Below are 42087 nucleotides of genomic sequence, written 5' to 3'. Positions count from 1 at the left end.
ATGCCGAGTCGTAAAGCTCAGAAAGCTGTTATTGAACAAAGAAAGTTAAATCCTGTGCTTGACTCTTGTGGTTAAAAACAGGACATTTTAAATGGTTTATCGCATAGACATTTTAATTGGTGAATAACATCAGTGCCTCAGGCCTAAAGAACCAAGTTTATGTCTTGCAAAAACGTATCCTATAGGATACATTTTGCTTATGTACTCAATATATACCACAGAAGCCTTTGATGATTGGTTTACCAAGTTAAAAGATCAACAGGCAAAAAGACGCATACAAGTCCGAATTGATCGGGTTGAAGATGGGAACTTTGGAGATACTGAACCAGTCGGTGAAGGTGTTTCTGAGTTACGTTTCTTCTTTGGACCTGGCTATAGGATTTATTACTGCAAGCAAGGGCAAAGGGTCGTTATTCTCTTAGCAGGCGGAGATAAGTCTACGCAAAGTAAAGATATAAAACTTGCCCTACAATTAGCACAAGATTTAGAGGAGGAGCTGTAAATGGCTATCAAACTTCGTAAATGGGATAGTGCTGAGCATCTTAAAACAGAAGAAGATATGCAAGCTTACCTACAAGCCTGTATCGATGAATCTAATGGTGATGCTGCATTCATTGCTAAAGCTTTAGGTAACATTGCTAAAGCTAAAGGAATGGCTCAATTATCACGAGATACAGGTCTAGGCCGAGAAAGTCTTTACAAAGCACTTTCTGGTGATGTTAACCCTAGTTTTGATACTGTGATTAAAGTTGTAAAAGCACTGAATTTACGCTTAGCAATTTAAAAAAAGTTATTTAAAAATGGAGCTTTAAGCTCCATTTTTAAATTTCATATAAGGTGTATTATGTTAATTTTAGGAAAACTGTAAAATGCCATTACTTGGAGTTCTTTTTAAAACTACTGAAATAGACCCAAATGATATTAAATGGAAAATTTGGAAAGAGTTAGGATAAAAAACTTAAAAAAAACGAAAACATATAAAATAAACTATATATATTAGTAATTTAAATAAATTTTTAATATAATAAACTCTACTTATTGAGAATAACTGAATATGAGATATTGGATCTTTCCTTTACTAATGCTAATGATGTCAAATTATTCAAACGCAACTGAGGACAATACAATTGAAATCTCACTTATTCAGAATGATTACAATGCATGGTTAGATAAAGGAAAAACATTCATTAAATGGGATGAAATTATAAAAAAATCTCCTGAAAATGCTGTAACTCCAGACGAAGTTCAAAAAGATTTTGAAGAAAATCAGGTCTTATTTTATAAAAAATATAGTAATAAATGGTTCAGAATTAAAGGATCAGTACAAAATGTACAAATAGAAAATAATGAAGTTTTTATCAATTTAAATAGCAAATACCATACTTTTAGAGCCTATACAGAACAAACCGACTACGCTTCTGAATTAAGGAAAAATGATCAAGTAGACCTATATTGTTTTAATGGTATACACAATAAAAAAATACTCGCTCCTTACTCAGCATCAAAGTGTATGAGTTACGGAGCTTATATATTAAAAGATAAAGCTACTGCAAAAGAATATTTTGATAAAGTTAAGTTATCAGAAGAATATAAAGAAATTCAATTAATAAGCTCCATTCTATATAAAATAGTACCAAAAGATAAATTAAATCAATACTGTACTTCTTTAAAAAATAACGATAAATGCGTTGATATGTTAAATAATTCTTTTAATGATACTAAGAGTCTAAAAACCTTAGAAAAAATTTCAAAAGACTGTAAAAAAAGTGAATCTAAAACGGCTTTGTTGCACAAAGATTTAAAAGTTAAGACTTCTCATATCTACTCAAATTTAAGTGACAACTCGGGTATGTGGTCTGCCTAAGTCCGTAAATTTATTTAATACTGCCATACGTGCATGAATCTCATTGACTTGGCTTTGAAAATTTCTCGCACTGAGTTTATTCCCCAATAATTTGATGCAATGCATCTTAGTTTCAACCAAACTTCGCCGATGATAGCCTGACCATTTCTTCCAAATAGTTCTTCCTGAACGTTTAACTGTTCGAAGCAACTCATTGCGTTCTAGCGAGCTCATCTTTTTATCTTTCCATGGCTTCGCATTTTTTCTTGGTGGAATCACTGCATGTGCTTGCCGATCCGCAATGACCTGTCGGCACTGTTTGGTATCATAAGCTCCATCGGTATAGACGGAGTCAACTCTCTCGTCTTGTGGAATCTGATCGAGTAAATCACCAAGTACCTGTGAATCACTCACATTGTTGGTTGTGAGCTGAACAGCGCGTATTTGTAAGGTTTTAGCATCTATACCAATATGTAATTTACGCCATTGGCGACGATATTCAGGCTGATGTTTTTTACGCTTCCATTCACCCTCACCTAAGAATTTCAGACCTGTAGAGTCAACGATTAGATATAGTCCATCACAACTTTTTTGATAGCTAATCACAATATCAATATGCTGTTGTCGTCTACAAATTGTAGTGTAGTCTGGCGCTATCCAATTTAACCTACAAAGATGGATGAGACTTTGAACAAAGCCAGTGACCATGCGTAAAGACAATCGAAAGAGAGATTTAATCATTAGGCAGCATTGGATAGCTGCGTCGGAGTAAGTTTGATTTCGTCCTTGTTTGCCTTTTGATGGGGCATACCATTGCGTAGCAGGATCAAACCAAATGGCAATATTTCCACGATTAATGAGAGCTCGGTTATATGAAGACCAATTGGTTGTGCGATAAATTTTAGGTGTCGACTTATTCATTTGAAAATTATATTGTGGAATAAGCCTTTAGAGATAGGTTTGTGCAACAAAGCCACTTCAAATCAGTAGATATTTACCGTAATAGCAGTATATTGGAGCAAATTCTTAAAAAGGAAATTTTTGTGGAAAGTAAAGTTCAGCAGCAGTATTTAGCAATTCATAGCCAACTAAATATAGGAGATATAATTTTAGTCACAGGCTCAAAAAAACCATCGAAATGGCTGGTTAACGCTCAAAAACTTTATTATAAAAAAGCCCAAAGTAGCCATGTGATGATACATATAGGGGATGGAGTTATTATTCACGCTACGACAGTAAAAGGAGTTCACTTCTCGCCTTTATTAGAAGAGCTAAATGATTGTGAAACAACATGGAGAGTCTTACGAAATAAGAGTTTAGCTGATATAGATGAAAATAATTTATTGAGATCTTCTTTGAAGTTTTTTAATCAAAAATATAATATAAAATTTCTAGAAGTACCTGAAGAAGGTGCTGATATAAATAATACGGAAAGTTCTTTTTGTTCTGAGCTTGCAAGTAAGTTTTTTGAAAGTTTAGATATTAGGATTGCTGATCATTTAGAAAGAAAAGTCTTTCCTTGTAATTTTGACCAATTTTTTGATTCAATTTCCAGTAATTCAGATTGGATAGATGTAACTGAAATATATAAAGAAATTATTACGTTACCATGTCAAGATGAATATTTAATCTCTTGTAAAGCAGCTATTGCCCATATGTCTTTAATGCTAATGAAAAGACAATATCTAGCTCCTTGGCGTGAGTTTAGCTATAGCTTTATTGCCGATTTTGCAAAACAAACCGGCAATCAACAGTTGAGTAAGTTAAGTGATGAAATGCGAGATAAGTTAAAGAATAGAGAGTTAGATATGTGGTTTGATAAAGATAAAAATTTTGGTCAACAAGAGCCTCCTTCAGAAAAAGAATTGTCCGATAGTCTTAGTAAATTTATGGGATTGTATGATGTTGCTGGAGAGAGTCTGAATGAAATTTTTGATTTAGCAAAAAAGAAGAAATAATTTTAAAGAATTATTTATATTTCCTAAAATTAACATAATGGGCGTTATATGAAATTCAAAAAATGATACTATTTTTGTGATAATTAAATAAATTTTAGGTGAACATAAGTTAAATAGAGCTTATATCCGCCATATAATTTTAAGGGGGACTGTTCTAAATTTTGTGTAAGTACTTAATTTTCATTTATCCTACTGAGGATAATAAAAAGAGGTACTTCACATGGATGAAGCTACAATCAAAAGTATGGCAGCTGAATTAGCTAAAGGTTTAAAAACTCCTGAAGATTTAAACCAAATGACAGCCATATTTAAAAAGTTCATGATCGAAACCGCTCTGAATACTGAGCTTTCTGAACATTTAGGCTATGAAAAGCATCAACCTAAGAAAGGATCTAATGCACGTAATGGTTTTAGCTCCAAAACAGTTCTAACACAAGATGGGCAGCTTGCTTTAGATATCCCTCGTGATCGTGACGGCTCTTTTGAACCACAGATTATTAAGAAGCATCAAACGCGCATTACTAGCATGGATGATCAAATTCTTTCGCTATATGCGAAAGGAATGACAAATAGAGAAATTGTTGCTTTTTTTAAAGAAATGTACGATGCCGATGTATCTGCCTCCCTTATTAGTAAGGTAACGGATGCTGTCATTGAACAAGTGACAGAATGGCAAAATAGAACACTCGATAGTCTTTATCCTGTTGTCTATTTAGATTGCATTGTTGTTAAGGTTCGTCAGCATTCAACAGTAATCAATAAATCAGTTTATTTAGCATTAGGCATTAACTTGGATGGCCAAAAAGAACTTCTTGGCATGTGGCTTGCTCAAACAGAAGGTTCCAAATTCTGGCTGTCAGTCATGACAGAGCTTAAAAATCGAGGAGTGCAAAATATTCTTGTTGCCTGTGTAGACGGGCTAAAAGGCTTTCCTGATGCGATAGCTTCTGTCTACCCTCATACTGACATCCAGCTGTGTATCGTGCATGTTGTACGCAATAGCCTGAGATTTGTGAGCTGGAAGGACTACAAAGCTGTAACAGCAGGATTGAAGGCGATCTATCAGGCAAGTACAGAAGAAAATGCTTTAAATTCCCTAGGTATCTTCTGCGATCAATGGAATCATCAGTATCCAAAAATTGGAGAATCCTGGCGGGCAAATTGGGAAAATATCCGAACGATCTTTAGCTATCCTGCTGAAATACGTCATGCGATTTATACAACAAATGCAATTGAATCATTGAATAGTGTGATCCGCCATTCAACTAAAAAGAGAAAGATCTTCTCTTCTGATGATTCAGTGAAAAAGGTCATTTATTTAGCAACTTCAAATGCTGCTAAAAAATGGACCATGCCAATTCAAAATTGGCGTTTAGCAATGAATTGGTTTACGATTCAGTTCGATGATCGATTAAAAGATCATTTATAAAAAATGGGACTAACACAAAATAATTTACAGGCTCGTAGAAACATGAAAATACATTCTTTTGGTGAACACAATAACATTACTTTATCTAATAATTGTATTGAAGTTCGAGGTGCACGTGAGCATAACCTTAAGGATGTAGATGTTTCTATCCCAAGAAATGCACTTGTTGTTTTCTCAGGTGTATCGGGTTCAGGAAAATCATCACTTGCTTTTGGAACTATTTTTGCTGAAGCACAAAGAAGATATTTCGAATCTGTTGCACCTTATGCAAGACGCTTAATAGATCAGGCCGGAGTACCAGATGTTGATGCTATTGATGGTCTACCACCAGCAGTAGCATTGCAACAACAACGTGGTGCAAGTAATACCCGTTCTTCTGTTGGAAGTGTAACAACTTTATCAAGTCTCGTGCGAATGATTTATTCGCGTGCTGGTGCATATCCTGCCGATCAGCCAATGTTATATGCCGAGGACTTTTCACCGAACACTCCTCAAGGTGCTTGTCCTACCTGTCATGGTTTAGGTCACATTTATGAAGTTACAGAATCGACAATGGTTCCTGACCCAACACTCAGTATTCGTGAGAGAGCTATCGCATCATGGCCACCTGCTTGGCACGGGCAAAACTTACGCGATATCCTAGTAACCCTAGGGTATGATGTTGATCGACCATGGAAAGATTTACCGCAATCGGATAGAGACTGGATTTTATTTACTGAAGAAACCCCAACAGTTCCTGTCTATGCTGGTTTAAGCCCCGCTGAGACTCAATCTGCACTTAAACGTAAACTAGAACCCAGCTATATGGGCACTTTCACTGGTGCTCGTCGCTATGTCCTTCATACTTTTGCTAATACCCAAAGTACGTTGATGAAAAAACGTGTTTCACGTTTTATGGAAGGAAAAATATGCCCTTCCTGTCATGGTAAACGCCTTAAACCAGAAGCCTTATCTATTACCTTTGCTGGAGTAGATATTGGTGAGTTTATGCAACTTTCTTTGGATAAGTTAACTTGCCTGCTTGAGCCCATTGTTCTAGGCAATTTCGACGCTCATGATGCTGGAGAAAAGACTAATAATAAAGTAACCCAACTTGATAGATCTGAACGAGCAACAACAGGTAGAGCAGTGCATTCTGTATCTCCAGATGTAAGACGCACGTCAGCACTTTCAGATGAAAAGAAAATTGCTGCGCAGCGTTTAGCAAATGGTGTGGTGGGGCGTTTAAATCAATTACGCCAGTTAGGTCTTAGTTATCTAACATTAGATAGAGCCACACCGACTCTTTCAGCGGGAGAGTTACAACGTTTGCGTTTAGCAACACAATTAAGTTCTATGCTATTTGGTGTAGTTTATGTACTGGATGAACCGTCTGCTGGATTACATCCTTCAGATAGTCAGTCATTATATGATTCTCTCGATAAATTAAGAGACGCTGGAAACTCCGTATTTGTTGTAGAGCATGATTTAGAGCTCATGCGTCGTGCTCAATGGTTAGTGGATGTTGGACCAGATGCAGGAGAGCAAGGTGGTAATATTTTATATAGTGGAGTACCTCAGGGTTTAAGTGAGATTTCAGCTTCACGTACTGCAAGTTATTTATTTAATAAAATCCCAGTTACTCAAAGTTATGGACGTACACCCTCTGGTTGGCTTGAACTTAACAATATTTACCGACATAACCTGCATAATATTGATGCTCGTATACCTCTTGGTGTACTTACAGCAGTTACAGGTATTTCAGGTTCAGGTAAATCTAGTCTCGTTTCTCAAGCTTTACCCGAGTTAGTACTTTCATATTTAGGCAATGAATCTGAAACTGAAAACAATAATGAAAATAATCCTTTAAATGAAGGAATGTTGGTTACCGAGGTTACACAGGGTTCTCTGGCTGGTGATGTGGAGGCTATACAGCGTCTGGTACAGGTTGATCAAAAACCAATTGGCCGTACTCCACGTTCTAATCTGGCAACTTATACGGGTTTATTTGATCATGTTAGAAAGTTATTTGCTGGGACTCCTGAAGCTCGCCAAGCTCATTATGATGCTGGACGTTTTTCGTTTAATGTGGCTAAAGGGCGATGTGAAACTTGTGAAGGTGAAGGCTTTGTCAGTGTAGAATTATTGTTTATGCCAAGTGTATATGCCCCTTGTACGACATGTCATGGTGCTCGATATAATGATGACACTCTGAAAATTCGCTGGAATGGACGTAATATTGCTGAAATATTAGGAATGACCGTCAATGAAGCACGTGATTTTTTTGATGGAGAGGTCTCGATTGCTCGTTCACTACAATTATTAAAGGAAATTGGCCTTGGTTATTTACGTTTAGGGCAACCAGCGACTGAACTATCTGGTGGAGAAGCGCAACGTATTAAATTGGCGACCGAGCTGCAACGCAATCAGCGTGGAAATACACTGTATATACTTGATGAGCCAACTACAGGTTTGCATCCATCAGATGTAGATCGATTGTTAGTTCAATTGCAGCGATTAGTCGATGCGGGTAATACCGTGGTTATGATTGAGCATGATATGCGTGCCGTTGCACAAGCAGATTGGATGATTGATGTGGGACCAGGTGCTGGAAATGCTGGTGGGAATATTGTTGTGGCAGGAACACCAAAACAAATAACAGAAAATCAAGATAGCCGTACTGCTCCATATTTAGTTAATGAGTTAGTGAGTCGTGATACTAAACATTGATATTGCGAGTGGGTAGAATAAAACCTTAAATTAAAAGCCTGTAAAATCAATCAGATATTTTTTTTAGGTGGTGTGTGAGCATGAAATCTAAAATTTTTTTCAACTAAGGGCTTTGTTGCACAAACCTATTTCTAAAGGCTTATTCCACAATATAATTTTCAAATGAATAAGCCCGCACCTAAAATCTACCGCACAACCAATTGGCCCGCATATAACCGAGCACTCATGAGTCGCGGAAATATTGCCATTTGGTTTGATCCTGCTAAGCAATGGTATGCGCCATCAAAAGGCAAACAAGGGCGAAATCAAACCTACTCCGACGCAGCCATCCAATGCTGCTTAATGATTAAATCCTTATTTCGTCTGTCTTTACGTATGGTTACTGGCTTTGTGCAAAGTCTCATCCATCTTTGCGGATTAAATTGGATAGCTCCAGATTACACTACGCTTTGTAGAAGACAAAAGCATATTGATATTGTAATCAGCTACCAAAAAAGTAGAGATGGGCTGCATCTACTCATGGGCTCTACAGGCATGGAGTTTCTAGGTGAGGGTGAATGGAAGCGCAAGAAACATGGACCTGAATATCGTCGCCAATGGCGTAAACTACATATTGGTATAGATGCCAAAACCCTGCAAATACGAGCATTTCAGCTTACAACCAATAATGTCAGTGATTCACAGGTGCTTGGTGATTTACTTAATCAGATTCCACAAGATGAGCGGATTGACTCTGTTTATACCGATGGAGCTTATGACACCAAGCAATGCCGTCAGGTCATTGCAATTGCAGATCGGCAAGCGCATGCGGTGATTCCACCAAGAAAAAATGCGAAGCCATGGAAAGATAAAAAGATGAGCTCGCTAGAACGAAATGAATTACTTCGAACAGTTAAACGTTTAGGCAGGATACTATGGAAAAAATGGTCAGGCTATCATTGGCGAAGTTGGTTGAAACTATAGTCAAACCGCTTAATTACCCATACACTCGTTAAAAAAACGACTAAAAAGCTTATCTATTGAGTTAACCAACCACTTTTTCCTTTTTGCTTTCACCCATGCCCACATTTTTTCAATAGGATTAAGGTCAGGACTATACGGTGGTAACCAAAGTATTTGATGCCCATGTTGGGCTAATAGATCTTGTATATCTTGTCGTTTATGGAAGGCTGCATTGTCCATGACAATTACACTATTCGAGGGTAATTCTGGTAATAAAAACTGATCTACCCAAAAATGAAATATATCCGAATTTACTTTGCTATCAAATAAACCAACTGCAAATAACTTACCCTCATGGATTGCTCCTATTGCATTGGTTTGATTTTTTAATTGCCAATTATATGTTCCATAACAAGGAGTTCCCTGTTTTGAATAACCCTGAGGTCTATGTTCATGAGATTTAAATCCACTTTCATCTAGATAGATGATCGGGTGTTTACACCTTAATCGGTTTAAATCTTTTAAATACTGCTCTCTGAGTTCTATTTTTGTTTCCGGGTGCCGTAAGGTCTTTTTTTAACTGTGATATTTAGACGCTTGAGCGCATCTCCAATTGTAGAATTACCACAACCAAAACGAGCAGCGCGTTCATATTGATAATCATCAGGATATTGCTCAACATCTGCACGTAAGGCATCATCATCAACTTTAGATGGTTTTCTTGGTCGAGTTCTTTTTATTTCGATTCGCTTTTTCCATTCGACAATTGTGTTTTTATTAATTTCGAAGTGCTGAGCAACCGCTCGGATAGATTGACCTTCTTCAAGCTTGGCTAATATTTTCTTTCTAAAATGTATTGGATAACTCATATCGGTATTGTATTGGTTTTTTGACGTGCGGACTATAAGATGCATTGCATCAAATTATTAGGAGATAAACTCAGTGCAAGGAGTTTTGATAGCCAAGTCAATGAGATTCATGCACGTGTAGCAGTGCTCAACAGATTTACGGAATCAGGTCGACCATTTACCCAAGTTACGCCTTAAATTTGGCTCAATTAGGGGCGCTTTGCATTTCAAATCTTTGTGCAACAAAGCCCTTAAAAACAAGAAAAAGAGGATTGATAAAATGATGATAAAAAATAAAAAAGCGCCTGATGGCGCTTTCCTTTAATCATATTTATGGCGTCAGAATTACTTTACGACAGTCTTCTTCTTTTTTATCAAAAATACGGTAACCTTCCGCAGCATCTTCCAGTTTCATGCGATGGGTAATAATCAGATCTGGAGACAGATCTCCATTTTCGATATGTTCTAGCAACTGCGGCAAGTAATTATGCACATGAGTTTGTCCCATTTTAAAGGTTAAACCTTTGTCAAAGGCATCACCAAACAGGAAGCCGTGAATTGGACCGGCATAAACTCCAGGTACACTCACCACACCGCCGCGGCGGACCGCTGCAATACATTGTCTTAACGCTGAACCACTCGAACCTTCTAATTTCAGGTTAGTCATTACAGTTTCCAGCATGCTGCCTTTGGCTTCAAAACCGACCGCATCAATGACGGCATCGACTCCACGATAACCCGTGGTATTTTGAATGATAAATTCAGCGGCATCGACTTCATCAAAATTGACCGGAATCACCCCATAGGTTTGATGTGCGAAACTCAGACGATAAGGATGGTGATCGACCATAAAAATCTGCTCGGCACCGAGCATCCGCGCACAGGCAGCAGCCAGCAGACCGACTGGGCCAGCACCATAAATCGCCACACTGGAACCTCGACCAACTTGGGCATTGTTCACTGCTTGCCAGGCGGTTGGCAGAATATCAGTCAGGAATAATACTTTTTCATCAGGCAGGGAACCTGGCACTTTAAATGGTCCGATATTGCCCTTGGGAATCCGTACATATTCAGCCTGACCACCCGGTATACCACCATACAGATGGCTAAAGCCAAATAAAGCTGCCCCTGGTGGAATCTGTTTTTTATTGAGAATTGCACCACGGCCGGTATTGGTATTTTCACAGGCAGCCATTAGTTCATGTTCACAGAAAAAACAGTGACCACATGCAATCACGAAAGGAATAATTACCCGGTCGCCTTTTTTGACTTCTGTGACTTCAGGGCCGACTTCTTCTACAATTCCCATAAATTCATGGCCGAAAATATCGCCATCTTCAGTGGCCGGAATTTTACCCCGGTATAGGTGCAGATCTGAGCCACAGATGGCAGTCGCTGTCACCCTTAAAATGACGTCATCTGGTTCCTGAATCACTGGATCTGGAACGGATTCAACTCGTACATCCCGAGCACCATGATAGGTAAGAGCACGCATGCGGATTTCCTCTTTCTAGTTCAACATTAAACAGACTCGTATCAAGGCTGCCAAAAATAAAAAACACTTTTATTAGAGCCTTATGCACCAAGAAATCGCTGTAAATTAATGTATGAAATAAGACATCCGAGTGTATAAAAAATAAACTTATATAGGGTTTACGTAATTCGTGACCTTATGTGTCGAATGAATAGAAAAGAACAGAATTAAAGAAACATCTAGTAATTTCTATAACTTATAGATTGTTAATTCTGTGCTATCTATTATTTTTAGAAATAAATGTCCCTAACATAATCATAGAGGTACTAACTCCTACTATTACTAAACTCATGAGTATTATTTCTATACTTAATATCTCTGTCCAATGGCTATGGTCACTCCACGGAATATATATGCCATGTCCAAATAAAAAATTTATAGTGCATAAAATAAGGAAGCTAATGAGAGTGGATATTATCAAGGTAACTATAAGATTTTTCCAAACCTCCTTATTTTTAGAAAGAGTTATTACTTTAATCGTTATACTCTGTAAATAAATATCGTAGATTTCAGCTCTAAAAATTTGATTTATTTAACAATATTTTAGTATTTGGCGTATTTTGCCACTGAATATTATTTGATTAGTACACAAAATAGTGGGTGGTGTTTCAAAAAGTATGCTGAAACAAAGCAGGTTGAATTTTGATAAAATAGAGAAATGCGAATAACTCTAGAAATCAAATGTCCAACCTGCCTCAGTGACAGTATAAAGAAAAATGGCATCAAAGTAGATGGGAAACAAAACTATCAGTGCAAAGACTGTAAACGTCAGTTTATTGGTGACCATGCTCTGAGCTATCTAGGATGTAATTCAGGCATTACTCGAAAAATATTACAGTTGATGGTCAGAGGTAGTGGTATACGAGATATCGCTGAAGTTGAGCGAATCAGTATCGGTAAAGTTTTACGTACTTTAACCGAATCGACCTACCAAATTCAGCCTAAACAAAGTCATTATGAGTCTCTTGAAGTTGATGAGTTTTGGACTTTTGTGGGAAATAAAAATAATAAACAATGGCTTATTTACGCCTACCATCGAGAAACAGGTGAGATTGTTGCTTATGTTTGGGGTAAAAGAGACTTAGCTACAGTTCAACGATTGAAAACAAAGCTTAAACAATTAGGTATTCACTACACCCGAATTGCAAGTGATCATTGGGACAGTTTCATAACTGCTTTTAAAAACTGCAAGCAAAGTATTGGTAAATTTTTTACTGTAGGTATTGAAGGTAATAATTGCAAAATAAGGCATCGAATTAGGCGTGGTTTTAGAAGGAGTTGTAATTTTTCAAAAAAGATTGAAAACCATTTTAAAGCTTTCGACTTAACCTTTTTTTACATCAATAATGGCTTCATTTAATGTCAGCATACTTTTTGAAACACCACCAAATAGTGAACAGAAACTAGCTGTGGTTTCTTGTTGGCTTTCAAAGATCTTTAGTTTATAAGCCCACCTCACTTTCCTTGAGTGGGCTTTTTTTTATGCTATTGCTTCGCTCGGCAAATATTTTTTAAACAAAAAAATGATAAAGAAGCCTTTTAGATACATCTTTTAAACATTTTGATTCATATTGCATTTATAATAAATATGCTAACTAGTTGTTCCATTCCCTCAGAGGTTAGTAAAAACTATTGTTTCAGCATGAAATAATGATTTGGCCCACTTCTGTGGGTTTTTTAATGCCTTAAAACGCTCTCGTTTGCCCTCTAAGGTCTTTTTCATTTCATATTTTTTACAATTATGATTAGTCAAGAAATGGATCAGATATGAAGTTAACGCGCTTAAATGGTTTAATCACTTATAATTGATTCATGAATCCTTTGTTTTTCCTTGTCATTTTCTATCTTAACGGCTAAGGCTAATACAATTATCATTGTGATGAGACAGATTATTTTGATCTTCATTTTTCTGCCTCCACTTAGAAATAACTTAATGAATATTAGCATTTTAACTCGATACTTTGAAGTATGATTAAGCCTTGTTTCAAAGTCGAGTTATTTTGCGAGGCGGTGATCTGATTAGTAATGATAAAAAATAAGTAAAGTACCACTCACCTGATATTTTTTAGGGTCGATTAGGTACCAGTCATAGGTTTTTTCTTTAATGTTATTCGGTTCAAATAAGTACACAGCTTTTTAGTCATAATTCTGATTAATATTTTTCCATCACACTCTTTGATTTGTAGCGGATATTTTTAAGTATAGTCATATCAACTCTATGTTCGTCTAGTTCATCTTTGCTTGGTACATACAGGAATATTGCCAAAAAGAACACCATAAGAGAGCTTGTAATCAGAGAAAAGGTAAGGGCAAAATTTTAATGCCAGTTGATCGCTCGTAGATACTCGCTCGGTTCGGCACTGTTGCAAATAGGGATCTGAGTCGATGATTTTCCCTTCAAAAAAGCTTAGAGACCGAAAACTTTATTTACTAGCCAAACTTCTCCTAGAATATTACCGTTATAAAATAATGAAGCTTGTGCTTTGCGTAGAGCACGCATAACCTCAATACCTTTAATTGTGGCATAAGCCGTTTTCATAGACTTGAATCCCAACGTAGCCTTGATGATCCGTTTAAGCTTGCCATGATCACATTCAATCACGTTATTCTTGTATTTAATCTGTCGATGCTCCAGATCTTCAGGACACTTTCCTTCGTGTTTTAGTCGCGACAAAGCACGGCCATAGGTATGAGCCTTATCAGTGTTTATGACTCGTGGAATCTGCCATTTTTTGACATGATTCAAAATCTTACCAAGAAAACAATAAGCTGAATGGGTATTTCGTCTAGCAGAAAGATAGAAATCAAGAGTATGGCCACGTTGGTCAACTGCTCGGTATAGATATGCCCATTTGCCATTCACTTTTACGTAAGTTTCATCCAGACGCCATAAATGTCGATCTTTAGGATTACGCCAATACCAACGTAAACGTTTTTCCATTTCAGGAGCATAACGCTGAACCCAACGATAAATCGTGGTGTGATCGACATTTACTCCCCGTTCAGCGAGCATTTCCTGAAGTTCACGATAGCTGATGCCATATTTACAGTACCAAAGGACGGCCCAAAGAATGATTTCGCCCTGAAAATGACGACCATGGAAAGCATTCATCTGCTGATCCTTTAGCTAAAAGAGTATTTAGCTTACCATCAGCAGCTATTTGCAACAGTGCCACAATTGCCAATAAAGGGACAATCAACAAGTCTTCAAACAGCAGAATCGAGACAATTTTTTGTCCGCGTGGTTGAGCAATGTCTCCACGATCTCCCAAAAGTTGCATTACAATTGCAGTCGAGGTGAGTACAAAGCCTGCAGCACACACAAAACTCACTTGCCAAGAATAGCCTTAGACCAAGCCTACAGCCGTTAGCCCCAATGAACAGGCACTAATTTGTAATGTACCTAATCCAAAAATTTCTTTTCTTAAACTCCATAAATACGATGGACGCATTTCTAGTCCAATCACAAACAGATACATCACAATACCAAGCTCAGCGATATGCAGAATAGACGCAGAATCGTAGAAAAATGCCAGTCCAAATGGACCAATAATTAATCCTGCAATTAAATATCCCAATACCGAGTTTAATCCTAGGCGCTTGATTAAGGGGGACTGCGATCACTGCAGCCGTGAGCAATATGACAGGGGATAGAAGGCTGATTGAAACGTACCGGGTTTGTCGGAGACTTTTTTATTTAAGTTAGGCCACCTGACCTAACGGGTTAATCTTATCATAGTACATTGCTTCAAACTCAAAAGGCGATACATAACCCAGTGCACTGTGTACACGCTTTTTATTGAACCAATCTACCCAGTTTAGTGTCGCAAGTTGTACATCTGCTAAACCTTGCCAAACTGCTTTTAGATATTCAATCACCTATGTTTTGTATAAGCCATTCACCGTTTCAGCCAAAGCATTATCGTATGAATCGCCTGTCGTATCGACTGATGCTCGTAAATTTGCTGCTTCTAAACGATTGGTATAGCGAATGGAAAGATATTGCACACCTCTGTCGGAATGATGAATCACATTCTTTGGCATGCCTCGATCATGCAATGCTTGCTCCAATGCATCGAGCAACATATCTGTATTCATCCGTGTAGATACTTTCCATCCAACAATTGCTCGTGAAAACACATCAATAATAAAGGCGGTATAGACCCAGCCTGAATGAGTTTGAATATACGTAAAGTCACCGACCCATAGTTGGTTTGGATGATCAGCACTAAAATTACGTTTCACTAAATCATCTGCCCGTTTTTGGTCATCTCGGCTACGGGTAGTTTGTTTATTCTTACCACGCCAAACACCTTGTATACCTAGCTTCTGCATCAATCGAGCAACTGTACAACGTGCAAGCACATAGCCTTCACGTTTCAGTTGTTGCCAGACCTTACGCACACCGTATCGACCTGAACTTTCTTTCCAAATTCGCTTGATCTCCTCAGCATGATGCAAGTCATGTAAATCTCGTTTCGCTCGATGTTCTGGATTTACTGTGAGATCTAAAGTCCGGTAATAGGTTGAAGGTGCGATCGGTAAAATTCTACAAATCGCCTCGACTCCGTACAGCTGTTTATTATTATGGATAAAATCCACCATTATTTGTGTGGGCGGTCGAGCTCCGCCTGGGCGAAAAAAGCGGCTGCTTTACGTAGAATCTCATTGGCGCGTTGCAGTTCTTTATTTTCGCGTTCGAGTTGTTTGATACGTTCTTGGTCTGAAAGCTGCTGTACTTTAACTGGATTTTGTTTATCTAAATATTTTTGATACCAAACACGTAGTGTTTCAGGAGTACAACCTATCTTGGGAGCAATAGCGGTGATCGCAGCCCAATTCGATGGATAATCTTTTTCAGATTCAATCAATAATTGAACCGCTCTTTCTCTGATTTCAGGGGTATATTTTAATTTTGTCATCGGGATAGTCTCTCAGAATATTGACTCTCCGACAAACCCGGTACGGTTCACTACTTTGAAAAGTGATATGTGCTGAAAAAAACAGGAGAAATTGTTACTTATGTTTGGGGTAAAAGAGATATAGCTATAGTCCAACGACTAAAGGAAAAGTTGAAACAGTTAAGTATTCACTATACCCGAATTTCAAGTAATCAATGGGATAGTTTTATCACTGCATTTAAAGACTGTCAGCAAAGTATTGGTAAGTTTTTCACTATAGGTATTGAGGGAAATAATTGCAAAATAAGGTATCGGATTAGATGTGTTAGTTCAGTATTGAGTGTGGCTTTAGCAAGAATACGGATATTAATGCTTCTCGCAATATTCTAGCGGTAGGACATACCACTTTGTCTGTGGAGGAAAGATGCGGTAAAGGTCGCTTTGTGAAGCAGAAAGCATGCCTAAATCCGTGAGGAAGTCGCCTAAGAGCTTTTGCTTTTAAAATCCCTGAGAAACATGTTTCGTAAAGAGTTAGTTGAAAGTGGGGGGATTATGTTAGAAGTTTAATTTTATAAGCTATTGTAAAGATTCGGAAAGTTAATTATAGCATCCAGTTGCAGAGCCAATAGTGACTTCATTTAATCTCAGCATACTTTTTGAAACACTACCTAAATTTTTAAGGTTTATAAAAAATATTGTTCTTTTTTATACTATGGGGTACTATAGTATCAATGCTAGCAAATAAGGAGGTCTGATGCCTAATCAGGTCGAAGACAAAAAAAAGATTCTTCTACGCGTCAGAAAGATCAAAGGTCAGACACAAGCGATTGAAAAAGCGCTAGAAGACAATGTGGAATGTGGTGCGATTCTGCAACAAATATGCTCTGTGCGTGGTGCTATTAATGGTCTAATGAATGAGATGTTAGAGGTTCATTTAAAGGACACTTTAGTATCAGGTGAAACCACAGAACAACAACGAAAAGAAGAATTGGCTGAAATCGCCAAGATTCTAAAATCATATTTAAAATAGATCTGTATAAGGAATTATTCCATGAAGTCACGTGCTGCCGTTGCGTTTGGTCCTGGTCAACCTCTTCAAATTGTTGAAGTTGATGTTGCACCACCGAAGAAAGGTGAAGTATTAATCAAGATTTCCCATACCGGTGTGTGTCATACAGACGCATTTACTTTATCTGGCGATGATCCTGAAGGCGTTTTTCCGGCTATTCTCGGGCATGAAGGTGCTGGTGTCGTAGTTGAGGTTGGTGAAGGCGTGACTAGCGTCAAACCAGGTGATCATGTAATTCCACTTTACACCGCTGAATGTGGCGAGTGCCTATTCTGTAAATCTGGAAAATCGAACTTGTGTATTTCCGTTCGAGAAACTCAAGGTAGAGGCGTAATGCCAGATGGCACCACTCGTTTTTCTTACAATGGTCAACCGATTTACCACTATATGGGCTGCTCAACGTTCAGTGAATACACGGTAGTGGCAGAAGTATCATTGGCTAAAATCAATCCTGAAGCCAATCACGAACATGTCTGCTTACTAGGTTGTGGTGTAACAACGGGTATCGGTGCAGTACACAACACGGCTAAAGTACAAGAAGGTGATAGTGTTGCGGTCTTTGGTTTAGGTGGTATTGGTCTAGCAGTCGTACAAGCCGCACGTCAAGCTAAAGCAGGACGTATTATTGTGGTTGACATGAATCCAGATAAATTTGTGCTGGCAAAAGAGTTTGGCGCAACGGACTTCTTGAACCCTAAAGACTACGATAAACCAATCCAGCAAGTAATTGTCGAAATGACTGGTTGGGGTGTAGATCATTCATTTGAATGTATTGGCAACGTGAATGTAATGCGTGCAGCCCTTGAAAGTGCACACCGTGGCTGGGGACAATCTGTAATTATTGGTGTAGCTGGCGCAGGTCAAGAAATCTCTACCCGTCCATTCCAACTGGTTACTGGTCGTAAATGGCTAGGTTCTGCGTTTGGTGGCGTAAAAGGTCGTACGCAACTTCCAGGAATGGTTGAAGATGCCATGAAAGGTAAAATTCAATTAGAACCATTTGTGACACATACGATGGGCTTGGATCAGATCAATGAAGCCTTTGATCTAATGCATGAAGGTAAGTCAATTCGTACTGTAATTCATTACGAATAATTCCGTCAGACCTTATAGTTTTCCATGCATGTGCATCATGAATGACATGCATGGAATCCTCTAAAACGGCACATTATCTGTAAAACCCATCTATCTGTGTAGGCATCGTGTATAGGTTCAACAAACCTGCCTACATTTTAAATCTTAATCACTATTCTCTGTGGAGAATGACAGACTCTTTGTTTACTCGATTTCTCATGAAGTCTTGCTCAACATAGGTAATTGATTATGGAAATAATTGAGAAACATGCTTCTTTTGGTGGATCGCAAGAAGTGTATTGCCATCAGTCAACAGCATTAAACTGTTCAATGAAATTCTCAATATATCTGCCACCTCATGACAAAGATGAGCGGTTGCCAGTTTTATATTGGTTATCAGGGCTGACTTGCAACGAACAGAACTTTATTACTAAAGCCGGAGCACAAAAGTATGCGGCTGAACATAAAGTCATTATTGTTGCACCAGATACCAGCCCACGTGGAGAAGATGTACCAGATCATGCAGATTATGATTTAGGCCAAGGTGCAGGATTCTATGTGAATGCAACACAAGCACCCTGGTCACAGCATTTCAAAATGTATGATTATATTGTGGAAGAGCTCAGAAATCTGATTGACCTGAATTTTCCGACCAACCAAGTCCAAAGCATTATGGGGCATAGCATGGGTGGTCATGGTGCATTAGTCATTGGGTTAAAAAACCCTGAGCTGTATAAAAGTATTTCTGCTTTTGCACCAATTGTTGCACCTAGCCAAGTACCTTGGGGGAAAAAGGCTTTCACACACTACCTAGGTGAAAACGAAACTTTATGGAAAAGCTATGATGCGATTGAATTAATCAAAAACGCGGAAGTTCATTTACCTATTTTAGTCGATCAGGGAACAGCTGATGATTTTCTTGAAGAACAGTTAAGACCTAAGCTGCTTAGTGATATTTGTTTGGAACAAGAATATCCTCTTACACTTAACCTAAGAGAAGGGTATGACCATAGCTATTACTTCATTGCGAGCTTTATAGAGAAACATATAGAGTTTCACAGCAAATTCCTAGCAAAAAAACTTTCATAGATATGAGGATATACATGTTGTTCTTGAATGCTTCTTGAGCAATATAATCTCCAGATGAAGAGGTCAGCTTATAAATCTAAGGTAGAGTCAATTGATCCTTATATAACTAAGATTGAATTTAATCATCTCATATCTTGATTTTTGATTCAAATGTTAATGATATTAACTTGAATAAATTCATAGCATTATGTCGAAATAAAAACCTAAATTTTGGCTCAGCTATGGGAAATTTTTTTAACTTTTATACAACAAAACTTTCTGACATGCATACATTAGCAATGTCAGAATCAGTTTGAATTCTAATCAATTTTGGAGTTTTAGTCATGCTTAAAACAGCTTTATATGTGCGTCTTGAAGCTAAACCGGGTAAAGAAGAAGAAGTGGAAGCTTTCCTTAAAGCCGGTTTACCTATTGTAATGGAAGAACCTGCGACCGTTGCGTGGTTTGGCCTACGTCTTGGACCTACAACATTTGGTATTTTTGATGCATTTCCTGATGAGGTGGGTCGCCAAGCGCATTTATCTGGCAAGGTTGCAGCTGCTTTGATGGCTCAGGCCGAAGAGCTATTTTCAGAGCCACCGTCTATTGAAAAAGTAGATGTTTTGGCGAGTAAACTACCAGCTTAAACCGACGCTTAAATGTATGAGTGTGCTGCCTGAAATTTTGAATGAAAGGCAGCACTTCAACCCTGTGAGGTTTGTCAGAGGCTTTTTATTCAAGTTGGGCTACTTTATTTATTGGCTTAATCTCATCGTTTACATGGGTCAATATCCAAAACAGGGTAAATAAACGAATGAATCCACATGCCTTATATTGAACCAATCTATCTAATTTAGCGCTGCATTTGTACATCTGCTAAACCTTGCCAATCTGCTTTTAAAATATTTAATCATTGCTATTTTCTATGAGCCATTCACTGTTTCAGCCAATGCGTTCACGACCACGTCAATAGTCATACGTGTTGATATCTTCCATCCAACAATCGCTCGTGAAAATACATCAATAATAAAAGTGGTATAGAACAAGCCTGAATTTGTTTAAGCATCACTCAAGTTGGCAAGCTGAAATAATTTTTTAAAAAATAGACGACTGGTCTATTTTTATGTATAGTTAGCACATGGTGTAGGCAAAAGCCGCAGTATTGTCCAATTTTTTAAAGTTTATTTGATGAATAACGGTGGCTTTTCAAATCAATTAGCTGATCATCCTAGGATAAAAATATGCTGAATTTTAACTTTTATAATCCGACCCGCATTATTTTTGGTGGCGATACAATAGCTGAAATCAATGACTATGTGCCTACAGAAGCAAAAGTGTTAATGTTATTTGGTGGTGAAAGTGCACGTAAGAATGGTACTTTAGCTGAAGTGCGTGAAGCATTAGGTGCAAGAGAAATTCATGAATTTGGCGGAATTGAGCCGAATCCGAGTTATGAAACCCTCATGAAAGCTGTAGAGCTGATTCGAGAACAAAAGATTGATTTCTTGATGGCTGTCGGTGGTGGATCGGTAATTGATGGTACTAAATTTATTGCAGCAGCAGTCAATTATACAGGGGATACATGGGAGATTTTAGAAACCCATGGTACTAAAATTACTCAAGCTTTGCCTTTTGCGAGTGTACTCACCCTTCCGGCAACTGGTTCAGAAATGAATAGCGGTGGTGTAGTAACCAGAAAATCGACCCAAGCCAAATTGTCATTTAGCAGTCCCTATGTTTTTCCGCAATTTTCCGTACTAGATCCGAATAAAACCTTTAGCTTGCCGACGCGCCAGTTGGCTAATGGCGTGGTGGATGCATTTGTTCATGTCATTGAACAGTACTTAACTTACCCTGTGAATGCACAAGTACAAGATCGTTTTGCCGAAGGTCTATTGCAAACTCTGATTGAGATTGGACCGAAAATCTTGGAAGATTCAGCAGATTATGACACGCGTGCGAATTTGATGTGGTCTGCTAGCATGGCACTGAATGGGCTGATTGGAGCTGGTGTACCACAAGATTGGTCAACCCATTTGATTGGACATGAGCTCACGGCTTTACATGGTATTGATCATGCTCGTACCTTGGCCATTGTGTTGCCAGCCAATCTACAAGTGCGTCGTCAAGAGAAGCGAGAAAAATTACTACAGTATGCAGCTCGTGTCTGGCAGATTGTCGAAGGTGATGAAGAACAATGTATTGATACGGCTATTGCTCGTACTCGAGCCTTCTTTGAGCAACTTGGATTGCCGACTCGTCTTAGCGATTATGGACTGGGGGAGACAGATATTGAGATCATCATTACGCAACTTAAATCACACAATCTGACACAGCTAGGCGAACACAAAAATGTTTCATTAGAGATCAGTCGCCAAATTCTTGCGACGAGCATCTAAATAAGCTATCTGGCATGCTCACGCCACACAGCAAGTGATCATGCAACAATGCTCCTGAATCATGAAAATTATCGGAGAAATAACATGAAAATTTTAGTCGTTTTAACCTCACATGATCAACTTGGCAATACTGGTAAGAAAACAGGTTTCTGGCTAGAAGAACTTGCTGCACCGTATTACACCTTTATTGACTCTGGTGCTGAAGTTACGCTGGCGTCGCCTCAAGGTGGGCAGCCACCACTAGATCCTAAAAGTAATTTAGCCGATGCGCAAACTGAAGCCACTCATCGTTTTGAAGCTGATCCAACTGCAATGCAAGCATTGGCACAGACGCATAAACTTAGCGAAATTTCTGTAGCTGATTATGATGCAGTGTTTTATCCAGGCGGGCATGGTCCATTGTGGGATTTAGCAGAAGATCCGATTTCAATTTCTCTGATTGAACAGGCGATTCAGTCTGGCAAACCTGTTGCAGCAGTGTGTCATGCCCCAGGTGTTCTTCGTCATGTGAAAGCGAGTAATGGAGCGCCTTTAGTCAGCGGTAAATTAGTCACTGGTTTTAGCAATACTGAGGAGGCTGCTGTAGGCTTGACTGAAATTGTACCATTTTTAGTCGAAGACATGCTTAAAGAAAATGGTGGTCATTATTCTAAAGTAGATGATTGGCAAGTACATGTTCAAGTAGATGGCTTGCTGGTTACTGGACAAAATCCAGCCTCTTCTGCTGCAACTGCTACAGCATTACTTCAATTGTTGAAATAAAGAGTAGCTAGCGTCTGTTGTGGTGCTTAGCAGTGAATAACTTCTGACTCTGAGCAACTGGCGCAATAAGCAAAATAACCCTCACTTAATGGTGGAGGGTCTGAGTTAATAGCTTTCTTTCCTTTATTTTTCTATATACAGGAAGGAAGGGTATTTTTTAATTTAGATCAATTAAGTCATGATTATTTGGATACAATGAAATGAAAGACAGCATACTTTTTCAAAACTTAAGCTTAGGCCCTTATGTTTTGCGAAACCGTATTGTATTGCCACCATTAACGCGGTCGCGCAGTACTCAGCCAGGGAATATTCCAAATGAACTGATGGCAACCTATTATCAACAGCGTGCCGGGGCAGGATTTATGGTCACCGAAGGTACGCAAATCGAGCCACGTGGTCAAGGCTATGCTTGGACTCCCGGTATTTACAGCCCTGAACAGATTGCTGGATGGCGTAAAGTGACTGAAGCAGTGCATGCTAAAGGAGGCATTATTTTTGCACAACTTTGGCATGTTGGGCGTGTTTCACATACATCTTTGCAACCTAATCATGCATCACCGGTCGCACCCTCGGCTATTAGGGCTGATAGTAATGTTAAAGTGTTTATTGAGACCGGGCCTAATGCTGGGACCTTGGCTGATCCTTCAATGCCACGTGCTTTAAGCAATGCAGAAGTTAAAGAATTAGTGCAACTCTATGCTCAAGCAGCACGCAATGCCTTGGCTGCTGGTTTTGATGGAGTTGAAATTCATTGTGCAAATGGTTATTTGGTGAATCAATTTATCTCTTCACATAGTAACCACCGTGAAGATGAATATGGTGGATCACTAAACAATCGTTTGCGTTTTTTACGTGAAGTAGTAGAGGCAGTTGCTGAGGTGGTTGGTGCAGATCGTTTAGGAGTGCGTTTTGCCCCGCTATTTGAAAGTACAGAGGAAGATCGTGTTTACATAGGGTTGGTTGAAGATGATCCACATGTGACTTATATTGAAGCCATAAAAATACTTGAAGAAGTTGGGATTGCCTATTTATCGATTGCAGAAGCTGATTGGGATAATGCACCAGAACTTCCTCATGATTTTCGTAGAGATGTCAGAGACACTTTCAGTGGTCGGATTATTTATGCAGGTCGATATACGGCAGAAAGAGGGACTCGAATTTTAGAGGCAGGACTGGCCGATTTAATTGCATTTGGACGCCCATTTATTGCGAATCCAGATTTACCCGATCGCATCGCCAATGGCTGGCCATTGAATCCAGTAGATGCAAGCACTATGTATGGTGGGACAGAAAAAGGCTATATTGATTATCCAGCTTACGCAGATTAGTATTGACTAAGTGAGTTATTTTGCCAACCACAACGGTTGGCAAAATAAGGACTTAGGATTGCTGTTGCCAGCATAAATTCTTCTTAAAACAAATTCTTAAAATTTTTTAGCTGTGTAATGAGCCAACCTGCCAGTGGGAAAGAAATCAGTTGCGTTACTGGCACCAATACTATGACTTCAATCAACACCATCATCGGGAAACTTTGATGCTGAGTAATTGGCTTTAATAAAGTGAGTACCAGTAATAGTGTGGGATATAAGCCTAAATATCCGACTAAAATACGAGTCATGAGGGCTTTAGAAGGAGAATTCATTGTGCGCTATACTCATGGATTGTAAATTGATCTAATAGCAACACATTAATAAGTAATCATTGGGCTGCTGTCATTAATTATGTAATTGATATTTAATCTAATTTTTACGAGACTTCACTTTTTAATAGAAATTTAGTTGCTCTCAGAGCTTGATGTAATGGTGTTTTATCTTTTTGCAACTTACTCAGTAATGCTGCACCTAACCACATTTGGTAAAGTACTTGTGCCAAAGTCGAGGCCTCAGTATCTGCTTGGATAGACTGATCCTGTTTTCCCAAATCAATTAAACCAGCAATACGCTCGATTACATCATCCACGCCAGCGGACATAATGGAACGCATATCTTCAGATAGATCGGCAACTTCTGCGGCAAGTTTCACAATTAAACAACTATCCGCCCAACCACACTGTGTTTCAGGATCTTCTATCCATAAATTAAAATACTCAATCAGCTTTTGATAAGGAGATTTATCGCTACGCCATACATCATTTAAACGGACTTGGTAATTATCCACATAATGCTGTACCAATTCACATCCGAAAGCTTCCTTGGATTGGAAATAATGATAAAACGAGCCTTTGGGGATCTCACAGCTCTGTAAAATTTCCTGTAATCCTACACCAGTAAAACCTTTATGCAAAATCAGGTCTGAACTGGTGTTAAGAATGTGTAAGCGCTTCGCTTCAGACTTTTTAATAGGATTAGGCTTCATATTAATTATTTACTCTATTATAAAAAATAGACCAGTCGTATTGTTTTTTATTATAACTCCTCTACAATGGATGTAAAGAAATTTTAATCATAATTTTTGATTGTGAAGGGAAGTAATTCTAAATAAAACATGGAGTTATGTGTGAAAACAGTTATTAATCAACGCATCGTTTTAGCTAAACGGCCAGTGGGTGAGCCAAAACACAGCGATTTTCGTATTGAACAAGTTGAGCTCAATGAACTTAAACAAGGCGAGATATTGTTAAAAACCATTTACTTGTCACTCGATCCTTATATGCGTGGTCGCATGAGCGATGCTCCTTCATATGCAGCACCGGTTGAAATTGGCGAAGTGATGGTCGGTGGAACAGTCAGTCAAGTAGTGGCCTCTAAAAACCCAAAATTCAAAGAAGGCGAGTGGGTTTTTTCAGGAAATGGCTGGCAGGGCTACGCAATTTCTAATGGGACTGCATGTCAAAGCTTAGGTATGCAACCTGAACATCCATCTTGGGCATTGGGTATTTTGGGAATGCCAGGATTTACTGCTTATATGGGGTTGTTGGACATTGGTCAGCCTAAAGCCGGTGAAACTTTAGTCGTTGCAGCTGCAACGGGACCTGTTGGTGCTACGGTTGGACAGATTGGCAAACTTAAAGGTTGTCGCGTGGTTGGCGTCGCAGGTGGGCCTGAAAAATGCCGTTATGCAGTAGAAGAACTCGGCTTCGACGCTTGTATCAATCATCATGATGAAAATTTTGCAGAACAATTACAACAAGCAGTTCCGAACGGTATTGATATTTATTATGAGAATGTAGGGGGTAAAGTGTTTGATGCGGTATGGCCATTGCTTAACTCTGCGGCACGTGTACCGGTGTGTGGTGTGGTTTCCCAGTATAACGCTACCGAGCAAGTACAAGGGCTAGACCGTTTACCGGGCTTTATTTCCACCCTTTTAAAAAAGCGTATTCGCATGCAAGGCTTTATTATTTTTGATGATTATGGCAGTCAGTATCCGGAATTCTATCAGCAAATGTTTGAATGGTTGAAAGACGGAAAAATCAAATATAAAGAGCATATGGTGCAAGGTTTAGATAACACGATCAATGCTTTCAATGGTATGTTGAAAGGCGAAAACTTTGGCAAAGTGGTTGTAAAAATTTAAAAAAATAGGAATTATCATGATTAAACTACATCATTTAGATCAATCACGTTCTTTTCGCATTTTGTGGTTACTTGAAGAAATCAAGCAGCCCTATGAGCTGAAACGCTATTATCGTGACTCAAGCACGCATTTGGCCCCTGAATCTTTAAAAACCATCCATCCTTTAGGGAAATCTCCAGTATTGGAATGGGATGGCAAAGTTATTGCAGAGTCAGGCGCAATCGTTGAGTTATTAATTCAGAAACTTGCGCCGCATTTAGCACCAGATATGGATGAATCTACTTATGTCGATTATCTACAGTGGATTCATTTCTCAGAAAGCTCTGCCATGCTGCCATTTTTGTTAAAAACGTTTAATGCGATAGAAACCAAGCAAGGCACGAAGTTGGTATTTCTAGAAAATTATACTCAAGTTGAGTTCGATAAGGTATTTGGCCATTTAAATGAATATTTAAAAGATAAAGAATTTCTAGTGGCAGACCGTTTAACCGGTGCTGACTTTATGATGGGCTTTGGACTACATGCTTTAGTTTATCATATGGGACAAGGTGAAAATTATCCCCATATCCAACGTTATGTAGCAGGTTTAAGCCAACTACCTAGCTGGCAAGTCGCAGTACAAATTGAACAAAATGGTGTGAAAAGTCAAAAATAGCAAAATTGTTTTTTTAACGCAATTGAGAAAAAGAATCATGATTGACAAGTACATATGATTATAAAATAACCTGACACTTATTTAAAGTAAACGCCTAATGAATTTCATCGGGCGTACTCTATTTTAAAGATAAGGAATTACCATTATTTAAGACAAGTTTCGCCTATTCTTTCACTGCAAATTCCTATCAAAAGAGCTTGAATATCACGACGGTTACGTTGAAAGATATAATCAACTTTTGAAAGAAAAGTGACTAACGCACAGCAACATTAAATTATTCCTTGGGGTATTAAACAAGTAATCTATATCATTTTAATAACATAAACACATATGCGTAAAAATCACGCCCCGCTTAACTGGCAATAGTTTTTGAACCCTCGTATAAAAGCTTAAAAGAATCTAGCAAGTCTTTATTTAATGTTAATACTCATCCAGTATTGAGGTTTTTTATCATTTCTTGCCTGTGATCTAGGTTGTAATACTCTAATTTCATACTCACCTGAAGCAGGTAAAATATAAATACCATTATCATCAAGCTCTGGAGAATATTCTCCAATATTGATGGAGTCTTTTAATTGATTACCCCATAAGTAAGCTTCAACATTTCCTCCAGTCAACTTCACTTTTAACTTTTGCCCTTTTTTAGCATAAAATTTGTAGGAATCATACTTGTATCCCTCTATCCTTCCGTAATAATTTGCAGAGTAAGCTTTTTTTGCAAACTTAACTACAACAGTCTTTCGTATATCATTGTTATCATTTGCAAGTACGGCTGGGCTAAGCATAGTTAAAGTTAGGGCCATAAAAGCACCAGCTAGTAATTTCGTATTCGCTATTTTCATAAGGTTACCTTAATTCTTGTATCGCCCCTGACATAGTAACATAAGTAATAAGTAACCATGAATCATGGAACAGAACTGTGAATAGTCATAACATAGAGTTGCACTTCAAATGCTAATTTAAGACTTGCGAAATCAATGGTTAATTAATTGGTCACTAAGGAATAGCCAATCTAGATATAAAGTTTATTTAACAAATACTTATAAAAATATATGATGCGTATCATACGCATCATATATAAAGCGTTCTATTTTGATATAATTGATCCAATCAACCCCTTATTAGGTTTCATTTAAATTCCATGAGTCTTACTGATATTAAAGTTCGCCAAGCTCATTGCAAGGAAAAAACCTGTTTTTTATCCGATGAAGATGGGCTTAGCCTGAAGATTGAGCCGAGTGGAAGAAAATCTTGGTGCTATCGCTATACAGATCCACAAACTAAAAAACGTCGACGCATTCAGTTAGGTCTTTATCCTGATTTATCGCTGAAAAAGGCACGACAAGTCAGAGATGACTTTAAAGACAATAATTTCTGTTTTGAACATGATACTGCCTCTAATCTTATCACCTTTGGTAAGGTCGGGGAGGAGTGGTTACAGTTCAAACTGAAGAATGCCTTCAACGATCTACCCCGCTGTGGTGTACTACAGTTAGCAGAAAGATGCTTACAGCAAGATATTTATCCAGACCTTCAGGATTTACCTTTTCAAAACATCAAGCGCTATGACCTGGTTTCAGTAATCAAAAAAATAGAGGGACGCCAAGTAAAAGAACCTGTCAAAAAAGCTTGTAGTTATTTGAACCAAATTTATGACTACGCTGTAGCGATGGGTTATTGTGAGTTCAACATCGCTCATGGTTTAAATAAAATCACCATTAACAGCAAAATCAAAAAAAATTATCCGTATTTGAAAGCGGAGGAAATATTTGATTTTAAGAATAAATTACAAAAATTGGATGCCCATCCCATTATTAAAAAAGCACTGATGTTCAAATTACATACTGGCGTGAGAGGGGCCGAATTGTTATTGGCTGAGCCTCATCATTTTGATTTAAATGAAAAAATCTGGAAAATACCTGCCTTGCATATTAAACAGTTTCGACGAAAAGTTATATTAGGCCATGAGATTCCAGATTTTTTAGTTCCACTTTCAAATCAGGCTTTAGAGATTTTGAAAGACGTCATGCAGTGGTCATACGGTGAAAAATACCTTTTTGCTAGCCCTCGCAAACACAATCAACCGATTCATTTTAATACTCTAAATATGGCCATACGTAAGATGGGGTATGGCAAACATCAACTATCTTCTCATGGATTACGTTCTACTTTTAGTACCATTTTGAATGACTCAGGTTTGTTCCAAGATAATTGGATTGAGGCACAACTTTCACATATTGATAAGAACCGTACCCGTGCCAGCTATAATCACGCTGACTATTTAGCTCAACGGACTGAAATGATGCAGTGGTGGGGTGATTATTTAAGTACTAGTAAGTGAAAATCGTACTTTTATACAGAAAAACATAAACTTAAAAAATTGTGAGGTGTCAAATGGATAGTAAACAATATACTTACCGTGTTAAATGGTCAGCTGAAGATAATGGGTATGTTGGGTTGTGTGCTGAGTTTCCATCATTGTCTTAGCATGATGCGGATCAGTCTAAAGCATTCTCAGGAATAGAGGAGCTCGTTGCTGATGTTGTCGCTGATATGATTAGCAATAATGAAAAAGTTCCTACACCACTCTCCGGAAAAATATAGTAGGCAATTTATTGTCCTTGTTCTCAGTGGTTCAACAAAAACTAGCCCTCGAAGCAGCAGAACGTAGTGTGGGCATGAATCGTTTAGTATCAGTAAAAAGAGCTATGTAATTTTAGTCTTTACTAAGGTCTAGTAGGAGTGAGTGATAAAGCAGGAACAAGAATTTATGCTTCACATATTCTGTAAATCGTATGAATTTGAATTACTAGGTATTTTAAAAGAAAGTTTTCTTTGATTTAGTGTTTTTATATAAAAAATAATTTTTAAAAATAACTTAGGCTAATTGATAAACACTATCTGGAAAGATTAAAAGAAAATATTTTTTAATTTCTGCTAATTCATTTAAGGCAGGTTCTCTTTCTAGCAGTTGAAATGTCCAAATAAGTACAGCCTGATGATTATCATAGCAAGTATTTACTCCAAGAAAATTAGCCAATCCATAACTTCTATTGATGTTCATTTCTTTAATTAATTGATTTCCTAAGTCACGAGCTTGCTGGCTGATTAATAACTCATTTGGTAACACGGCGGTCATCTCCACAAAAAAATCTAATGCAGGTTCAATCCTTATATTTAAAAAGTTATAATTTAATTGAAATGGATAAAATATACTTTCTACAAGTTGTAATAACCTGCTGTAGGTTAATTTTAGCAAAGTATTACTCAGGCAACAACTTCAAATAACCCACAGCAAGTTATTTTTTGTAAATTAATTTAAATATGATTACTTGTAAGTTATCTAGCCTCATGGGCGATAGAAAAATTTTAAAATTAAGTGAAGTGGTGCATGCGACAGGAATCAATCGTAATACGCTGACAAGTATGTATTATGACCGTGCTATACGTATCGAATTGCCAGTCGCTGATAAGTTATGTAAATACTTTAACTGTACGATGAATGATTTGTTTGAGTTTAAGGAAGAAGTTGAAGAAAAAGATTAACCAATACTTCTTTTGATAAGTTTTCTCTACAGGTCTAATACTGAACTTTATAAAATTTCATCGAAAACAGAGATTTACTTTATTATTTATATAAAAGAATCAATCGAATGATAGAGGTTTTTTTCTTATAACTTAATCAAGAAGAGGGCTAATGACCCACAATAGCGGTAACTATTGTGGGTTTGTTCCATGTAATGCAAATTGCAGTACAAGGAATTTAAAATGACTTCACTGCTGATCTTACGTTGCCCTTGTACGACTTAGGCAGACCACATACCCGAATTGTCACTTAAATTTGAGTAGATATGAGAAGTCTTAACTTTTAAATCTTTGTGCAACAAAGCCGTTTATACGCTAAAAAAATTCTCATACTTACCAAAAGGTAACTGTAAACGTTATGAAAAAACTCCGTAATTATGATTCTGCTCCGGGCTGTTCAATGGAAGCGGCATTACATATTTTAGGTGGAAAGTGGAAGGGTGTAATTTTATTTCATTTGTTTAAAGATGGGACTTTGCGCTTTAGTGAATTGCAACGTCATCTGGTGAGTATTAATCAGCGCTTACTAACCAAACAGTTACGTGATCTTGAAGAAGATGGATTGGTCATACGCCATGTATATCCTGTTATTCCACCTAAAGTTGAATATTCACTCAGCGATGAAGGACGAGAGTTACAGGATTTGATTATGGATCTCAGTTTGTGGGGCAAAAAATGGCTCGAAAAAAGAGGCATGAAAACTGCAGCGGATGAGGATCTAGATACTTTGAAAGCGGTATTCACTAAACAAAGTCACTGAATCCAAGATCCTGTTTTTGATTGAATCGTTTCAATAACCCAGTCAATAAAAGTGCGTACTTGCGGTGCAAGGTATTGTCGATTGGGGTACATAATCGAGAGTGGGAAGTTGACGTGTCCTAAATCTTGAAGAACTTGAACAAGGGTTCCATTGTGGAGTTCATCCATGACCAATATGCCCGGAACTTGCATTAAGCCAATATGATTGAGTGCACATGCAACCATGGCTTCGGCATCATTTGCCATAATGCCACTCGAAAATGTTACTTCTTCTTCATCACTTGCATTGGAAAAATGCCATGCGAGGGGTATGTGCTTTTGTCCTGAGAAGTAATTAATGATCGTATGATCATTAAGGGACTCAATTGAAGACGGTATTCCATTTCTTTTGAGATACTCAGGTGAAGCACAGATCACCATAGGAATATCTGCGATCTTGCGGCCTATCATACTGCTGACTGGTAGCGTGCCAAGGCGTAAAACGCAATCAACAGAGTTAGCAATCAGATCAATGGGTTGATCATTCACTCCAAGCACAATACTAATATCTGGATACTGAGCGCGAAATTTTGCTAACTCGGGAATGACCAAAGATTTTGCTAATGCTGCTGGAATATCAATTCTTAATCTTCCACTGGGCTTCTCTTTACTCCCACCAAACAAGTTCTGTGCATCCTCTACATCACGCAATAACTCCATTGCTTTTGCATATAGGGTTTCACCTTCACCCGTCAGATTAGTCCTTCGGGTTGTGCGTTGTAAGAGGCGTACACCGACATGTTTTTCTAATTCTCCAATCGCTTTTGTTATTCCGGGTCTTGCCATGTGTAGGGTCTCAGCGGCACGAGAAAAGTTCCCCATTTCAACCACGGTCACGAAAATCTGGAGTTGGCGGATAAAGTCCATAATTTAATTGTTTCATTTTTTGATAACAATAATGTACCAGTTTGTTGTCTTAAAAAATAGTTTAAATGGACGTAATATTTTCTTCAGACAGAGCGTGGAACGGATTAAGACGGGTACACAAGCTGATCTGTCTATACACCAATCTGGTTACCAATGCTCAACTCGATAAGAGCAGATTAAAGAGGAAATAGAGATGGCACGTCATGTACGTTTTCATGAAACTGGTGGTCCTGAAGTTTTAAAAATTGAAGAGGTTCCAACCCCTGAACCTAAATCAGGTGAAGTCCGTATTCGAGTTCATGCACTAGGTTTAAACCGAGCAGAAAGCATGTACCGTTCAGGTCGTTATGTGATTGAACCCCAGTTTCCAGCAACCATGGGTTATGAAGCTTCAGGTTATATCGATGCAATCGGTGCAGATGTTGAAGGCTTTACAGTCGGTGATGCAGTTAGTGTTATCCCAGCCTTCATGTTTGATGAATATGGTCTTTATGGTGATCTTGTTGTCGCGCCAGCCCGTGCAGTGGTGAAGAACCCTGAAGGTGTGAGTTGGGAAACTGCAGCAGCAACATGGATGCCTTACACCACAGCGTGGGGTGCATTAATTGATATCGCCAACCTTGGCAAAGGTGACTTCGTTGTTCTAGGTGCTGCATCAAGTAGTGTTGGGCTTGCCGCAATTGAAATTGCGAATAGTGTCGGTGCGACTCCAATTGCATTAACTCGTAAAGATGAAAAAGTTCTAGAGCTTAAAAATGCGGGTGTAGAGCATGTTTTACAGGTCGGTGTTGATGATCTTGAGCAAGAAATTCTGAATATCACGGGTGGTCAAGGTGCACGTGTCGTGTTTGATCCTGTGACGGGACCAGATTTTGAGAACATCATTAAGGCAACTGGCAAAGATGCGATTGTTTTCATCTATGGTGCATTAAGTCACGATGCAACCCCAATTCCAGTGATGCATATTCTGGGTAAGCACACAACGATTCGTGGTTTCGAATTTATTGAAGTGACAGCAGATGATGCAAAACTAGAAAGAGCGAAACAATTTATTACGCAAGGTTTAGCTTCGGGACAGTTTAAAGCGAAGATTGCACGTATATTCCCATTTGAACAAATTGTGGAAGCAACGCAATTCCTCGAATCCAATGCACAAGTCGGTAAAATCATCGTAACAATCGACTAAAACACCGCTTCACAATTTTCACATCACTTTCCTCGTTCTGAGAGGTAAATTTGGCATTACCTCTCATTTTTTTTACAGATTTTATTTGGAATACACTATGTTTGATATTAACAATCATATTGGGTTCAGAAGAATCTTTGCACCCAATAAATTGACTCTTGGCTTTATTCTCCCACTCGAAGCCTATCCAGATACTGCTGCACCTATGATGAATAATCATGTGGAGCTGGTTAAATTGGCAGATACTGCTGGATTTGCTGCTCTTTGGGCACGAGATATTCCGCTGCTTGATCCTAATTTTGGTGATGCAGGTCAACTCTATGATCCGTTTACTTATTTGTCATTTTTATCTGCTCATACCCAAAATATTGCACTGGCAACAGGTAGTACGGTATTAACCTTACGTCACCCTTTACATGTTGCAAAACAGGCGAATTCAGTAGACCAATTATCGAATGGTCGTATGGTTCTAGGCATTGCTTCAGGTGACCGAGGTGTTGAGTATCCTGCCTTTGGGTTAAGCCAAGAATATGATGAACGTGGTGAGCGTTTCAGAGAAGCCTACCACTATTTCCGTCAGGCGGCTGAACATGAGTTTCCTCAGCATTTTTCTGCTCGTTTTGGTGAATTAGATGGCAGTTTAAATCTGCTGCCTAAGGCTCATCAAAGTCGAGTTCCTGTTGTGGTGACTGGTAGTAGCCGTCAGGATATTAACTGGATTGCAGAGCATTCAGATGCGTGGTTGTATTATTTTATTGATGCGAGTCGATTATCACCTTTACTGCATACGTGGAAAGTTGCTTCAAAAGCATTCACGCAAGATGGTTTACCTAAACCATTTGCACAAGGGTTATTCTTAGATTTAGCAAGTAATCCAGATCATCCTGTTCAATCGATCCACTCGGGTATGCGAGTAGGACGGAATACCTTAATCAAGTATTTAAAACGCATACAAGATATGGGTGTTAATCATCTCACTTTTAATTTGAAACTATCACAGCGTCCTGCAGTTGAAGTGGTGAGTGAGCTGGCTGAGTTTGTTTTACCTCATTTTCCAGCACATGACTAATTATTCTATTAACCCATCATTACAGGGACTTGTTCCGCGAGTGAATCGATTAGAAGACGGGTGCGATGAGGCAGGTACTTGGTTTTTGGCCATACGACATGGATGTCTATCGGCTGGACGCGTTCACTGTCCATTACCAGTGTGAGTTGACCTGTTTCTACATAAGGCGCACCTAACCAATTCGGTAACCATGCCAAGCCTCCATTTTCGATGGCTGAGTCAGCAATCACTTGCAAATCATCATACACTTCTTTACTCGGCAAAATAATATTAACCAGTGCGTCTTTATGATCTCGTATGGTCCAAGGCTGAATATGGGAGGCTCTGCCATATAAGATGCCTTGATGCTGATATAAATCTTCGATTGAAATGGGTGTCCCAAACTGTTTGAGATACTGCGGAGAGGCAAAAATTGCCATTCGTTGTACCGCAATTTTTTTTGCAATTAAAGACGTTGAATCTGCAACAGGACCGATCCTAATCGCAAGATCAAACCCCTCAGCCAAAATATCAATCACACGATCTGAGAACTCGGTTTCGAACAGAATTTTAGGGTGTAATCGCGTGAGTATTCGTAATACAGGTGCGACACATCGACGACCGAATAAAACGGGGCAACTGATTCGAATTTTACCTTCAGGTCCAACTTGACCATCTCTCAATTCAGATTCCAGTGCATTGATATCATTTAACATGCCTAGACAATGTTCATAATAAATTCCACCTTCATGGGTAAGGCTTTGTTGCCGTGTCGTTCGATGAAAAAGTCGTAACCCCAAACGCTGTTCAAGTTTAGAAATAGATTTTGCAATTGCAGATCTCGTGAGATTCATTCGAAATGCAGCCCCAGAAAAACTTCCTGTTTCAACTACTGCAATAAAGGTCACTATTCCTGAGAAACGATCTTCTAAAGGATTCCGACTGTTCATTCAATTTGTCCACGAAATTCACCATCACCAGTTTATATCATCACCTGCTTAATCTCTATTGTTTCCTTAAAGTATCCAATCAGTGTATTTATGCTTGACCAAGTCAATATAAAGTTTCCATATACTAAGCAGCATATTGAAAACAACACGATTGGTATTGAGCAGTGCTGTATTCAATCCATTCGCAAAATAGGTTGAGTTCTATGAAAAAGCGCATCTTTATTACAGGCGGTACGGGCTACATCGGTGGTAGTTTTTTACAACTGATGTGGGAACGACACTATCTTGACCAATATGAAATTCGAGTTTTATCGAGAAACTCTTCGGTTGCAGAAGAGCTTCAAAAGCGAGGCTTTATCCCTGTTGTTGGATTACTGGATGACGATGAATTACTCAGTCGTGAAGCTGAAGCGGCAGAAATCGTATTTAGCACTGCAAACTGTGATCATAAGGCCAGTGTAGTTGCTTTATTGAGCGGTTTACACAAGCAATTCGAGAAAACAGGTCAGCAGCCTATTTTCATTCATACATCTGGTGCAGGGGTTCTAACCGAGCATTCGATTGGACTTGGTGTGCCGCCCGAATTAGATCGCAATCAAACTGAATGGGATGAACAGGATGTTGAAAAACATCAAGACATTGGTTATGCCGCACCACATCGCTTTGTGGATGTCGAAGTCTTTAAAGCTGCTAAGCAAGGTTTTGTAAAAACTTATTTGGTTGTGCCACCGACTGTATTTGGCGTGGGCTTAGGGCCATTTGCTGCAAATCGGATGTCGATTCAAATTCCACGTTTGGTTTATCACTCATTAGTTCGACGTCAAGTCATGACTGTAGGAACGGGCGATAACATTTGGCCGAATGTGCATGTGGCTGATTTAGCTGAACTGTATTTGCTGATTATGGATGCTGCTCAAAACGGTACTGCACCAAGTGGCGTCGAAGGCATCTATTACCCAGCTGCCGAACATTTCTACTGGAAACAGGTCTCTCAGCGAATTGCTGAAATCTTTGATCAACAGAAGCTCTTACCGTCACCTGTAGTCACGATGGGACTGCAATCGGGTTGGTTCTGGGGCAGTAATGTTTGTGTTCATCCGACGAACTCAATAAAACTCGGTTGGAAAGCGACCCATGGCGGAACTGTAGAGATGCTACGCGATGTTGAACATGATGTTTCTTTAGTGATCGAAGCAATGCGTTCAAACAATTTTTAAATTCAATGTTCTATGAGGGAAGCCGTCATAGAAATTGAAGTACTCGAAGAAGGAAATACGAATGAACTTGAATAAAATCTATCAAGCACCAGCCGTCAACAAAAAACGCTATGGCGATACAATTGTGACGATGCTCAGTGATGGTTATCTTGATGTTTCTTTTGAACTATTAAACGGTATCAAAGCCAATAAAGCCGAGGCATTACTGGAAAAACGTGGTGTTGAGCCTCTACCGCGTATGAACATTAATGCATTTGTGCTGCAAACTGGTGGTCGCACAATTTTGGTAGATAGTGGTGCGGGTGGTATTAATGGCTGGGGTGGGCGATTACAAGTTGCCTTATCTGCTGCAGGTATTGACCCGCTGGATATTGATACAGTGCTTTTGACTCATGCGCATCCTGATCATGTGGGCGGATTAGCGGCTCCTTTAGCAACTCCGATTTTCCGAAATGTGCAAGAAGTATATGTACATGAAAATGAATTGGGATTCTGGCGCAATGACACAATTTTTGCATCTGCTCCAGATGGATTCAAACCATTTTTTGGTGTTGCAAGAAATGCGTTTGATGCGTATGACGACAAATTAGTTCCATTTAAAAATGAGGCGATCTTACCGGGTATCCAAGCAGTTCCATTATTCGGTCATACACCGGGACATACAGGTTATCTGATCGGTGATGAAAAGGATTCATTACTCATCTGGGGCGATATTGTTCATTTCCCTCATTTACAGATTGCTCGGCCTGAAGTCACGATTGCATTTGATAGTGATCCAAATGAAGCCGCAGCTGTACGTGCAACCTTATTGGATCGTGTGGCAACCGACAAATTATCCATCAGTGGTATGCATTTCAACCTGCCTGCATCTGGACGTATTTACCGTGAAAACAATCAATATGTCTTGAACTATGACGCTTGGTCACCTGCTGTTTAATGTCCACCAATCGCATGGTTCCTCCATGCGATTTTTTAGGTATGTCTTATGAATATGACTAAAAAGGGTGGTATGGGTATCACCTTTTTCGTGCCAATGGTCTTTGTTCTCTTATGGAGCACGGGGTTCATCGCTGCTAAATTTACGATTGCCTACGCACCTCCATTTAAATTGCTTTTTTTACGAGGTTTGTTGTCTTGCCTTGTGTTTTTAGTGATGGTATTGATTGCCCGAGTCAAATTTCCACCTGTAAAAAGTATCATTGAGCAAATGAAAGCTGGTTTGCTGATGCATACGTTGTTTCTCGGTGGTTGCTTTTATGCGATCAATCAGGGGATGTCACCTGCCTTAGTTGCATTAATCACAGGCTTACAACCAATTTTAACCGCCATTATTCTTTCTTTTTCTGATCAAGCCAGTATGAGCCGAATGAAATGGCTAGGTGTAGTCGTTGGTTTTGTTGGAGTTTGTTTAATTTTATCTCCGAGCAAAACATCGAATCATGTGGAACTGATTCCATTGATATCAGTAGTATTGGCTTTAGTTGGTGTGACCACAGGGGCTTTGTATCAGAAAAAGGTCAATAGCACAGGACATATTCTGTCTTTAACATTCTTTCAATATGTATCCTTAACACTGGTGATGGGCATACTCAGTTACTTTTTTGAATCGGATACAGTAGTAGCATGGTCTCTTTCATTTGTTGCGGGTCTCGTCTGGCTTGTGGTCGGTGTTTCAGTCAGTGCCATTTTACTTTTGATTTATCTTCTGAAGATTGGGGAAGCGACTAAGGTTACAACCTATTTTTATTTGGTTCCTGTCGCGACTGCATTAGAAGCATGGTTATTCTTTGCTGAACCAATCACGATGGGTACAGCAGTTGGGATGTTAACAACGATTATTGGAATGGTTCTGGTCATTATTTAAAGGGTCTATCTGTATGCTCATTATTGATTAGATTGAAATGTAGTCCACGATTTTTATGGCTTTGTTGCACAAAGATTTAAAAGTTAAGACTTCTCATATCTACTCAAATTTAAGTGACAACTCGGGTATGTGGTCTGCCTAAATCCGTAAATTTATTTAATACTGCCATACGTGCATGAATCTCATTGACTTGGCTTTGAAAATTTCTCGCACTGAGTTTATCCCCTAATAATTTGATGCAATGCATCTTGGTTTCAACCAAACTTCGCCGATGATAGCCTGACCATTTCTTCCAAATAGTTCTTCCTAAACGTTTAACTGTTCGAAGCAACTCATTGCGTTCTAGCGAGCTCATCTTTTTATCTTTCCATGGCTTCGCATTTTTTCTTGGTGGAATCACTGCATGTGCTTGCCGATCCGCAATGACCTGTCGGCACTGTTTGGTATCATAAGCTCCATCGGTATAGACGGAGTCAACTCTCTCATCTTGTGGAATCTGATCGAGTAAATCACCAAGTACCTGTGAATCACTCACATTGTTGGTTGTGAGCTGAACAGCGCGTATTTGTAAGGTTTTAGCATCTATACTCATATGTAATTTACGCCATTGACGACGATATTCAGGCTGATGTTTTTTACGCTTCCATTCACCCTCACCTAAGAATTTCAGACCTGTAGAGTCAACGATTAGATATAGTCCAACACAACTTTTTTGATAGCTAATCACAATATCAATATGCTGTTGTCGTCTACAAATTGTAGTGTAGTCTGGCGCTATCCAATTTAACCTACAAAGATGGATGAGACTTTGAACAAAGCCTGTGACCATGCGTAAAGACAATCGAAAGAGAGATTTAATCATTAGGCAGCATTGGATAGCTGCGTCGGAGTAAGTTTGATTTCGTCCTTGTTTGCCTTTTGATGGGGCATACCATTGCGTAGCAGGATCAAACCAAATGGCAATATTTCCACGATTAATGAGAGCTCGGTTATATGAAGACCAATTGGTTGTGCGATAAATTTTAGGTGTCGACTTATTCATTTGAAAATTATATTGTGGAATAAGCCTTTAGAGATAGGTTTGTGCAACAAAGCCATGAATAATATTGAATATGATGCGGTGGTTGAAAGTGCGAAAATCAAAGCGAAAAGCGATATAACAGTAGCGGTTTTAAATAATGCAGCAAGTACTGGTTTAGTTGCAATTAATGATGCAAGTAAAGAAAAGCTTATAGAGTTTATCAAAAAACTGCATGATCAGATTGATGAATAATATGAACCGCCCTTAAAGCGGTTTTTTATTGCTAGTAGAATATTTAAGGTACCTTTTCTAATAGGCACATACTATTAAAGTGTTTTTTATTTATTTTTTAGATTGAAAAGATTGCTATTTGAGTAATTTAAATATAAAAATCTTTATTGATTGAGCGTAGTTGTTATACAGGATATTTATAAGGATTTTAAAATGACAATTATCACATTGCTTGATGTTGAGACGAAGAAGAAGGTGATAGTTCGGTCCGTAATAGACCCAATAGCAAGAATAGACAAAAAAGGGAATATACAAATTATTCAAATTCATAAATGGCTATATGATGAATCTGGAGATTTCGTTGATGAAGACTTATATGAGGCACTCAACAATGGAGAAGTTGGAATATACTTAACTTTGCAGTATATGATCATTGATATTGAAAATTAATTATTTTATTTTTAGTCAGTTTGAGTTCTTACTCTCTAGAGCCTAATGGTTACTGCACATAAGACATTATTAAGTATTACCTATTGATGGACACATATTCTTTATAAGTCTTGATAAGTAAAAAAATTATGTAGGCTAAAAATAAAACCATTTAAAAAAAGAAATCTTTATCTATTTAAATATGAATATTTGATATTTTTAATTCAATCCCTATTGCTAGTGCTTAAATATTATGCCAATATGAAGTTGGAGATATTTCCGAATAGATATTTCCTATTTCAGGTTTAAGCGTTTTTTTTCGCTAAGTCCATTTCTGAATAAAAATAGGAAGTGGGCTTTTTTATTTTTAAATATTTCTGTATTATCAGTGTGTTGCTGTAGGTAACACTAAACCTTGTTGATCAGCGCAAATATCAAAAAGGGGAAGCTTACCTACTAGGCAAGCTTTTTAAATTGATGATTTAAACACAATAATCCATTTTAAAGCTCATTAGAAAAATCAAACTTTCCTAGCTTTTATTCGTACTAATTTATTGAATCTAATCGTCTTTATAATTTTAAAAAAATCCTTAAACTAAAAATGGAAAATTTCTTGTTGCAACATTGTTATAATAGGACTACCTTAAGAAAAATACTTTATAAAAATGAGGAGCTGCTGAAATGCCACAGTATCTCATGTTTGCGGAAAATATTTATAACAAAATTAAAGATGAGGAATTGTTTTCACATGACTGTATTGAAAATATGAACTTACTTATGACATGTATACGCAGAGAAATTGAGGGAACAGAATTTAAATTAAAATATAATTTTATTGATTTTGTTGAATTGTTCAGTAGACCATTAGATGAATGTAAAGTAAAAATAGATGTGAGTTTGATTCCTCCTCATAATTCAGAAGGTGAGTATATTTTATGGTTAGCTGGATTTATCGAAAAAATTACAGAAGGTGGACCTAAACCACCTCCGCCTATAAAGAAATTTATTCCAGAGTATATGAGCTTGAAATCTGAATTAGATTTTTTACCTTTAAATGAGGAAAAAATTCAAACCGAAGGTAAAGAAATTACGGATTACTTTAATTCAAAGCTCTATAAGTCAACTTTTAAGAAGTAATACTATATTGCCTGTGAGTTTAGCCACCGCCTAAGGGCGGTTTTTTTTATGGGTAAGAATAATGGATTCTACAGAATACTTTTGGCTTACTCGGAAAAAAGAACCTAAAACTAAACCTAAAAGCTGGCCACTGCCAAAGCCTACACAAAAATATCTAGAGGCAGAAGAAGAATTTACTGAAACTTTAGGGTTTGTTGACATTTACTGTTCATAATTAACCCTATAAAGGTAGCCATAAAAATATACATGCTAAAGCAACAGAACTTTGATAATTTCTTTTGAGCTTGTCATATCGAGTAGCTATTCCTCTAAATTGCTTTAATCTACAAAACATATTTTCAACTAAATGCCTGATTTTATATAAATACCAGTCCATATGGTCATTGTTCGATTGGCTATTTGTTTTCTTTGGTATATTCGCTTTAGTCCCTGTTTTCCTGATCTGTTCACGCAGTGGTTCTGAATCATAGCCTTTATCTGCACATACCACTTTTGTCTCTTTTAAATCTAATGTTGATATTAAATCAGGTGCAACTTTAACATCATGTGTGGTTCCATCGGTAATCATGAAATCAATAGGATTGCCATGTGCATCAACAATCAAATGTATTTTTGAGGAGTTTCCTCCTACACTTTTAGAAATAGATTGATTCGCTATGCCGGCAGAATGTTGATGAGCACGTACATGAGAGCCATCAATAAAAATCCACTCCATATCGGGGCATGAGGCTAGTAATTTGAATAATCTAAGAAACTTACCGCTGCTTGACCAACGATTAAAACGTTTGAAAATAGAGTTTGAATGACCAAAACAGCAAGGAATATCTCGCCACGGACAGCCTGTTCTAATTCTATAGAGAATAGCTTCAATAAAATTGCGTAAATTTGAGTTGTGGTGAATGGATAAATTACGCAGAATAACTTTCAACTTTTGCCAGTGTTGATCTGTCAGCATAGTACGAGGCATAGCGAATAGTAAAATTGGGTTTGGCGATTTGATTTTACTACTTCGCTATTTTTTTAAGCTAAAAGTGTCAACACACCCTA

41 protein-coding genes, 8 pseudogenes and 1 other annotated feature are annotated in these 42087 nt (G+C 38.2%); of the genes and pseudogenes, 33 read left to right on the top strand and 16 right to left on the bottom strand.

The genetic code is table 11. From position 1 onward, the window contains the following. The first annotated feature begins 199 nt into the window (after positions 1-199). The 3 genes from F985_RS19675 (at position 200) to F985_RS19665 (ending at position 1864) form a co-directional block, all read left to right on the top strand. The gene (locus F985_RS19675) at positions 200-502 is read left to right on the top strand and encodes a type II toxin-antitoxin system RelE/ParE family toxin (protein WP_000286963.1); all 303 of its coding nucleotides are present in this window, start codon (positions 200-202) and stop codon (positions 500-502) included. Then, a complete protein-coding gene (locus F985_RS19670) occupies positions 503-784 on the top strand; it encodes an addiction module antidote protein (protein WP_000985610.1) in 282 nt (93 codons plus the stop codon). Positions 785-1090: 306 nt separating this feature from the next. Further along, on the top strand, positions 1091-1864 hold the full coding sequence (locus F985_RS19665; protein WP_228128586.1) for a hypothetical protein: 774 nt from the start codon (positions 1091-1093) through the stop codon (positions 1862-1864). Here F985_RS19665 and F985_RS19660 read toward each other — a convergent pair. Continuing rightward, on the bottom strand, positions 1832-2764 hold the full coding sequence (locus tag F985_RS19660; protein WP_004704262.1) for an IS5-like element ISAba13 family transposase: 933 nt from the start codon (positions 2762-2764) through the stop codon (positions 1832-1834). The two genes, F985_RS19665 and F985_RS19660, sit on opposite strands and share 33 nt — an antisense overlap. A 41-nt stretch (positions 2765-2805) precedes the next feature. Between F985_RS19660 and F985_RS19655 the strand changes: the two genes are divergently transcribed. The 4 genes from F985_RS19655 (at position 2806) to F985_RS19640 (ending at position 8902) form a co-directional block, all read left to right on the top strand. Continuing rightward, positions 2806-3801: a YiiX/YebB-like N1pC/P60 family cysteine hydrolase gene (locus F985_RS19655; RefSeq protein ID WP_004704261.1), complete on the top strand. Its 996-nt coding sequence runs from the start codon at positions 2806-2808 to the stop codon at positions 3799-3801. 220 nt (positions 3802-4021) lie between these two features. Continuing rightward, positions 4022-5230 (top strand): IS256 family transposase, encoded by a 1209-nt coding sequence (locus F985_RS19650; protein ID WP_004704260.1) that lies wholly within the window; start codon positions 4022-4024, stop codon positions 5228-5230. A gap of 42 nt (positions 5231-5272) precedes the next feature. Continuing rightward, positions 5273-7939 (top strand): excinuclease ABC subunit UvrA, encoded by a 2667-nt coding sequence (locus F985_RS19645; protein WP_025469209.1) that lies wholly within the window; start codon positions 5273-5275, stop codon positions 7937-7939. A gap of 162 nt (positions 7940-8101) precedes the next feature. Beyond that, complete coding sequence (locus tag F985_RS19640) at positions 8102-8902, top strand: IS5 family transposase (protein ID WP_031944556.1); 801 nt, start codon at positions 8102-8104, stop codon at positions 8900-8902. A 9-nt stretch (positions 8903-8911) separates the two neighbouring features. Here the strand turns inward: F985_RS19640 and F985_RS0104675 are convergent, their stop codons facing one another. Next, positions 8912-9427 carry an IS630 family transposase gene (locus F985_RS0104675; RefSeq protein ID WP_050559959.1) on the bottom strand — a complete coding sequence of 172 codons (516 nt, stop codon included), beginning with the start codon at positions 9425-9427 and terminating at the stop codon, positions 8912-8914. Next, positions 9424-9750: an IS630 transposase-related protein gene (locus tag F985_RS19635; RefSeq protein WP_004703692.1), complete on the bottom strand. Its 327-nt coding sequence runs from the start codon at positions 9748-9750 to the stop codon at positions 9424-9426. Before F985_RS19635 ends, F985_RS0104675 begins: the two co-directional genes overlap by 4 nt. Before the next feature lie 36 nt (positions 9751-9786). On the opposite strand from F985_RS19635, the pseudogene F985_RS25805 reads away from it, so the two are divergent. Further along, positions 9787-9927 (top strand): annotated as a pseudogene (locus F985_RS25805) (IS5/IS1182 family transposase); the annotation flags it as partial. A 133-nt stretch (positions 9928-10060) separates the two neighbouring features. Here F985_RS25805 and F985_RS19630 read toward each other — a convergent pair. Then, positions 10061-11224 (bottom strand): zinc-dependent alcohol dehydrogenase, encoded by a 1164-nt coding sequence (locus tag F985_RS19630; protein WP_001202406.1) that lies wholly within the window; start codon positions 11222-11224, stop codon positions 10061-10063. Between the two features lie 697 nt (positions 11225-11921). Here F985_RS19630 and F985_RS19625 point away from each other — a divergent pair. After that, positions 11922-12623, top strand: a complete 702-nt coding sequence (locus tag F985_RS19625; protein WP_001223318.1) for an IS1-like element ISPa14 family transposase — start codon at positions 11922-11924, stop codon at positions 12621-12623. Between the two features lie 1047 nt (positions 12624-13670). On the opposite strand, the gene F985_RS19620 is transcribed toward F985_RS19625, so the two are convergent. The 3 genes and pseudogenes from F985_RS19620 to F985_RS25395 all read right to left on the bottom strand — a co-directional run bounded on the left by F985_RS19620 (position 13671) and on the right by F985_RS25395 (position 16185). Further along, positions 13671-14375 (bottom strand): IS6 family transposase, encoded by a 705-nt coding sequence (locus F985_RS19620; RefSeq protein WP_004704254.1) that lies wholly within the window; start codon positions 14373-14375, stop codon positions 13671-13673. A gap of 52 nt (positions 14376-14427) precedes the next feature. After that, positions 14428-14926: pseudogene (locus F985_RS25800) on the bottom strand (cation:proton antiporter domain-containing protein); the annotation flags it as partial. A gap of 39 nt (positions 14927-14965) precedes the next feature. Then, positions 14966-16185, bottom strand: a pseudogene (locus F985_RS25395) (IS3 family transposase). Further along, positions 15794-15910: a sequence feature (AL1L pseudoknot), on the bottom strand. It overlaps the preceding pseudogene by 117 nt. A gap of 75 nt (positions 16186-16260) precedes the next feature. On the opposite strand from F985_RS25395, the pseudogene F985_RS0104655 reads away from it, so the two are divergent. From F985_RS0104655 to F985_RS19585, 6 genes and pseudogenes are all read left to right on the top strand, one after another. Next, a pseudogene (locus F985_RS0104655) lies at positions 16261-16485 on the top strand (IS1 family transposase); the annotation flags it as partial. A 14-nt stretch (positions 16486-16499) separates the two neighbouring features. Then, a pseudogene (locus F985_RS26350) lies at positions 16500-16650 on the top strand (RNA-guided endonuclease InsQ/TnpB family protein); the annotation flags it as partial. A gap of 268 nt (positions 16651-16918) precedes the next feature. After that, a complete protein-coding gene (locus F985_RS19600; RefSeq protein ID WP_001133624.1) occupies positions 16919-17194 on the top strand; it encodes a metal/formaldehyde-sensitive transcriptional repressor in 276 nt (91 codons plus the stop codon). A 21-nt stretch (positions 17195-17215) separates the two neighbouring features. Next, positions 17216-18328, top strand: a complete 1113-nt coding sequence (locus tag F985_RS19595; RefSeq protein WP_000842147.1) for an S-(hydroxymethyl)glutathione dehydrogenase/class III alcohol dehydrogenase — start codon at positions 17216-17218, stop codon at positions 18326-18328. Between the two features lie 228 nt (positions 18329-18556). Continuing rightward, the gene (gene fghA, locus F985_RS19590) at positions 18557-19396 is read left to right on the top strand and encodes an S-formylglutathione hydrolase (protein ID WP_000402508.1); all 840 of its coding nucleotides are present in this window, start codon (positions 18557-18559) and stop codon (positions 19394-19396) included. Between the two features lie 323 nt (positions 19397-19719). Continuing rightward, positions 19720-20022, top strand: coding sequence for a putative quinol monooxygenase (locus F985_RS19585; RefSeq protein WP_004704245.1), 303 nt, complete (start codon positions 19720-19722; stop codon positions 20020-20022). A gap of 85 nt (positions 20023-20107) precedes the next feature. Here F985_RS19585 and F985_RS26210 read toward each other — a convergent pair. Next, positions 20108-20433 (bottom strand): annotated as a pseudogene (locus tag F985_RS26210) (IS3 family transposase); the annotation flags it as partial. A 183-nt stretch (positions 20434-20616) separates the two neighbouring features. Here F985_RS26210 and F985_RS19580 point away from each other — a divergent pair. From F985_RS19580 to F985_RS19570, 3 genes are all read left to right on the top strand, one after another. After that, a complete protein-coding gene (locus F985_RS19580; RefSeq protein ID WP_004704243.1) occupies positions 20617-21774 on the top strand; it encodes an iron-containing alcohol dehydrogenase in 1158 nt (385 codons plus the stop codon). Positions 21775-21858: 84 nt separating this feature from the next. Then, complete coding sequence (locus tag F985_RS19575; protein WP_000699624.1) at positions 21859-22536, top strand: type 1 glutamine amidotransferase domain-containing protein; 678 nt, start codon at positions 21859-21861, stop codon at positions 22534-22536. A 200-nt stretch (positions 22537-22736) separates the two neighbouring features. Next, positions 22737-23864 carry an alkene reductase gene (locus F985_RS19570; protein ID WP_004704242.1) on the top strand — a complete coding sequence of 376 codons (1128 nt, stop codon included), beginning with the start codon at positions 22737-22739 and terminating at the stop codon, positions 23862-23864. Positions 23865-23947: 83 nt separating this feature from the next. Here F985_RS19570 and F985_RS19565 read toward each other — a convergent pair whose 3' ends face one another. Together F985_RS19565 and F985_RS19560 are read right to left on the bottom strand one after the other, a co-directional pair. Then, entirely contained in the window at positions 23948-24178 is a 231-nt protein-coding gene (locus tag F985_RS19565; protein ID WP_001087973.1) for a hypothetical protein, read from the bottom strand. Positions 24179-24282: 104 nt separating this feature from the next. Further along, positions 24283-24891, bottom strand: coding sequence for a TetR/AcrR family transcriptional regulator (locus F985_RS19560; protein WP_000804053.1), 609 nt, complete (start codon positions 24889-24891; stop codon positions 24283-24285). Positions 24892-25032: 141 nt separating this feature from the next. On the opposite strand from F985_RS19560, the gene F985_RS19555 reads away from it, so the two are divergent. Next, positions 25033-26052, top strand: coding sequence for an NADP-dependent oxidoreductase (locus tag F985_RS19555; RefSeq protein ID WP_000859511.1), 1020 nt, complete (start codon positions 25033-25035; stop codon positions 26050-26052). Positions 26053-26068: 16 nt separating this feature from the next. Then, on the top strand, positions 26069-26707 hold the full coding sequence (locus F985_RS19550) for a glutathione S-transferase family protein (RefSeq protein WP_000593330.1): 639 nt from the start codon (positions 26069-26071) through the stop codon (positions 26705-26707). A gap of 410 nt (positions 26708-27117) precedes the next feature. Here F985_RS19550 and F985_RS19545 read toward each other — a convergent pair whose 3' ends face one another. Beyond that, on the bottom strand, positions 27118-27549 hold the full coding sequence (locus F985_RS19545) for a PPC domain-containing protein (RefSeq protein WP_000684952.1): 432 nt from the start codon (positions 27547-27549) through the stop codon (positions 27118-27120). A gap of 299 nt (positions 27550-27848) precedes the next feature. On the opposite strand from F985_RS19545, the gene F985_RS19540 reads away from it, so the two are divergent. Continuing rightward, positions 27849-29048 (top strand): tyrosine-type recombinase/integrase, encoded by a 1200-nt coding sequence (locus F985_RS19540; protein ID WP_000059635.1) that lies wholly within the window; start codon positions 27849-27851, stop codon positions 29046-29048. A gap of 41 nt (positions 29049-29089) precedes the next feature. Continuing rightward, positions 29090-29311 (top strand): annotated as a pseudogene (locus F985_RS26020) (antitoxin HicB). Between the two features lie 274 nt (positions 29312-29585). On the opposite strand, the gene F985_RS19535 reads toward F985_RS26020, so the two are convergent. After that, positions 29586-29837, bottom strand: coding sequence for a hypothetical protein (locus F985_RS19535; protein WP_000937271.1), 252 nt, complete (start codon positions 29835-29837; stop codon positions 29586-29588). A gap of 194 nt (positions 29838-30031) precedes the next feature. Between F985_RS19535 and F985_RS19530 the strand changes: the two genes are divergently transcribed. Together F985_RS19530 and F985_RS19525 are read left to right on the top strand one after the other, a co-directional pair. Further along, positions 30032-30253 carry a helix-turn-helix domain-containing protein gene (locus F985_RS19530; protein ID WP_000627021.1) on the top strand — a complete coding sequence of 74 codons (222 nt, stop codon included), beginning with the start codon at positions 30032-30034 and terminating at the stop codon, positions 30251-30253. Between the two features lie 397 nt (positions 30254-30650). Next, positions 30651-31052 (top strand): winged helix-turn-helix transcriptional regulator, encoded by a 402-nt coding sequence (locus F985_RS19525; RefSeq protein ID WP_000736237.1) that lies wholly within the window; start codon positions 30651-30653, stop codon positions 31050-31052. On the opposite strand, the gene F985_RS19520 is transcribed toward F985_RS19525, so the two are convergent. Continuing rightward, complete coding sequence (locus F985_RS19520) at positions 31046-31957, bottom strand: LysR family transcriptional regulator (protein ID WP_000345759.1); 912 nt, start codon at positions 31955-31957, stop codon at positions 31046-31048. The two genes, F985_RS19525 and F985_RS19520, sit on opposite strands and share 7 nt — an antisense overlap. Before the next feature lie 193 nt (positions 31958-32150). On the opposite strand from F985_RS19520, the gene F985_RS19515 reads away from it, so the two are divergent. Both F985_RS19515 and F985_RS19510 read left to right on the top strand, forming a co-directional pair. Beyond that, positions 32151-33143, top strand: a complete 993-nt coding sequence (locus F985_RS19515; RefSeq protein ID WP_000090746.1) for a zinc-dependent alcohol dehydrogenase family protein — start codon at positions 32151-32153, stop codon at positions 33141-33143. Positions 33144-33240: 97 nt separating this feature from the next. Further along, positions 33241-34212: an LLM class oxidoreductase gene (locus F985_RS19510; protein WP_000459701.1), complete on the top strand. Its 972-nt coding sequence runs from the start codon at positions 33241-33243 to the stop codon at positions 34210-34212. Between the two features lie 8 nt (positions 34213-34220). Here F985_RS19510 and F985_RS19505 read toward each other — a convergent pair whose 3' ends face one another. Beyond that, a complete protein-coding gene (locus tag F985_RS19505; RefSeq protein WP_001088578.1) occupies positions 34221-35141 on the bottom strand; it encodes a LysR family transcriptional regulator in 921 nt (306 codons plus the stop codon). 203 nt (positions 35142-35344) lie between these two features. Between F985_RS19505 and F985_RS19500 the strand changes: the two genes are divergently transcribed. From F985_RS19500 to F985_RS19490, 3 genes are all read left to right on the top strand, one after another. Then, positions 35345-36358: an NAD-dependent epimerase/dehydratase family protein gene (locus F985_RS19500; RefSeq protein ID WP_000745939.1), complete on the top strand. Its 1014-nt coding sequence runs from the start codon at positions 35345-35347 to the stop codon at positions 36356-36358. A gap of 61 nt (positions 36359-36419) precedes the next feature. Further along, positions 36420-37295, top strand: coding sequence for an MBL fold metallo-hydrolase (locus tag F985_RS19495; RefSeq protein ID WP_001052527.1), 876 nt, complete (start codon positions 36420-36422; stop codon positions 37293-37295). A 48-nt stretch (positions 37296-37343) separates the two neighbouring features. Further along, positions 37344-38222 (top strand): DMT family transporter, encoded by an 879-nt coding sequence (locus F985_RS19490; RefSeq protein WP_001057459.1) that lies wholly within the window; start codon positions 37344-37346, stop codon positions 38220-38222. Between the two features lie 109 nt (positions 38223-38331). Here F985_RS19490 and F985_RS19485 read toward each other — a convergent pair whose 3' ends face one another. Continuing rightward, positions 38332-39264, bottom strand: coding sequence for an IS5-like element ISAba13 family transposase (locus tag F985_RS19485; protein ID WP_004704227.1), 933 nt, complete (start codon positions 39262-39264; stop codon positions 38332-38334). A gap of 54 nt (positions 39265-39318) precedes the next feature. Between F985_RS19485 and F985_RS25935 the strand changes: the two genes are divergently transcribed. From F985_RS25935 to F985_RS25795, 4 genes are all read left to right on the top strand, one after another. Then, complete coding sequence (locus tag F985_RS25935; RefSeq protein ID WP_004704225.1) at positions 39319-39495, top strand: hypothetical protein; 177 nt, start codon at positions 39319-39321, stop codon at positions 39493-39495. Between the two features lie 192 nt (positions 39496-39687). Next, on the top strand, positions 39688-39924 hold the full coding sequence (locus F985_RS19480) for a hypothetical protein (RefSeq protein WP_000152660.1): 237 nt from the start codon (positions 39688-39690) through the stop codon (positions 39922-39924). A gap of 660 nt (positions 39925-40584) precedes the next feature. Beyond that, the gene (locus tag F985_RS19475) at positions 40585-41040 is read left to right on the top strand and encodes a hypothetical protein (RefSeq protein ID WP_004704223.1); all 456 of its coding nucleotides are present in this window, start codon (positions 40585-40587) and stop codon (positions 41038-41040) included. A gap of 61 nt (positions 41041-41101) precedes the next feature. After that, entirely contained in the window at positions 41102-41254 is a 153-nt protein-coding gene (locus tag F985_RS25795; protein WP_157668066.1) for a hypothetical protein, read from the top strand. Here F985_RS25795 and F985_RS19470 read toward each other — a convergent pair. Continuing rightward, positions 41242-42007: pseudogene (locus tag F985_RS19470) on the bottom strand (IS5-like element ISAba31 family transposase). The gene F985_RS25795 and the pseudogene F985_RS19470 overlap by 13 nt on opposite strands. Positions 42008-42087: the final 80 nt, after the last annotated feature.

This window comes from Acinetobacter seifertii (genome assembly GCF_000368065.1).
Classification (GTDB): Bacteria; Pseudomonadota; Gammaproteobacteria; order Pseudomonadales; family Moraxellaceae; genus Acinetobacter; species Acinetobacter seifertii.
Note: the sequence above shows the minus strand (reverse complement) of the source record. Positions and strands in the feature narration are given on the sequence as shown.

Coding starts and splice junctions, on each gene's coding strand:
- F985_RS19530 (WP_000627021.1), top strand. CDS start 30,032: ATGATTACTTGTAAGTTATCTAGCCTCATGGGCGATAGAAAAATTTTA.
- F985_RS19645 (WP_025469209.1), top strand. CDS start 5,273: ATGAAAATACATTCTTTTGGTGAACACAATAACATTACTTTATCTAAT.
- F985_RS19560 (WP_000804053.1), bottom strand. CDS start 24,891: ATGAAGCCTAATCCTATTAAAAAGTCTGAAGCGAAGCGCTTACACATT.
- F985_RS19635 (WP_004703692.1), bottom strand. CDS start 9,750: ATGAGTTATCCAATACATTTTAGAAAGAAAATATTAGCCAAGCTTGAA.
- F985_RS19620 (WP_004704254.1), bottom strand. CDS start 14,375: ATGAATGCTTTCCATGGTCGTCATTTTCAGGGCGAAATCATTCTTTGG.
- F985_RS19495 (WP_001052527.1), top strand. CDS start 36,420: ATGAACTTGAATAAAATCTATCAAGCACCAGCCGTCAACAAAAAACGC.
- F985_RS19600 (WP_001133624.1), top strand. CDS start 16,919: ATGCCTAATCAGGTCGAAGACAAAAAAAAGATTCTTCTACGCGTCAGA.
- F985_RS19525 (WP_000736237.1), top strand. CDS start 30,651: ATGAAAAAACTCCGTAATTATGATTCTGCTCCGGGCTGTTCAATGGAA.
- F985_RS19565 (WP_001087973.1), bottom strand. CDS start 24,178: ATGAATTCTCCTTCTAAAGCCCTCATGACTCGTATTTTAGTCGGATAT.
- F985_RS19505 (WP_001088578.1), bottom strand. CDS start 35,141: ATGAACAGTCGGAATCCTTTAGAAGATCGTTTCTCAGGAATAGTGACC.
- F985_RS19675 (WP_000286963.1), top strand. CDS start 200: ATGTACTCAATATATACCACAGAAGCCTTTGATGATTGGTTTACCAAG.
- F985_RS19625 (WP_001223318.1), top strand. CDS start 11,922: ATGCGAATAACTCTAGAAATCAAATGTCCAACCTGCCTCAGTGACAGT.
- F985_RS19490 (WP_001057459.1), top strand. CDS start 37,344: ATGAATATGACTAAAAAGGGTGGTATGGGTATCACCTTTTTCGTGCCA.
- F985_RS19650 (WP_004704260.1), top strand. CDS start 4,022: ATGGATGAAGCTACAATCAAAAGTATGGCAGCTGAATTAGCTAAAGGT.
- F985_RS19630 (WP_001202406.1), bottom strand. CDS start 11,224: ATGCGTGCTCTTACCTATCATGGTGCTCGGGATGTACGAGTTGAATCC.
- F985_RS19570 (WP_004704242.1), top strand. CDS start 22,737: ATGAAAGACAGCATACTTTTTCAAAACTTAAGCTTAGGCCCTTATGTT.
- F985_RS19520 (WP_000345759.1), bottom strand. CDS start 31,957: ATGGACTTTATCCGCCAACTCCAGATTTTCGTGACCGTGGTTGAAATG.
- F985_RS19500 (WP_000745939.1), top strand. CDS start 35,345: ATGAAAAAGCGCATCTTTATTACAGGCGGTACGGGCTACATCGGTGGT.
- F985_RS19580 (WP_004704243.1), top strand. CDS start 20,617: ATGCTGAATTTTAACTTTTATAATCCGACCCGCATTATTTTTGGTGGC.
- F985_RS19485 (WP_004704227.1), bottom strand. CDS start 39,264: ATGAATAAGTCGACACCTAAAATTTATCGCACAACCAATTGGTCTTCA.
- F985_RS19545 (WP_000684952.1), bottom strand. CDS start 27,549: ATGAAAATAGCGAATACGAAATTACTAGCTGGTGCTTTTATGGCCCTA.
- F985_RS25935 (WP_004704225.1), top strand. CDS start 39,319: ATGAATAATATTGAATATGATGCGGTGGTTGAAAGTGCGAAAATCAAA.
- F985_RS19475 (WP_004704223.1), top strand. CDS start 40,585: ATGCCACAGTATCTCATGTTTGCGGAAAATATTTATAACAAAATTAAA.
- F985_RS19510 (WP_000459701.1), top strand. CDS start 33,241: ATGTTTGATATTAACAATCATATTGGGTTCAGAAGAATCTTTGCACCC.
- F985_RS19670 (WP_000985610.1), top strand. CDS start 503: ATGGCTATCAAACTTCGTAAATGGGATAGTGCTGAGCATCTTAAAACA.
- fghA (WP_000402508.1), top strand. CDS start 18,557: ATGGAAATAATTGAGAAACATGCTTCTTTTGGTGGATCGCAAGAAGTG.
- F985_RS19550 (WP_000593330.1), top strand. CDS start 26,069: ATGATTAAACTACATCATTTAGATCAATCACGTTCTTTTCGCATTTTG.
- F985_RS19665 (WP_228128586.1), top strand. CDS start 1,091: ATGTCAAATTATTCAAACGCAACTGAGGACAATACAATTGAAATCTCA.
- F985_RS19575 (WP_000699624.1), top strand. CDS start 21,859: ATGAAAATTTTAGTCGTTTTAACCTCACATGATCAACTTGGCAATACT.
- F985_RS19640 (WP_031944556.1), top strand. CDS start 8,102: ATGAATAAGCCCGCACCTAAAATCTACCGCACAACCAATTGGCCCGCA.
- F985_RS25795 (WP_157668066.1), top strand. CDS start 41,102: ATGGATTCTACAGAATACTTTTGGCTTACTCGGAAAAAAGAACCTAAA.
- F985_RS19660 (WP_004704262.1), bottom strand. CDS start 2,764: ATGAATAAGTCGACACCTAAAATTTATCGCACAACCAATTGGTCTTCA.
- F985_RS19480 (WP_000152660.1), top strand. CDS start 39,688: ATGACAATTATCACATTGCTTGATGTTGAGACGAAGAAGAAGGTGATA.
- F985_RS19515 (WP_000090746.1), top strand. CDS start 32,151: ATGGCACGTCATGTACGTTTTCATGAAACTGGTGGTCCTGAAGTTTTA.
- F985_RS19540 (WP_000059635.1), top strand. CDS start 27,849: ATGAGTCTTACTGATATTAAAGTTCGCCAAGCTCATTGCAAGGAAAAA.
- F985_RS19595 (WP_000842147.1), top strand. CDS start 17,216: ATGAAGTCACGTGCTGCCGTTGCGTTTGGTCCTGGTCAACCTCTTCAA.
- F985_RS19585 (WP_004704245.1), top strand. CDS start 19,720: ATGCTTAAAACAGCTTTATATGTGCGTCTTGAAGCTAAACCGGGTAAA.